The following is a 57,671-nucleotide window of genomic DNA, read 5'->3' on the forward strand; positions in this document are numbered from 1 at the left end:
TTTTCCATCCTTGTCCTTGAAAGAAACAGGAGAAGTAACTTTATTACCACCAACTTTTAGTGTCACCTCCGAAGGATCAACGATAACTCTGTTCAATTTATCATTAGTAAGCGCATTGATAACGTTATCCTTACCATCTTTTCCGTTAATACCTGAAACAGCATCATCGATAGCTTCTATTTCTGGCGCCACTACTGTAATCGTAATCACCGCATTATCGCAGTTTGTAGGATTCAATACCTCGCAGATCTTGTACTCAATCTTATACTCGCCTGCTGGTGTCTCTGGATTGATAGTCACCTTACCTGTATTTGGATCCAGAGTAGGCACAGGCTCACCAGGATTACGTGGATCAGCAGGTTTTTCAACTGTGATTTTGACATCTTTAGGATCGACTTTATTATCGTTTAACTTGTCATTTTCCAGTACACTCGGTGTTACCGTTTTATCTTTACCATTGATCGGACCAAACTTATCATCTTCGGCTTTGATCGGAGAAGCGATTATAACAATCGTTGCTACCGTAGAAGAACAGTTTGTCGTATTTAAAGCTTCGCATATGGTATATGGATATGTATACGTACCAGCAGGTACTACGCCCTTAGTAATCGAAATAGTTCCATCCACATTCATTACTATACCCTGGATTGGTTGCTTGTCTTTATCCACGACTATGCCTGGCGTAAGAATTACTTGACCTGACTGGACCACAACACCGTTCAACCTATCATTCTCTAATACTGTTCTTGTCGTGTGCTCATCTCGACCATTGAAAGGTCCATAAGTATCAGGACTCGCAAGAATTACATTTTTCTTATATGGCACCGTTACATTATCATCATCCTCCGCCGGTTCACCATTAGGATCCTTCGCCGTTACGGTCACTTCATTAAACAAGTCTGCACCTGCAGTTAATATATCTTGGGTAATGGCTTTAACTATGGTATACGCTTGGGATTTTCCTGGCTCAAGCTTATCTAATTTCGGATTAGGTACCCAAGTAGGGAACATCGTATCCGAGAAGACAAAATCTGTCAGGGTAACATTACCTGTGTTCGTTACTTTAATCGTATAAGTAATATCGTCTCCAATAACCGAAAACTCCGTTCTAGACGCGGTCTTCTCAACAGACACATCCGCTTTTTGAGGAATTGAAACGACAGTCTTACCATTCGGTTCACTAGGATTATTTGGATCTACTGATGTACCAGTTACTGGTGGCAATGGCTTAGTAGGATCCAAGACTTTTGGATTGGCCGTTACACTTGCTTGATTTATAAGCTTTCCTGCATCAATATCTTCTTGCGTCAATGAATAAATGGCCTTATAAGTCAACGTCGCTTTTGGGGCTAACTTGCTAACCGTATTACCACTTGGGTTTCCAGCAGGTCCCGTTATAGTTAATTTGTTTCCTTTACCAGAGAACTCCGTGTCTGTCAACACAACATCTTTCAATGTTATATTACCAGTATTGGTCACCACAAAAGTGTATTCAACTTTATCACCAACTTTAGCGCGGTCTTTGTCTCCTTTGTATTCGCCTTTTTTCTCTAATTTAATACCAGGAATCTGAACTAAATCTAAGATAGTAGGGTCATTGTTAGGATTACCATCACCATCATTATCCTCTTCGCCTGGTTTGTCAATAACAGAACCGTCAGGTCTAGTACCCGTATCGGATACATCCTCGACAGGTTTACCTTTCGGATCCGTCCCTGTAGCTGTAGCTGTATTCTCTATATAGCCCCTATCCAAATCTTCTTGAACTAACTCATAATCTGCGGTAGCAGTTGCAGTTTTACCCGGGTCGATAGTAGTAGAAGGCTTAAAACTTCCTGAACCTTTTAATCCTAATTTAGCATCCGTCAGTTTCAAATCTTTGATAGTGACATTCCCCGTATTGGTAACTACAAACGTATATGTGATTTTATCACCAACCTTACTTTTCCCTCCTATAGAAGTAATAGATTTTATTAATTGAAGCTTTGGCGCTTGAATCAAATCCGTGGTTTTACTAGCCAGCTTACTTTTAATATCGATAGGAGTATTACTTCCTGTAGGTATTTCAGGAGTTTTACCCGTAACAGTCGCTGTATTTACAACTTTACCGTCATTCATATCCTTCTGTGTGATCGCATATGGTACTGGAGCACTAAAGCGGAATTCTTGATATTTAACCAGTTCGGTAAGCCCTGAGATTTCAAATCCGGCTCCCGTCCAGCCCAATTTCTCATCCACAATCCTAAATGGAGCTTTCAATGTTACTTCACCTGTATTTTTGATTACAAATTCGTATTCGATTTCATCTCCTTCACTATGTCGGCCATCATTATCTTTGTCTTTGACATCATCCTTTACCTGCTTTTTAGCTAACTTGGTTAACTCAATAGTTGCAATTTCAGAACGGATTACAACCTGATCAGATGCACTTCCACAATCATTCTTCACCTGCCATTCCAAGGTTGCAGTGTTACCTTGTTCAATAGTAGCTGTACTCTCGTAACTATACTTATTAGAGAACGTAACACCTCCCTTTGCAGGTTGTATTATTACAATCCATTCTCCACTACTTCCCGTTTGGTTAGTGCTACTTCTTACTGGATTATTAGCTGCTAACGCAAACTTGCCATCGTTATATTTTAACTGATCTAGTCCCGCATTAGCGATAGGATCTACCTCTAGAACAATACGTACTTCCGTATTCTCACTTAAACAAGTTGATTCCTCTACCAATCGGTTTGCTGCATAATAAACAATCTCACCAATTTCACCTGCAGCAATACCCTTTCCTGCTTTCGCCCGATACCTTGCATATAGATCTTCGTTCGCTAATTCGCTATCCAGAATACGATCTGTAAGTTCTTTATCCCTATACCACTCTACAATACCGTTATTAGTTAATACAACTTGACTAAGGTTAGGTGTACCTTTGATACAGAATGCTTGTTCTTTGTAATCAGGTTTAATACGTGAAAGGTTAAATGGTGTACTATGATCTTTGGTCAATAGCTCCATTCCGCCGCAAGACAGAGCTAAGCTACACGTTCCTGCTGGTTTAAATGTAGTATAAACCTCTTGCTGAATGTTTCCAAAAGTAAATTCGGAATTTCCACATTCAATTGACTTCACATCACCTTCGAATCTAATTTTGCCTTTTAGCGTTATTCTCTCTTGGAAAGCTAAATCTTCGTTAAATTCAAAAATATATCCTTTAACAGGGTCTAAAACATTCGTATATTTTAGTTTATTTTCTGCTATAAAACCTTGTGGATTATCAATAACCCATCCTTCAGGAAGTTTTAAAGCATATTTATAAATAAATTTACTAGCATCACGCCCATTCGAAATTCTTCCCGTAATCGGATGTTCTTTACCATCTTTACCGATATTTGTCACCACAGCAGTATAAGTCGCTGTTAATGGATCTCCCAAAGCTGGTGTTAGGTTAATTTTCACCTCTCCAGTCAAATCAACCACAGGTTCATCCAATGGGGCTCCATCTAGAATAATACGATCCGTTCCAGCTTCTAATATCCGCTCTACACCTTTAACCTCTTTGCCACAGAAGTTTTTTGCGGCAGGTGTTAATGTTACCGTCTGCCCACTTTTAAATTCACAACTGGCAACCTGCAACTGGAATTTTAAGTAAAAGCGTTCTCCATTCTGCAAACTGTTATTTTTAAGAAAACTTGCAGGGATAGTGATAATTGCTTCAGTTTTATCGCCCGAAAGACCTACGCCTTGAATAGGGGTTGATTCCTTGAAGATTATGTTGCCAGGCCGTGTTGTATACACATCTGACATATATGCATTCGTACTGATATTTCCTACACCTACGTAGTTCAAGAAAGAAGCCATCTTAATATTCAGCTTCAAATCCTTCGCTTCTCCTCCAGCATTGTTGATCTCTACTATATAGGTAATAGGTTTACATATAGGCAATGGCCCTACTCCTGGATCGTCGATAACTGTAGTCTGTAAAATTGGATCGACCAAGACAAAGCTAAGCTGCTCTGCGTAGCTTTTTTTACACGAAGCTTCTGCTACTGATGCGGGTACTCCCTTACAGTCACTACCATAGGCAATTTCAATATTGCCGTCTTCACAATTTTTAACTGCAGCTGTAACAAGGAAGTAACGGGACTGCTCGGCATTGATATGATTCAGATTATATACTCCGCCATTGTTTTTCAAAATACCGGAATTCACTTCGGTCATATCAGTTAATGACTCAACCTCTATTATGCTAGAAATATCTACATTCCCTTTCGTCTTCGCTAACCATAAGTTATCGAACTTACGGAACTCCGAACGATTCGAAACTTTAACTAACCATTTTGCTTCTTGTGTATAAGCAATCGTAGAAACCTGTGATACCTTAACCTCTAATTTATCATTATCGGTATTATAGTTCAACGTTTGTGCTTTGACAGGTACATCGACAACATTAACATGATCCTTACCCTCTGAATAAAAACTACCGTCTACCGTTGCCGAAACTTTAATAGTTTCCTTAAGACTTGTTTCAATGCAATTAGGCGTTACTATAGGCCTAACAATAAAAGTAAAACCTTCATCGATAACTCCCCATGGACTGTTGCCTTTGAGTGCACGCAAATGCCCCGCTAACGTATTAGCATTAATAGCATATGTTCCTCCCGAAACAGATAATCCGTTCACATCAATATGTGTAGGGTTTGCACCGTTCCCCTCTAATTCAACACGATATCCCTTCATAGTTAGACCAGAAGACACCTCAAAAGTAACCGTCTTTGGTTTTGCTATCTCTCTGAATTCGTCTGGGAATAATGCATTACGATAAGCATCTCCATCGATTGCAAAATCGATTCTAAATCCAGCACCTTCTTGTCCGGATTCACAACCAGGGATATTATAGGTTCCGTTGTCTGTACCTGTGTTCAATGCTGTACTAGCATAGTATCCCGATACCTTATCCAAAATACCACAAGTAAGCAGATTAGGGTTAGGTTTACTTGCATCGTATAATCCATATCCAGTTACAAACCTTTTCAAACCGGTATTTGCGTTAGCCTTTGTCGCTTTCAACAGCAAAGAAGCCGTAACTTTATCTCCGCTCACAAAGCCAGCAAATGCGCTTGTTTGATTCTCGGCAGGAAGAACAATAAAGAATTTATTTCCCTCACTTTGTATAGCGATATTCTCAAAAGTAAATGCAGTTGTGCCATTTCTAACCACCACCACTTTACCAAACAGCCCACTGGACACCAATCCTAATCCAGCATCAACAACCGAGACTTCAAATCGTCCTCCGTTTTTCCATACATGGTCGGTTTCGTTCTTAGGAGCGATTACGGTTCCTTGTTGAGCGATCTCGATAACATCCCCAGCAACAAAAGAGCGGATAGATTCGCCTAGGCCTGTCGCAGGACTATTACTGTCAGGAATACCGTTATTGTCCGTATCTGCTAGCCCGATCGTAACCCGTTGCAAGGAGACCTTTCCCCTATGCATTCCACCACCGTCACAATCTCCGGTTGGACAAGTAGCATCCAATGCGATAGTCTCACAAGCAAAAGTGATTTCATTACCACAATTGTGTAATGTACTTGTTATCTTATAAGATGGATTAGCCTCCGTTGTCGGACAAGTTAAAGTCAGAGGAAACTTCAATCTCCAGTTACCTTCGGTATTCTGGATTAAAGCGTCACGCTTTATTTTAATTTTATATTTTGTATCGCTGACTTTAGTCACCTCAGTTGCAATATCCTTCGCACCATTAAATAATTTGAGATTTGCTAAGTCTGACTGAGAGAGGTCTGCCGATAAATCAATAGTAATTTCCAGGTAAGCATCTGCTACCAAACCTTCTTTTGGAAAAGACCATGTCCCTATCTTAAAATCAGCTTGATAAGGAGCTGCACCAATAATATCTTGTTCACCCACATTCTCGCCAGCAAAAGCAAAAGTTAGTCCTCCCTTTGTCGTAGCAGATGCTGCGTATTCTGGAGTTTTCCCTCCTATACAGCTTTCCTTATGGATATATGTAACTTTATATCCTGTAGATTCTGTGGTATAACTTTTCGGTGCTAAAGCACAGTCTGTACCGCTTGCAGGAGTAGCATATCGTTGTGTAAAAGTAACAATCAATACTTCTCCAGGTTCCAAACGTTCTATTTTTAAAGTAGAACCGCTAACCGTTCCTAGGGCACTATTTACTCCAGAAAAAGTAATTGCTCCATCAATTTTGGCTGCATTTATATCAAGTACTATCGACGAAGCAGGAGCATTACCAGTATTCTCTACCTTCCACTCATGTTTATACGTTCCACCCATACAGACAGTCTGCAACTCACTTACATCTGAAATAACAATACGAGGCCGTTTACTATCATCAATCTGTACGGCGACAGAAGCCTTATCATTATTATTCCGCTCACAGCTCTCTCCGTAAATAGCTTCATAAGTAGATAATAAACCTTCACAATTATTTATAGCAACCTTTTCTGTAAATGTTAAAGTTGAGCCCGCAACAAAATTCCCTACATAACTATAGGTATTATCATTTTCATTAAATGTAAGCCCAATAGGCAATGTCGCTTGACCTTCCTGTAATCTAATAATACCATTACCATACTTAACTGGAATCCTAAACGCAGGAAGTCCACCTGTTCCTGAATTTTTAATAGTAATGGTACGCGTGAGCTCCTGGCCCACCAACCCCATGGTTAAATTAGGAGTTACGGAAATGTTTAATACTGCATACTGTAAATTGATAATATTTCCTTTCGCGGTTGCATCTGCACCACAGCCCTTAAGTGTGTAGCTAGCAAAACGGTCGGTCACATTTACCTTTAAAGCAGGGCAAAGCGCCTCCACGTCATAAGTAACCTCTACATAACCAGAAGTTCCTGAAGATATAGCTACCGGAATTGTTACTCCGTCAGTATTTATTGTCTCCACAGCAGGAGATACTAACGCTTGTCCATCAATTTTTACTGACTTTTTCACGTACTTGAAACCGGAAGGCAACTTAATACTCAATTTACCTTCAGCACATTCATCATTAGTCTTGTTGATACGGACCTTAAGAGTCTTAGCTCCGTTTTCCACCTCAAGATTAGGAACAGCGAGATCCGCGTTGATACGGCCCTGTTGCGCCTGTAGTGTCCCCACAACAGCCAACATAGTCAGGAGCCATAAAAACACTTTCCCTACGTAACCACGAAATTTAAATTTCATATGTATATAATTTGATTTCCAGCTATCATATGGAATATCCAAACGACATTCATTCGTTTTTGTGCAGTCTGTGCTACATGGATATTTCATATGTATATAAATTAATAATTTTTGCAGTTTGAAGATTTTACTACTCATATTACTCATCAAGAGTACTCAAAATAGCTTATCCCTACCCACGGGTAGTTAATAAGGCGCAAAAGTAGATAACCCAAAATATTTTCATGTCTCATTTTGTCCAGTTGTTGTCCAGTTAAAAAATGAGACACAAAAAACAAACTGATAAACAACAACTTAACAAGATAAAAACCTAAAAAAATGTAGCCAACAAGCTACATATAAAGCTGTCAAATATTTTTTTGAGACAGCATAAAAATGGAATTTCGAGCGGAAATATTAATTTAAAATACTATTTAAGAATAGCATACTCAGATTGGAGAAATTGGGCAAGAATCTGGCAAAGAAAAAGTAACAAAAAGAGAATGTCGCAACTAAAAAAATAGGCTAAAAACCGAAAACTTTTAAAGGAGTTGTACCCGAGCTAAGGCTTAATAAAGAGTAGCAGTTGTAAACCATTGGATCTACAACTTAACAAGATTCTGCTCTCGATAAACCATGGGAGAACATCCCTTTTCAAGGTTAAAATTACGATAGAAGGAAGCTCTGGAATTAAATCCGCAGGCAAAGGCGAGTTCTTCCATGCTCATATCCAATTCTGCGGACATCAACATATCACAGGCCCTAGCAATACGCCAGGAATTTATCGTCTTTACAAAGCCCTCCGAATACACCTGTGTAAAATATTGGGAAATGAAACTCTTGGGAATATTCAAGTCCTGCGCCATCTGCTCCAATTTAAAGCTTGCATCAAAATATTTTTCGGTGGCCAAATATTCGGCAATCTTACGTTGATGCACAGTCGATATATATATCGACTGTCTTGATTCACCCTCCGGAGACAATAGCGGAACTAACTGCACATCGGCAATCTGTTCGGAGTTTCGCTCGGCCTCAGCTACCAAAGGAACACGAAGCCGGCCCAGCATATACCAATAAATTAAAGACACACCGGCCAACATTGCTCCAATTACGACAATTCCTGTCATCAATGGTTCCTCTTTTACACCTCCCTTGTAGTTTTCCCACACAAAAGGCAACATAAATGAAGTTAATATCAACAGCACAATCATCGTGTACTTAAAAACACCAAGGTTGATATTTTCAGGTCCCTTTTTAGCGGTGAGCACAAATATGGGATACAATACCCATGATGCACACATGGCACCATAAAGAACAGTGTAATAACCGATGGTATAAGAACTTCTAAACAAAGGAGAGCACAAAAATACGACATAACCGATGACACCTAATAAAAAGGGGATAAAATGGAGCCACAACTTCCCTCGAGACACCTCTTTTCCTTCTAATATTCTATAGATCCAAAAGAGAAAAGGGCCAAAGGTCAATCCAAAAGGCGCTGCTGTACTCACATATTCCATTCCTGGAAAAACTTCAGTAAACAAAAACATAAAGCTTACATCAACAAGCATCTGTATCAAAAAGACGGATAAGATATTATCTATCGTATTGCGATTCTGGATTCCAAATGATAACAAAAGCGCTTGCAGGGCGATTACAAAAATGGAAGCATATAGAAAAACAACAAACATACCTAGGTGAATGAAGATTGTTCTCTATAAGTAGAAGGTAAAACCCCTACCCGTTCTTTGAAATATCGATTAAATGTAGTCTTAGAAGAAAACCCGGAAGAATGGGCTACTGCTTCGATTTTATATTCACTACCGAATTCGGTCAGAATTTCTTTCGCGTGACGTATACGATAGGTTGCCAACCACTCGTAATAGGTCAGCTGAAGCTGATCGTGGAGATAATGGGATATTATATTTTTGGCAATACCAATATGATTAGATAATTTATCCAAAGACAATTTTGAGTCCAAAAACAAGCGATCGACTTCCATTGCCCGGACTAATTCTCCTCCGCAATGTGTCAGCAGTCCAGCATCAGCTGGTACAACCGGAACTTCAGCAACAGGCCCAACAGCACTATCCTGTTCTACAGCATGGAAGCGAGAGTACATATAGTTGACAAGCATAAACAAACTAAAGACCATAGCAACTGCAATAGCATGAATCGGATTGATCCCCATAAATAGATCGACTTGCATATAGTGTTTCAAAAATACGGCTCCCACAAAAAGAAAAATCCCCATACCTAGAGCCATTAACTGTTTCAGCAAAACAAACCCTTCCGTTTTGCTGCGCGTTCCTTTCAGTCGAAATAAAATCACTAAAGGATAACCTATCTGCACTAAAATCATAACAGGGAGGTACCACTCAAAATATGCCCAATCAAAAGTATCTCCCAATATAAGATACCAAGTCACAAAAAATACAAAAGGAATATTCCCCAACAGTAAATCCCGCTTGATTACCGCTTCACTTTTCTTAGACAAATACTGATACATCGCCCAGAATAAAGGACCGTACAGCAAAGGCATCGGAAAACTATAGTTGGAAAACAGTATACAAAAATGATATAACTGCAGTATGGTCAATACAGAAACAAGCAATTCAAAAAAAGTCAATTTCTTCAAAAAGGAAGACAAGGTCATGTTGATTTTTCTCGTTAACAAAATTAATATAGCACTATGCTCATACTCAGTAAAAAGCATGAAACCAAAAATCAGTTTGGATCACAATTGTAATCTGTACAATAAAATGCCCTAAAATTAATCCCAAGCATCGTAACCTCTGCCGAAGCAGAAAAACATTGACACTAGAAAAAATTCTCTTAAGTTAAGTTCAAAAAATCGCCTACTTATGTAATGACGATGTACTATAGATAATCCCCAAGGTGATAGTATAGATGCGCTATCACATATTGTTTAACAATATATGATTCTACAAATATAGGATAAAAACATTTCTATAAAAAATAAATCTTTTTTACACTCAATAAGTTACATAATTATAATATTAAGATTACGATCCGTATACTTTTTTTTAAAAAACAACCTACTTACCCTTAACAATTACATCTAGAAATCCGTAGACTGATTCATTAAAAATCTGCTATTCCATTGAATTTCGGCCGTTGGACTTATGAGCAAAACGTGAATTTTACACCGACTTCTCAACAAACAATCCACATTGCATATTTCACTTTTGTGGCAAAAAGGCGTATTTTTATTACAGGGAGGTGATATGCAACAACAACTGAAAACGATATTCGAAGGACAAAAAGCACAAAGACAACAAACCGGTGTACCATCCGTACAAGAACGTATAGCGTACCTAAAAAAACTAAAGTACAGCATACAGCAACGCGAATCTGCAGTATTCAATGCACTAGCTCTGGACTTACGAAAAAGTGAATTTGAAGCTGCAGTTACAGAGGTTTATTTTATCTACTCAGAAATCGATTTTGCGATCAGACACCTCCGGCATTGGACACGGCCCAAACGTACGAAGTCCACTCTGTCCAATCTATTCACAAAAAACAGAATAACCTATCAGCCTAAAGGCACCTGTCTCGTTATAGCTCCCTGGAACTACCCGTTCCAATTGACGATGGGACCTTTGATCTCGGCTCTCGCTGCGGGTAATACGGTGATGATTAAACCTTCAGAATACAGTATACATACCTCCAATATCATCTTTGAGATCCTGAGCGCTGTATTCGATCCGTCTTTAGTATACTGCGCTTTGGGGGATCAAGAGATATCCACGACTCTTCTTGCTCTTCCTTTTGATCATATTTTTTTTACGGGAAGCACCCAGGTGGGGCAAATCGTCATGCAAGCGGCCGCAAAACATCTGAGTTCAGTCACCCTCGAGCTTGGTGGCAAATCACCTGTACTAATCGACCGCGATACAGATTTACAAAAGGTGGCCGAAAAGGTCGCATGGGGCAAACTTCTCAATGCAGGGCAGACCTGTATCGCACCAGATTACCTTCTGATACAGCAGAGCCAAGAAGAACAATTCATCCAATTTTTTCAAGCCGCAGTAACACGTTTCATCTACAAACCGTCCGGTGCTATTGATACAGACAGTTATCCAAAGATCATCACCCCAAAACACCTATCCCGCCTACAACAGCTCACTGACGACGCCTGTACACGAGGCGCATGTATCGCCTGGAAGGGAACTGGAGATTCGAAAGACACCTTTGCTCCCACGGTCCTACAGAATGTACCCTTAGATAGCCGGGTAATGCAAGAGGAAATATTCGGCCCCATATTACCCATAATTACGTACAACACACTGGAAGAAGCAATAAAATTTGTTCAGGATAGACCAAAGCCATTGGCACTATATATATTCTCTAATAGTACGAAAACGACGGATCATGTTCTTAAAAATGTGAGTTCTGGAGGTGCTTGTGTCAATGATGTAATTCTTCATGTTTCCAATCTGCACCTCCCTTTTGGCGGAGTCAATCATAGTGGTACTGGGAGTTCACACGGTTATTTCGGTTTTAAGGCGTTCTCCCATGAGCGCTCTATTATGTACCAATCAAAATTCGGGCTCTCCCAACTTATTTATCCTCCGTATACCGATAAGGGTCGTTTATTAAAATGGTTAAAGCGCTTGATGTAATACCGTTACTTCGGCTCTCTTCTCATCCACCGGAGCAATCTAGGTTCGATCTTATAACTTATAACGTAAGCTAGCCCCACCATACATACAGTCACAAGCGACACGAGCACATATTTATTCATGTAGGAATATAGTTTATTAAAAATAATAAAGCCTATATGTTGGTGTAATAGATATAATGGATAAGTCAGCATCCCTAATTGAACCCATCGCTGGCTATTGACAAACTGCATCTTTTTTAAGGCAACCAGCGCCATAAGAATATAGAACCCAATGATAGCACCTCCGATAACATAGGATGAAAACTCCTCATGAAAAGTGCGTTGCAACCAGTTTATTCTTCCTACCGACGTATAGATCGATAAAAAAAGGCAACAGCCCAGCAAAGCGAAATAAATAACTTTCGGCCCAACAGCATAAATTCGATAAAATAGTATTCCAGCAATAAAATAAGAGCTCCAATCCAAAATAAAAAAATGATACAGCACTGTATAAATAGGCGTCCCTCCTATAATAAACCGTAAACCAGAAAGGAGTAGCCAAACACAGACCATATAATCGAGACTGATTTTTTTAATATAGTTCACCATTAAAAAGAATACAATCAAGAGGTAAAATTTCATTTCTACGTACAATGACCAATAGGCACCGTCAACGTGTCCGACATCAAAGAATGTCTGTATCATTGTCATATTGACCAAAAACTTTGCCCCGGTAACAGCGTACCTAGGAGCCCCAAAATAATAAGTGACTATAGCGGTTGCACAGAGACATAACCAATAGACGGGATAAAGTCGTTGAAAACGAGATTGTAAAAACCGGGGTAAGGAAAGGTGTTTTATTGAAAAAGCAATCACAAAACCACTAATTATAAAGAACATATCTACCCCTAGATACCCATATTTAAAATAAGACCCCATTTCATCAAAACGCAAGAGTGACATATTGCCAGCTTTAAAACCTCTATATAAAAAGTGATAACATAGGACTGCCATAGCGGCAATAAACCGGAAAAGATCGATCTGATAAACCCTTGTAGATGACGTCATAGCGCGCAAAGGTAGTCAAACTTTAGAAACAAAATCCGACCTTAATACATATCCACAACCCGGATATGCTACAAATTCATTACGAACCACCTATCTTACTCAAAAAACAAACTTTGGCACGATATTAGAATAGTATTTAGTATTCATAATTTAGGTTAATAATTGGTTAGTTAAAAACGCCTAAAGCTCCCCGCTTTAGGCGTTTTTTTATATAATTCCTTTACCTTTGTGCCCGTAAAGAAGCGGAAGATCTAATGCATAAATCGAATTCAGGTAAACTCGTCATTGTAAGTGTATTTTTTGTTGCTGCTATTTTGATAATAGCCTACCAATTTCTGGTCAACAATGACTCTCCCATAAATATAGACAGTCCTGCGCACTTCGGCACCCCTATCAACCAAGACGACATTACCGTACAGGGAGCCAGCCTGGGTCGACAGTTGTTCAACGATGTCCTGCTTTCTAGGCACCAACAGATTTCCTGTGCTTCCTGTCACCAACAGACAGCTTCCTACGCTGACCTGGGCAAGAGATTCAGCATCGGAGACCGAGGACTTCCGACTACACGAAACGCACCTGTATTGATTAATCTTATCTGGAAGAGCCATTACTTTGCTGATGGCCGAGCAGATCAGCTAGAGGAAACGATATACAATGCAATCAGGGATACCTTAGAACTCAACAGCAATATTGACTTAATCCTCGAGCGAGTACGACAGCACCCTATATACAGCAAAAAACTGAAAACGATATTCCAGGTTAAAGAAATCGAAAAAGAGCATGTTATCGATGTGCTGACGCAATATCTACGCACCCTAAATTCTTGGGACAGCAGGTATGACCGGATGCTTCGGGGAGATTTAGTCTTTACTGCAGAAGAAAAGCAAGGACAAATGCTATTTGAAAGCGAATGTGCAAGTTGCCATATCGCTCCTTTTTTTCACAGTAATACAACTATGGTGTCTTTACTGAATCAAAAGCTCCAAAGTCCATCTCTACGCAATATACATGCTTCTGCCCCCTATATGCACGATGGACGTTTTGATGGCCTAGATAGTTTATTACTACAGCATCCTGAAGAATTTCCACAAACTTTTCGGAAGAGGGCGCTGAACCAGCAGGAGCGAAAATCTATTATAACCTTTCTTAAAACCTTATCGGATGAGCAATTTTTGAATCCCAATTCATATTAGAATTTCCATTCGCCATAGAAGCCCTTCCTATTGCTTTTCCATATTCCATTGACTAAGTTTGTTACCATAACCACTAAACAAAAAACAATGCAAATACCCTATGTAATTTTCAATGGGACACTGATCCCTGAAAATGAAGCCAAATTAGGAATCACTGATCTTGCCGTAGTCCGAGGCTATGGGATATTTGATTATTTTAAAAGCGTACAAGGAAAACCTATTTTTATCGAAGACAATATTGATCGCTTTTACCATTCGGCACGCCTTATGGACCTCCCCGTAAACTACAGTCGGCTAGAGCTCAAAAAAATGATCGATCAGCTGATGCAGGCCAATAATATGCCCGACTCCGGCATCAAGATACTACTGACGGGAGGCTACAGTTCTGACGGCTATACCATTACCGAACCGAACCTGATTATCAGTCAGCATCCCATAACACGGGACAACACAACAGAAGAGCAAGGAATCAAACTACTGCCTTTCGAATATCACCGTCCCTTCAGTCAGGCCAAGTCTATTGATTATGTAATGGGCATACAAGCCCTTAAAGTCGCTAAAAAAGAGGGAGCCAATGATGTCATCTATGTACAGAATGGACTTATTTCGGAATGCCCGCGTGCCAATTTCTTCTTGATCAGCTCAGAGGGCAAATTACTCACTGCTGATGATGATGTACTGCAAGGTATTACCCGGATGAAGATTCTTGAACTGGCAAAAGAAAAAATCGAAGTTGAAATACGGGACATCACGTTAGAAGATTTAAAAAATGCACGCGAAGCATTTATCAGTTCAACCACTAAGAACATCACACCGGTCACCGCTGTGCTCGGTTATAAAGACTTTGGTCCAGGAGCGGGTATGGTAACCCGCCGCCTACAACAGCTACTCGAAGAACTGATATACAACAGTTAACACCTGACGGAAAAATTATCTTAGCACCAAAAACATAATGCACCACTCCTTTCGGAGGGCGCATTATGGATAAACAAAAGAGAAATATTAGAACTTATTCGTTCCATTCGACTGTAATACATAGTTGAATGTATAGTGCTGTTTTGGCCATTTCTCGCCACGAGTAGGTATATCTGCAAAATCCGGAGTTTTCACATTAGGACTACCTTTATAGTAACTCAACATCTCCAATTTAACGTAATTCCCCTTACTGGTCTTCACAAGAATAAGCACCCCTGGCTTCATCAATATAGCGTGTTGGGGCGCATTGTACAAGGTATTCACATAGTAGGTATTATTCCCCGTTATTCCCGAATTGCTATACCCCTCTGTTGGAGCCGTATGGTAACTATCCAACACACCTTCTACCAATTGCCCCACTGCACCATTCCCGAAACCGATTGTAGTACCTGTTATCTTGATATCCCAATCAGTAGAGTTTTCTTCGGTTTCTCGGTTCTTTTCCAAACTGAAATACACCCCACCTTTATCCAGACCGTTGAGATCTTTTACCGCAACTACCTCCTGTTTATTCGCTACCTCGTCGAGCTCCTTATTGTCTTTACTACAGCTGGTCAGGAGAAGTCCCGCCGAAATTGCAAACAAACTAACTTTTTGAAAAATGTGATTTTTAATCATTGCTTTTATAATTTAATATGAATGTACTAGTTGATTATGCGATAAGATATCCCGGCAAAGAATAGACGTCCCGGCATTGTCGCCACTCCGGTGCGTCTGACATCTCCTAAGTTTTCTGCCGAAAGGGTACATGTTATGCGGTCTTTGTAAAATGATTTGACAATAGATGCATTAAATAGAGAATAACCAGGAGCATATTCTTCATCTAAATTCAGGATCCCATTCCCGTCAATATCCCGAACGCCAAATCGCCCACGATAAGCCCAACGTAGCGTAAATACCAACCCCGGCTTTGGACAGTTATAAGTCATGCTCATATTACCTGTATACTGCGATCTGTTAAACAGTCCACCATACTCATCCGGTCTGACCAACCGACTGGTTCCGGTCTCTGCATCACGTGTATAGTATCCTTTTCCGGCCGTTATAGCATCCTGCACAGTGGTATTCGCTGTGCGCAGATATTGTCCTGCCACCTGTAAATGGAGATCCCGCCATTTGTAAGAAATAGTAGACTCTATACCTTTAATGACTACGTGTTCCTGATTCGAGTAGGTATATACCGATTTACCATTGGTCTTAGTTGCCAACACAAAGGTTTCGATCAGATTGGATACCTCATTATAAAATACATTAGCACTTATTGTCATTGGCTTCCATGGAGATAATCGTACACCTCCCTGATAGTTCCATGAACGCTCAGCATGCAGCGCTTTAATTCGTGCAGGATCAAACAAGACCTCGGCTATTTCTCCTGCCTCTATAAGCCTATTTAATTTATAAGCTGCATCTTCTGCACCGAATACGCTATATCCCTGAGTAGGATTTGTCCAATTGAGATACAGCTCCCTAAAATCTGGAGCTTTATATGCGCTCCCCACAGAACTATTAAGCCTAAGCCACGGCAACAGCTTGTATTGTGCAGCTATCTTGGGGCTAAATTGCGAGTCGTACACATTATGTATATCGAATCGCCCACCAGCGATTACATTCAAGCGTTCTGAAATTTCCACATCCGCCTGTAAATAAGCAAATCCGGATTTGAATTCCTTTTTATCGTCATACCGATTTGCTTTCAACCATTCATCCGTCACACCTGCACCTCCTGTCAGATACACCTTATCATTGACTTTAAAATCATGTTGCAGTTCTATTCTGGAAAACATTTGATCAAAGAAATCATGATTATACAGTTTACCGTCCTCCACCACATGAATACGTGTATCCGTTTTGTAAAGAGATTGATTAATCCTTAAAAAAGACTTGTGCCTATCTGAAAACCGATATTCCACCCGAGGAGTAAAAGCCAGGTCCCTTCTTAAGAATTTGGACGAAACCATTTCTTGGGCAACAGCTGTATTAGTTTTATAGTTGTCATGAGCATATTCATCATTGTATTTCAGCCCCAGCCTAATATCCAACTTCGGTATCGCGTGATAGTCAACATTGACATGCCCCGTGTAACCGTAAAATGGAGCAACAGTTTTTCCTACTGCCTCATCAGCGTAGCCATATCCACTATTACTAAACCGGTTAAAAGCGGCATACACTCCCGACTTGCGTCCCACTATACTGCCATCCACACCTATATCCAATGCGTTATGCGTACCATAACGTACAGCAGCCCCCAATTGTCTTCCCAATACAGCCTTCTTCGTAATGATATTGACAACGCCTGCCATGGCTTCCGACCCGTACAATGAAGATGAAGGTCCTTTCAGAATTTCCACTCGCTCGACATTTGCCATAGTGATCCGAGAAAGTTCCAATGTACCTGAACTTCTTCCAATAACCGGTTCACCATCAATAAGTATCAACGTATACTTTGCATCAAATCCCTGTAGCTGTAGGCCTGTTCCGTGATTCTCGACCAATACCACCCCAGGCTGTTCAGCGAGCACCTCATTAAGCCGTACCATTCCTTTTTGTTGAAACTCTTCTTTAGTAATCACCGTCATTGGCAATGGAATATCTTCCAACTTCTTTTCAGTACGTGTTGCCGTTATAATGACTTCATGCAGCGCTACCGAGTCTCTAAGCAATTTAAAAACAAGGCACTTCCTTTCTCCAAAGGTTCCTTTATACTGCTGTTTGGCATATCCAATCTTGCTTATCTGTAAATCATGACTTCCCCTATCAGCATTAAAGTAAAACTGTCCTCTATCATCTGTTTTCTCCGTCTGTTTGGTCTGGAGCAAGTAGACGGTAGCCCCCGATATAGGTTCCTCATTTTCATCGACAACCTGCCCTTGCAATCGAGCATCTGTCTGCGCAGATACGTGACCTATTTCTCCCGAAAAGGCACAGTGAAGCAACAAAATAGCTGCTATTTTGCAATTGATAAATCTCATTATATATTATGCTTTAATGACTACTGACAGATTTAGCGAAACTTTCGTTGGTACCAGACAACAGCACCGCTGATGATCAGAAAAACGGCAAATAAAGTAACTCCAAATGCTATAACCCTTCCCAATAATCCGCCTATCTGTCCCGAATGGATGTTATAATTCATAGCCTTCACTTTGTCGCCCATACTTCTTTCCTTCGAATACACACCTTGAAGCAACTGTCCATCATCAGGATTAAAATAAAGTATCTCCCGACGCCCTAACTTATCTTCATATTTAGCAATAAACATGAAGACATTATTTGACTTCCCTGGAAAAAAAATATTTACTTCTTCAACTTCAGAAAACTGTTTTAATGTATAGTCCAGTGATTTTTGAATTACTTCATCTTCTCGCGCTGTTGCGATAGCCTTCGGTATATGTCGCGAAGTCTGTTCCGATCCTGTCAACCAATATACCCCTTGCTCAAACCAATTAAAAGACATCATTAGACCACTCAGGCATATAAACAACAAGAACACCGATGCGTAAAAACCTCCGTTCTTATGCCATTGAAAATTCAAAAACTTCCAGCTCCCTTTCCACGGCAAATAGAATACCTTTCTCCAAGTACTACGTACAGACGGCCACCATAACCAGATCCCTGTAATAAGCAGTGGGACGCATGCTAAAGTCGACCACGCAACGATCTTACCACCCAATTTTCCCATACCTAACTGCGTATGTAGAGACCAAGCCATCAAAAAAGGATCCATCTTCGTATCTGTCTTTCCTAGTAGGACTCCAGAATAGGGATTGATATACAGCAGATGTTGTCCATACATATACACTTTGACCGATCTGTCGGCCTGCTGACTGACCACAATCTCCCTAACCTTGGTTGTGGTATGATAGCCCTCCGCTATCTCCGAAATACGATCGACAGATAACCTTACCATATCTTTGGGCGCCTCAACATAGAGAAGGTGAGGATATACAACACTCCTAATCTCCCGCTGAAAAGTATATACACATCCGCTCAGTGCTACGATTACAAGGACTATACCTACCAATAGCCCCATTATTCCATGAACTTCCCTAACTAGTTTTCTCGATTTATTCATAACGTCGACAAAACTAATAATAATTATTAGATAGACCTAACTTTAATTACACAAAATAAAAACAATTTATTTTTAATTAGCTAAAACAAAAAAAGACCACTGGGTTATTCCCAATGGTCTTTTCATCCTACAGTCACTATCAAACAACTAATCCTGTCCCCTATTTTCTACCATATCTTTTACCTGTTGCCAAGCTCCACCATTGATTACCCTATGATATCCAGCCTTCTTCAATACTCCCTTAGCCTGTCTACTACGCATTCCACTTCTACAGAACACCACTATCACCTCTTTCCCTTCAAATTTTTCCAATTGTGCAGGTAATGTACCCAAAGGGATATTAACTGCTCTTGATACGCTCCCTGACGCAAATTCTTCAGGACTACGCACATCAACTAAAAACACCTCTCCCTTTAATGCTTCTCTTAACATTTCATTACCTCCGTTTCCAAATATCTTTTTTATAAAACCTATCATATTCTACTTTTTTATCTCTCCAATAAGCAACAAACCAAAGATATACAACAACTAACTTATGCAGAGCAACATAAGTTACACTTACCTATATTTATGCCATCAGCTATCACAGCATACTTTCTTTATAGAAAAATCCATGTGGACAAAGAGTTCCACAACATTCGATTCTATAACACAACGCAATTCTATTGCACATAGAAGTGAATTTATGTAGGTTTGTCCTAAATCTAAAACAATACCCCTATTTATGAAGATCACCCAACGCGCATTTTTACTAGGACTATTATCAGCTCTATTTTTTGCAGTGACCTTTGTGGTCAATAGACTCATGTCTGTAGAAGGTGGTAGTTGGATATGGAGCGCCTCCTTACGTTTTTACTGGATGCTCCCTTTCTTCCTAGTTATTGTCATACTCCGCAATAATCTAAAGCCCCTCTTTAGCGCCATAAGACAGAAGCCCCTACCTTGGTTGTTATGGAGTACAATTGGATTTGGGATTTTCTATGCTCCCCTGACCTATGCAGCGGTATTCAGTCCATCCTGGCTCGTTGCCAGCACTTGGCAGATTACCATTATTGCAGGAATGATACTTGCTCCCTTTATTAACAAGAATCATCAATCTGCCAATTCAAAAAGCACCTATATCTTTTCGGCAATCATACTCTTAGGCATAGCCATCATGCAGATCCAAGCTCTCCAATCGGTAGGCATCACAAATCTCTTATCGGGCTTTTTATGGGTTTTGGTAGCCGCATTTGCATACCCTTTAGGTAATCGGAAAATGATGCAGCTAACAGATGGGCAACTCGACGTATACCAACGTATATTAGGAATGATATTGTGTAGTATCCCCTTTTGGATTGGTTTAAATCTCTACGGCTACTCTTCGGGGCATCCCTCACCTTCCGGCAATCAACTCCTACAGACCTTAATTGTAGCGGTATTCTCCGGCGTTATTGCTACTGTTCTTTTCTTCACCGCAACCGATATGGTTCGCAAAGATGAAAAAGGATTGGCCAAAATAGAGGCTACACAGTCGGCAGAAGTCGTATTTGCTGTGATCGGTGAAATTGTCATTTTACAGAGTCCCCTTCCCGACAGCTATGCCCTGATAGGAATGCTACTGGTCATTATTGGCATGTCTTTACACAGTTTAAAAAAGTAAGCCTCTTATTACAATAACAATTTGGAGTTCAAACATAATCTTTCGAAATTCGTACCGGCTGGATTCACAGCCATTAAGCTATGAAAACGTATCCAACATTCCTGAAAACAGCATTTTCCAAAGCACTGATGGTTTCACTACTCTCATCGGCTACGATCTGTAGTTATGCTCAGAATTCAGCAGACTCCATCGAGATGAGAATCAGGCCCTATGCTGGGCTACGAGGACATGCCGCCATCTACGACGGTAAGATGGACATCCAGGAAAATGCCTCACGCATAGGAACCGAAGTAGCAATGAAAAAAGGAAAACTGGGATTCGTTGCAGCAGCAGAACTTCAGGTCAATCTCTTACGTGGAGGTTCTAGTTTCAATGCTGACGGTAGTTTGTCCGGAGGCTTTCTAACCATACAGTCTGGACAGAACCAACAGGTTTTTGGCAATAGGCTCGGCTATTTAGGCGTAGAGTTTGAACGTCTTGGCCAACTTACTTTTGGTAAACAATGGAGCGTGTACCGTGATGTCACTGCTTACACCGATCGTTTTAATGTTTTTGGTTCCAAAGGTTCGGCTACTTTCATAGGAGGTACGGACGGAGGATCCAATGGAACCGGCCGTGCCGACCAGTCTATTATCTATCGTAATCAGATCGGACGTTTCTATCTCGGCGGACAACTACAAGCCCGCGGTGCCAATAACCATCGCTTTATTGATGGCTTTGGTGCCTCTGCTCAAATGCAGATTATTCCAGAACTACGCATCGGAGCTGCCTTCAATAAAGCTTTCCTCAGCGACAACCTCATCAATGATGGTAAAATACTAGGCCTTTCCGACCAACCCATCTATATCACCTTAGGAGCTGATTTTAAGGGCAAAAAAATAGATTTCAGCGCAGTAGCTATACTACAAAAAAATGGGGACTTTACACAGGGTAGCTATACTGATCCCTTAGGACAACATGTCACCCCTACCGTAGTATTCGATGCCAAAGGGCTTGAACTATTCACCAAATACAAACTGAACAAACTATCCTTACTGGCCGGTTATAACTTATATCTTCCTTCTTTCCAATCCGGCAACAATACCAGTATTCCTACTCCTATTGATAAGGGCTTCCAAAGAAACGACCTGATCCTAGGTATATCCTATCAACCGATACGCTTTGTACAGTTCTATAGCGAACAGCGTATTTCAAATGGCAGAACCGCGCTTGGAGCAAAAGAAGGCGCCGTCTTCACCATGGGTATGAAAATAGATCTATCCACCCAGTTATCAAAAATGTTGGTATTGTAAATGATTAATTAGCTGTCTATATTTTATTATCTTTATCTTACATTTTACGAGGAACTAACATCACCCTATGTCAACACACCTTTCTAACCAGAAAACATGGAGATTTTTTCTGGTTCTCCTATTGATTCTCCCTTTTAACACCCGGGGGCAGGAGCACAGTCTTAGTTCAGACGAACTTTTTCTCCGGGCCCGTCATGAAGCTTTTGAACAAAAAGACTATCCTCGAGCGATTATGCTCAGCAAGCGGGCTTTAGAAAAATCTCCAAACTACACCGACATCCGCGTATTCTTAGGTCGATTGTATACCTGGTCGGACAAAATTGACTCGGCACGCACGGTCTTCGAAAAATTAGATCAAGAAAAAGTCGAAGATGAAGATTTTTTTGTTGCATACGCTTCCCTAGAATATTGGAATGATAACTCAACAAAAGCCAATTCATTATTAGATAAAGGGTTGAATTATCATCCTGAATCTGAAAATCTACTTTTATTAAAAAGCAAAGTAAACTACAGCAACAATAATTACACAGTAGCCGAGCAAACCATAAATCGCTTGCTAAAGCTCAACCCCAAACACACCGAAGCACGGTCACTATCCAAGAACATACAGGAATATTTGGCTAAAAATGCTATCGGATTGACATATAACTTCGCCCATTTCGATAAACAATTTGACGATAATTGGCATATTGTCGGTTTGAGTTACAAACGGTTAACTCCTATCGGCTCCATGATTTTCCGGACCAACTACGCTAACAAGTTTGCGGACAATGGAGTACAATTTGAACTGGAGGCCTATCCAAGACTATCCAAAATGTTCTATCTCTATGTAGGAGCAGGCTATTCTGACAATGTGGGTATCTTTCCTAAATACAGAACAGGGGTATCAATATACGCCAATCTACCACACAGTTTTGAAGGAGAAATTGGATATCGGCAGCTTTATTTCAGCAACAATATATGGATGTATACCGCTTCTGTAGGTAAATATTATCAAAACTTTTGGTTCAATCTAAAAACCTATCTTACTCCAGATAACAAAAACATTTCACAGTCTTACGCAGGCACGATACGTTATTACACCAAAGGAGCCAATGACTACCTTGGTTTTATTTTGGGTACCGGTTTAAGTCCGGAAGAGAACCGGAGTAACCTCCTAGACAATAATATTTACAAATTAAAGACCTTTAAAGTGGGAGCTGAATATAACTTTTCCATAAACAGAACAAACTTATTCTCGGTATCATCTACGTATTATAATCAAGAGTTCAGGCCAAAAGAAAAAGGCAATCAGTACGACTTTACAGTAGGTTATATTAAAACATTTTAATGTTTTGATATAACCTTTTCAAAATATCTAGCGTAAATACTATCTGGCAGCACCTGCTTTCTTGTATAGAACAACTTATTAGCACGCTTGAATGCGTCGAACCGATGCGTTATCACCTCTTGTACAGCAGCATCAGACAGAGGCTCTTCGTCAAGCTTACCATCCAGTTTATACAAATGTCCATCTGATAGATGATAATTTCCATACACAAAGTCAATCAGCTGATTTTTACTTTGCATCATCCCCATCCCTATACTGCGATTGGACGGACCTTCGGACAATCCTCTACCAATCCAGGTCACCTGATCAGGCGTATGCAACTGATAGTTGGCCCTATAATAAGCCAAGAGCGAAGGAGTTACATCAAAATGGCTCACTGTATTTTTAAATGTATGTGCAGATTTCAATAAAGGAGAATAAATCAACAACGGCACGTGATAACGGTCTATTTTACTTTCTAAAGGAATTTCAGGCATAGCATGATCCCCTGTAATCAAGAATAATGTATTGTTAAAATCAGGACGCTTTTTATATGCTTCAAAAAATGCTCGAAGTGCATCATCTAGATTCAAGACCGATACCAACTGCTTCCTATTCTCCATTGCCCATTTCTTATTATCCAAAGAAAGATCAGCTTGAGCTACTCTCCGATCAAACATCATTTCATAATGTTCTGCATTATTAATCAAAAACGGATTGTGGGTAGAAAGTGTTAATAACACATTCAAATAGGGTTGAGACATTACCTTTTGTGTCTCCAAAGTCTTCGCAAATACCGCTTGATCCTCGTACCCCCAACTTTCTCCTCCATTACCAGGTAGTTTTTTATAGGGTGGTCCAAAAGTCCATTGGTCAATCAAGGTATCCACTTGACTATACAGGATGAACTTTTTCATAAAATCAAAATCTGAGTTTCCTCCATAATAAAATCCAGTATGAAAACCATTTTTCTTTAAGACATTAAACAGGTTAAAATGATTGGGCAATACATCTTGCTCCAAGAAACCATGGGTAGCAAAAGGTAGAGAGCCCATCAGACTAGGCAATACAGAAAATGTCCTCCCCGAAGTACTTAAATTATTAGGCCAATACAACGATTGTTGTGATAGAGAATCAATAAAAGGCGTAAAGCAACCGATATAGCCCGAAGCCGAACTATAAGCATGTCCCAATCCCTCCACAAGAATAACAACCAAATTCGGAGTGGCCGGAGCTTGATTAAAATAAGGTCCCAACATATCCTTCGTATCTTCTCCCCTCAAAAAAGGGTAATCCCCATCAGTCCCGACTAAATCTAAAGATTCCTCCCCTAGGACAGAAGCGATTTCAGGGTGATCCTGCAGATAGTTTGACAGATTTGAAGACAAAAAATAACGCCACTTGCTCCGCTCCGCATTCTCAACGAATTCTTCTGAGGAAGGTACTTTCCCTAAAAGAGATCTTAAGGGTACAAAACACGTTGTCACGCCCATTATCAACAATATGAGCCCTACATACAAATTCTTAGTCCGCCATTTACTAGAAATCCATAATGGCGTAACTACAAACAAAATCAAGGAGATTAACAATCCGATATTTGTCCAACTTAACATACCACTCGCTTCTAAGATCTGCTTCATCTCTATTGCACTGTAGTAGTACATATCCGCGCCTAACAGATTTCGGGATTCTGAAAAATACAGAAACAGCACAAATTGCATTAATACGATAAAAGCAAAAGATGCTATCGCAAAACCCCTGGCAAAAGAACGACTGATAAAACTAAAAAGTAGATAAATTAACGCACCTCCCGATACAATTTGAAACCCCAAATGTAGATTATCTATAAAAAGATTCCATCCAATCGGAAAATCAGCCAATTGTGTAAAATTGTAACCATACCACCAGCGTTCTACACCAACAGCCAACACATAAAAAAGAAGAAAAACAATTGCTATAGGCACATAATTTCTCAAGGCATCGTCTAATTGAAATCGGACCTGCTGCCCCCATGACTTTCCTTCTACCCCTTGTTGAAACCCCTGACGGGTCATCTCCCCCCAGCCGTGTTTATTCCGGAAATAATCCACAGCGCCTCGAACACCCGCCTTAACAACAATTGGATGAAAATAAAATGGTTCTAGTATAGCTGTAGCGATAAGTTTGGACAGGTCTTTACGTTTAGTATAGACCTGATGCCCTACTAAATCAATCAACACGGCATAGATAGAATACAAAATACCGGAAGACACAACCAAAGCAAACAGTGCAAAGAAAAATGGCCAGTTAATAATACCCAATATCCAAAATACCAGAAAGATAAAATACCCTGTAAACTCTACTAAAGGCCCCAAAAACTCAAAGAAAAACCAATAAGGAATACTCACCATCCCCAGACGTCCATACCGTGGATTGAATAACAACTTGCGATGCTTCCATAGTGTCTCCATCGTACCACGCATCCAGCGGTTACGTTGTTTTTTTAAGACTTCTTTGGTCTCTGGAACTTCTGTCCAACATAATGGATCAGGAATATTCACAACCTCATACAGCAACTTATGTTCCTCCATGTAGCGACGCATACGAACTACCAGTTCCATATCCTCACCAACAGTCTTACTATCATAGCCGCCGCAGGCCAATACAATCTCTTTGTCAAAAGCACCAAATGCTCCTGAAATCAAAATTAGCCCAGAGGCCCTCGACCAAGCCATCCGTCCTAAAACAAATGCCCGAATATATTCTAGTGCCTGTGTACGTCCCAACCAGGACTTAGGCAGATTAACCTGAACTACTTTCCCATTTTCAATCTGACAATTATTTGCTAAGCGAATCACACCGCCACAGGCTATTACACGTTTTTTCGTTTGCTCCAAAAATGGCTTTGCTAGTTTTAAAATAGCATCTTGCTCCAAAATACAGTCTACATCGATACAGACAATATATTCTCCAGAAGAAATATTAACCCCTACATTTAAGGCATCTGCTTTGCCACCATTTACCTTATCTACAACAAGTAACTTTTTAAATGCCGGATTTTTACTTCTGTAGACGCCCTGTACTTCTTTCGTAGGTACCGTTCCCTGAATAAAAAATGATACCCTTTCTAAATCATAAGCCGCTATAAGTTGATCCATCGAGTCATCACGACTCCCATCATTAACGATGATGATTTCTAGATTATGGTAATAAATAGACAAGAGGGAACGTACATTTTCCACAATTGTTTTACCTTCATTAAATGCTGGTGCGATTACACTAAAGCGCGGCGCATTCGGATTCGTTGCGATCAGGTTATAATCTGTAAATGTGTTTTCATGTTTATATCTTAATACAGCACCATAGGCATACAATCCTATCCAACCATATATCAAAAAAACAGCTATAGAATATAAAATGAATAACCAGATTATAATCTCATAAAGAATATGTGCAAACTCTAACATGTCTTTTCTTGAAGGGCGTGGTTAACAATCTGTATGATCTGAGATGAAGTCTCTGGAGAGGTGACAATCGCTCGCAAGTAAGATTGCCCCTCCAACACCATGAGTGCTTCTGCCGCACTGATCTTGATTCCAATATCCGGGTGACTCCGTAATTGTTCCTGCAAAAACAATTCGGTCTGTTTGCTTTTTGATGCTTTCAATGCTTTTAATATTTCCAACTGTACCTCAATACACTGATTATCAAAAACTGTAAGCAACTGGTTTACGGTACTTTGGTTTTCTAAGTTCTGAAGGATACGAACTGCGTGCTTTCGTACCGTAACCATATCATGGTCTAACAACATCAGTACTTCTTGATAATAGGTTAACAGTTGAAATTGCCCTATTAAACGCAACGTAAATATCACTACAGACTCATTTCTACTCCCCAACCACTTATTAATATGCTCAAAATGTGTATCAGGTACTTCTTCAATGGATCTCAACAAGCGCAACTGTTGCCAATCTGATAGCGGATGCTGTAGCTCATCTAAGAAAAAAAGACCTTCAAATCCTTTAAAACTTACAATCGCATACTGTGCCTCTTGATAAACCTGGCGTTGAGGATACTTTAGCAATTCAGATATTTGCGGCAACGCCTGTTCCACTCTCATTGCCGTCAGCTCTTGAATTCCTCCTGCAATTAGATAATCACGTTTGGACCGCATCTTTTTCCACGCCTCAGCTTCCAGATTAAAGACTTTAAATAAACGACTTACCTCTTCTCGGGCTTTTCCTGTAAATTTGCGTTCTGAAGATACTAACGTAGACAGGAAATACCTTCGGAACGAGGGAATTTTAAGATAAAGTGCAAAAGAAGTATCCTTTGGTAGACGCTCGGCACCATCTACAATCACCTCTGTTATTTTTTGTTGAATTATTGTCGTCCACGACTGCCTATGTTGGAGCGATTTATATCTAAAGAAACTAAAAATCAACACAGAAATAACCAATATCAATACAAAAATCAACACAACTATCACTGCCAGAATTAGTTCATGAAGCGTAATCAAATCCAACATAACTTCTTTTTTTAAGACAACTGATTTGTCAACCGTTTAATTCTCAACACCAATTCATTCGGACTAAATGGTTTCACCATAAAGTCTGCCGCTCCTAAATCAAAAGCATCAACAACTACCTCCTCCTGTCCCATACTAGAAAGCACAATAACAGGTACTTTTTTTCCAAATGCACGTATAGCGGACAGAATTTCAATTCCTGAAGCAAATGGCATCATTATATCTGTTATGACTAAATCTACGTCCTTTTCCTTTATCGTATCGATGGCCTCTTTGCCATTGCGTGTCAGCAAGACTTCATGACCTTCTTTTAGTAACTTATGTTCGATAGTACGCAATATCAACTCATCATCTTCAGCTATTAAAATCAACATATTATCCATTATTTAAGCGTGTTCATTAAATATATCCCTACTTCTATTTCCTTTTTAATTTCCTCTATAACTATCCCGAAATCTGTACTGGCATTACAGTCCCTTTCTGCCGCTGAAGCAATTGCATCTAGCTTTATTAATCCAGCAGTAGCAGCCGTTCCTCTAAGTTTATGCAACAGTCCCCCTATAGTCTGTACGTCACCTGAACGATAGGCTTTTTCCAGATTTAGTCCGGCTTGTTCTATTTCCTTAACAACTAGATTCAGAAAAAAGGCCATAAATTCATCATCCTCGCCTACTTGTTCCCTAAATAAGTGCATATCCAGGTGTTCTTCCAAAACGACTGAATTTTCAGGGTTCCTTTCCTCCACTCTTATTACCCTATTCAAGGCTTCTAGAAGGTCCTTTTGTCGTATGGGTTTAGCAATAAAATCCGTCATTCCTGCTTCCAGGCACTTTTCTTTTTCCCCCATCACACTCCCTGCAGTCACACCAATAATAGGCACATCAGTATATCCCGGCAATTGACGAATCTGCTTAGTAGCCTCTATACCATCCACTTCAGGCATCTGCACATCCATCAATATCAAGTCAAACTGTTGTTCCAACGATGCAGACACAGCCTCCTTACCGTTAGCGACTTCCACCAAAGATGCATTAGGCATCAAGGAAGCCATTATCCTTAAATTCAGCGCCATATTTACAGGATTATCATCAGCCAACAATACATGAATAGACTGCTCATAGCTAACCGCAACGGCATTAGATATCACCTTCAACGTCTGTGCATTATCCGCTTTATTCTGTCGCACCGCCCGTCTCAACATTTCGTAAAGCTCATTGGATTTGATCGGCTTCAATAGACAGAATGAACGATCTTCCTGCCTGAAAGACGATATCACTTCATGCTCTTCCGACGAAGTATGTAAAACCACCAACGGTACAGCCTCTCCCTGCTTAAGAAACAATTCCTTTATCTTATCGATCGTTTCTAGTCCAGATAAGATAGGCATGTGATAGTCCATAAGAATAACATCAAAACGTTCACCCCGCATGAGCAATTGCAACGCTTCCATTCCGTTCTCTGCCGTCTCTGAATCTATTTTTTTATATGCGAGCATATGTTGTAGGATATTCCGATTATTCGCGTTATCATCTACAATAAGCACCCGATCAATAGCCAAATTTTCCTCTTCATCATCGCCTGCATATTCATAGGGCACATCGATATCAAAAAAGAAAACAGACCCCTTACCCAGCTCACTGTCCAGACAGAGCTTACTACCCATATACTTCAACAGGTTATTAGAAATCGTAAGACCAAGTCCTGTGCCTCCATATCGTTTGCTTACGGAGCTATCTTCCTGTGTAAAAGCGTCAAAAATTCGTTGTTGCTTTTCTACAGGAATTCCGATTCCGGTATCACGAACAGAAAATCGCAACGAGAGATTGCGTTCATCAAGCGCCAATTTTTCAATTTTAAGTTCAATTTCTCCATGATTAGTAAACTTCACCGCATTTCCCAGTAAATTAATCATCACCTGTTTAATACGCGCCTCATCCACCCAGATATAATCCGGTAATCCCTGTTCTATATTGAGGAGAAGCTCTATATCTTTACGTTGCGCCTGATAAAGCACCACATTGATTACCTGGCTAGTGAGTTCGTAAACATTAAACCGGTCAATAAAAAGCTCTAACTTACCAGACTCTATTTTAGAGAAATCTAGAATATCATTTATAATATTGAGTAAGCTATTTCCTGATTCATTGATATAATTGAGATATTGTTGCTGAATCTCATTAAGTGGAGTCTTTAACAAGAGATCCGAAAAACCAATTACCCCATTCAATGGTGTACGTATTTCGTGACTCATATTCGCTAAAAATTCAGACTTGGCCTTGCTTGCTAAATCTGCCAGTTCCTTTGCCTTTATTAACTCCTCATTAATTTTGACCGATTCACTTATATTTTGAATAAAAATAGTAATCCCCCCAATTGTACCATCCGCTAGATACCAGGGGCGCACCTCCCAATTATAATGTAATGGTTCGGCATGCCCAATAGCCTCTATTATTTCATTGGTATTCTTATACGCTTTTCCCTGCAAAGCATCTTCATAAATTTTCCGTCGCTTTTCGGGAATATCGGAGAACAAATCAAATAAATTCTCTTGCAATGGATTATTACTTCTACGATGAAAATCTTCTAACCAGCGGTTACTCACAGAAACATAGTTAAAATCCCGGTCAAACATAGCGACAGAAGCGGGAACATAATTTACAAAAGTCTGTAACATCGCTTCTTTTCTCTCCAACTCCAAATAAAGCGTCTTACTCTGATCAATATCCTGGATTATACCAAATATTCGCTTACAGACATTGTCTTCATATTCAGGTATCCCTTTGACCCTTACCCAAATCAATTCCCCATTATTCTTGAGCAACCGGAGTTCCATATCATAGGGTTTTCCTTCTCTTATTGCTTCATCAAAGGCTTTTTGTAATAAATCGCGGCTTTCCTTTTCATAAAAATCTAACGCACTCTTGAGATCTGGTACAAAGCTCTTATCCACCCCATGTATCAACTTGGTAGAATCTGACCAGTAGACTTCCTTTTCATCAAAGTCCACTTCCCAACCACCCACCTGCGCTACCATATTCGTTTGTTCCAAAATTTGCTTTGTACGTAGTAGGTCCCGTTCGAGCTGGATACGCTCGTTCATATTTAACGCCGTACTCATGACATACTGTTGCCCCTCACTATCGATCTCCACGACATTATGGTATAACCAATAAATCCTCTCTCCATCTTTAGTTTCCAGCACCATCATTCCCGAATCTTCTTTATTCGCATTGATCCGCAAAAAATATTCTTCTAACCTACCAACCAGATTTACAGGTACCAACTGTCTAAGATTCAACCCGCGCACTTCATCCTCCTTGTATTTCAATAGGGTCCGGCCTTTCTCATTCACAGCGAGGATATTTCCTTGCATATCGTGCATACTTACCAATCCAATGGTATTTTCGAAAAAATTACGAAAACGACGCTCTGAGCTTTCGAGTTTGATTTTTTCTTCGATCTCTTTAGTTACATTTCTTCCAAATGCCAAAACTCCCCGATTGACATCATCAGACTTAAAATACCATTCTATAACAATTTCGCTGTCATCCGCTATCCGAGTTTTTGTCGTTAATCGTCCTCCCTCTTCGGCTCCCATAGTATGCATCAGTTCAGAATACAGAACCTCCTTTTCACTATGCAACACCTGATAGAAAGGCTGTCCTATACATTCATCAATAGAAACATTCAAGGCCTGCATAAATGTCGGATTGACCTCTTTGATATCATATCCTTCATCCAGCACACATATTATGTTATTTGTCACCTGAAATATTTCTTCAAAGTAACCGGCTTGTACTTTTCGCTTTTTGCCTAAAAGAATCTTGGACACAGCTTGTCCCAATTGCTCTAAAGATGATATTTGCTTTTCAGATAGTGATTTCGGGACAAAATCTATCACGCATATCGTTCCCAGTACGTACCCCTCATCATCCAATAAAGGTACTCCAGCATAAAAGCGTATTCCTCCTTCCCTAATCAATGGGTTATGAGAGGTCCGTGGATCTTCAAAAGTATCTTCTATTACTAATGCTTCCCGACTCATAATCGTATATTGACAGACGGTATTACTCCGCTCAACAGAATCGAGCTCCATCCCGACGCAACTTTGAATAAGCTGGGTATTTTCTTCCATCATGGCAATAAGAGCGGAAGGGCAATCTGAAATAAGACATGCCGCCTGTGCAAACACATCAAGTTCAGGCTCCTTACCGAGTCCCAAAAGCCCATACGATTGTAATCGATGGAGACGTTCCAATTCTTCCGGAGGAACGGGGTTGTTTTTCATACAAAAAAAATTAGCGTAGATGTAGTTTATTTACACCGTGAAGTTAATAAAAAACAATCAAAAATAACTTTACAGATTCTCAAAGATTCGTTGGTACCTATCGACTTATTTAGGACATACTCTTTACCTCCCGAAAGTATCACCTTTTCTAAAATTGTTGTTACGCGATACGCTGATAACTCCAAAGCACTAACTTTGCCCATGTGATGTAAACCGAAATGTAAATCACACGAATTATTTTAAATGAGTATCATGAAAAAAAGTAAGTTAGCGCTCAGCCTTTTGGCTATTGGTTTATTCTTTGGTAATATAGAGGTCAATGCACAGACCTCAAAAAAATGGGATGGTTTCAGTGACCAGCAAGAAATCACGAACAATTTTGAGTTGAAAACAGAAGAATTACTCAAGAGCAGTAAATATATCACTACCGAACAAGCGGCAAAAGATCTATTAGCGGTAGAAGGCAAAAAAATAAAAATGCCGTTGGTTCAACCGCGCAAGAAAGTATTGGAAGCTGCCGAGATTGCAACGTTAATCCAACCTTCTTTTGTTTCTTTTGCTACAGCTTACGATTGTGGGAACTGTCACCGTACGCACCTCAATACCGCATCGGGATATATCATTAGCGAAGACGGACTGATTGCGACCAATCATCATGTCATCGAAGGATATATTGACAGCAAAAACGGTAAAAACCTAGCCATGTCCATACAAACCAGCAATGGCGATGTCTATCTGGTCGAGGAAATTGTTTCCTCTTTCAAAGATGCAGACTTAGCAATTGTCCGTGTTGATACGAAAGGTAAAAAACTAACGCCACTACCTTTAGGTAATACAGCAAAAGTAGGTGAGAATGTATTTGTCATGAGTAACCCTGCACCAATGATCAATTACTTTAGCACCGGAAAAGTAGCACGTAACTATATCGAATCGGCATCAAAATCCGAAAGACTTCCACAAACTGACATCACAGCCGATTATGCAGCGGGATCCAGTGGTGCACCAATCGTGGATCAATACGGCAACCTGATCAGTACGGTATCTTCTACCCGTTCGATTTATTATGACATGAGAGAACAAAAGAACCTACAGATGGTCGTTAAAAACACGAAACCGGTAGTATTGCTTAAAGAACTTATCCTAAACTAGTATTCTCGCTATTTCCGAAGATATATTAATCAAGGGCTACCCATACGGTAGCCCTTATTGTTTTCCAAAAAAACAATACCTTAGTGCAGCTGTTTAAGATTATATAACAATGAAAAATCCATTCAACAGAACCCTCAGTTTACTGGGCATATTCCGGCAGTTAAAACCCTTCGTACGTCCCAATCGACGCATGATCGTATGGACACTGCTCCTGACCCTAGTGGGCGCTCTCATGGCACAGGTCAATCCCATCGTCCTAAAGTACACCGTAGACGAAGTTTCTAAGCTGATCCTGCTCCCAAACCCGATGGAAACCGGTATTCATGTACTGGCCTTGATATCCGTTGTCCTTCTAGCCAAAGAGATCATCAATATCTTCATTAATTTTGGTCAGAAATACTACGGCGAAAAAATACGTATCAATGTAAGTTCAGAATTAGCGCAGACCGTAATTGATAAAATGTTGACTTATCGCGTATCGTTCTATACAGACAGCAACCATGAATCAGGCAAACTACAGACCCGTATCGATCGCGGTATAGAGAGCCTCACAAGATTGGTTCAAAACTTTTTTATTGACATTCTTCCTCTTTTTTCCAGTGCAATACTGGCCCTGATCGTGATGTACATCCAAAATGTATATGTCGGTTTAGTATCTACGATCGTTGTGCCCATTTATTTTTATGTCAGCTCACTACAGGCCAAAAAGCTCAGTGGGGTACGTCGTACACTACGTAATCAGCGCGAACAGAAAACCTCTGGACTACTCAATTTGGTCAATTCCATCCTCGTCATCAAAAGCTTTGTACGCGAAAAATTTGAAGGCAAAAAGCAGTATGATCTACAGATGAAACTGATGGAGAGTCAACTTCATACACGAAAAGTCAACTTCCTCTATGATGGACTGAAGACATTCATAGAGCAATTTGGCGTAGTTGCCATAATTCTACTAACCGTCTTCCTGGTACTGGATCAGCAGATGACCATCGGAGCCATCATGCTACATATCATGTTGTTCAACAATGTATCTGCTCCTATTCGTCAGCTACACCGTATCTATGACGATATGAATGATGCCATGATCTACGCCGAAGGATATTTTGAAATCCTAGATGCCGATGCCGAGATTGAGCCTAATGGTGCCAACTCTCCATCCCCTACAGAAGGTACCTTCGAACTTCAAAATGTAGATTTTAGTTACCCTAATAGCACGCGCACATTACAGCAGATTAATATGCGTATAGAGCATGGTAAAACCACTGCACTGGTAGGCTTGAGCGGGGCAGGCAAATCCACCATTATCAATCTACTCTGTAAATTCTACCTTCCTCAAGGAGGTAATATTTTCCTGGATGGCATTAATCTCAACGATTATGACAACAGCACTTTACGCGAAAAAATAGGCTTAGTATTACAGCGGAATCATATCTTCAAGGGCAGTATTGAAGACAATATCCGCTATGGAAAAATAGAAGCTAGTTTCGAAGAAGTACAAGAAGCCGCACGTAAAGCGTATCTGCACGAGCAGATCATGGAACTCACCGAAGGATATGCCCACGATGCCACCTTATTGTCAGGAGGACAGCAACAACGAATAGCTATAGCACGGTTGTTTCTAAAAAATCCACCGATCATCTTCCTAGATGAGCCAACGGCCAGCCTAGATGCTATCGCTACCGAACAGATCAAAAACTCGCTGGATGCTATCCAGAAAAACCGAACCGTCGTTATTATATCCCACTCCTTATCCCAGATATTGGATGCAGATTATATCTATGTACTGAAAAAAGGACAGGTTGTCGAGTCTGGAACACACGATTCCTTAATGGAGATTAAGGGCACCTACCGTGAGATCTTTGATGCCTCCGCTCGTAGTCTCAATCTTGACAAACTGGTGCAGACTTATAGGGAAGATAAATAGAAAACTATTCCTTCTGCTGTCCCCACATTACCGAAATCCACAAGAGGACAAGCGATAGAAACAATAATAATGCGGCCAGTATCAGCCCCATCGGGAGATGGGGTATATAGATCCCTTGCATACCGCTCAACCCCTGTACCAGCAATAATAGCTCATTGCCAACGATCCCCACGATAAATAATACGATAGCCCATTTTGTCCATTGCGTTTCACGGACAACATCGTTCAAAAACAAAAATGCCAGGATAAACAACGTTATTACTCCCAATAAGACCAAGTGCAAATACCCTACTACAATAGGACGAAAACTATAGGTTAGATCATGCAACGCAGGTATTAGAGCGACCACCTGTAGAAGCAATTTCAGACTAACCGCCGACAGTATACACAGCAGGACCCTGCCCAACCATAAGGAAACTTTATCTTTTCCCCAGCTTATCTGCCAGAGTAATCCCTTCAACCAATAAAACCAACTTAGATTCTGTGCCAGTACTGCCAGCACTAAAATAACATACAGTCCAGCGGGCAGCTCCATCCAAAGAACCGACAGCAAATAAGCGGGAGCACAAGTCCAAGCAAACACCCGATATAATACGTCGCCACCTGCCACCTCTACCTGACGAGATGCCAACCAATGATTCCAGAATCCCATACAAGTGAATAAAAACCAACCATTATACTGGAAATGAAGAAAGAAGTAGACCGCAGACAACTGCTTATTACCATCCACGTTATGCGTAGCCTGCAAGTAAGCCAAGTAAAAAGTCCCTACCGAAGATAAAACCAAAAAAACAAGCGCTGTCCTAAACCATTTCCGCGTTAAGGAAGATAGGCTTCCCTTCGCTATCGACTGCCACATCATACCTACAAATACATACGACAGCAAAATAGTTAAGGTAGAAAAGATAATAGAATAACGCCCGTATCCTTGCCATGAGAAGCAAAACAACATACCGTAAGAAGCCAACATATTAGCCACAATAAGTAATTGGCATTTCCTGGATAAGCAGTCAGAAGGTTTTTTATTCAATACCAGCATTGCCATCAGCACCATCAACATATGTGATATCCAGCCTGAGAACGCAAAATGCGAATGCGCGTGCATGATATACTTTTGGTTGAACCAAGTCTGTGGAAAGATAACTGCACTTCGCATTAACAGCCCAAATACCGCCACCAGCACTAAATTGAATATTCCAAGAATGCTCCAGTGCCGTATCGTGACCGATGAAAAGAATCTATCCATGTTAACTACAAATTTAAGGACTTATAATTCGATCTCCTATGTAGAATATCACGATTTTAAATGATAACGATCACAAACCGCAATTCACTAAAATACTTCCGGGTAACATTTTGGCTATAAGCCCATAAACTGATTTTAAGATTATTCTTTTTAGTAAATTGGTTTATCAATTCACCGCAAATTTTAAACTAACAAAAAGTAAAATCAGTATGAAAAGAACAATTCTTATTTTAGCATTTATGGGGCTTATCGTCACTAGTGGTCTATCCCAAATACGTACCCCTGTCAAATGGTCGGTCGCGTCAAAAAAATTAAACGCCCAAGAAGCAGTTGTATTTGTAAAAGCAACCATACAGGACGGATGGCATATTTATGGTCTTAATGTGCCCACAGGAGGTCCAGAGTCAACAAAATTCACCTTTGCTAAATCAAAGGATTTCTCATTAGATGGGAAGATAAAAGAGCCTGTAGCAAAAAGCAAATATGAAGACGCTTTTAAGGTAAATGTACCGTTTCATAATGGTGAAATCGTATTTCAACAAAAGGTAAAACTAAACAGTTCCAAGCCATCAACTGTTTCGGGATCTGTCCTTTTCAGCACCTGTAACAAACAAGAGTGTCTTCCAGAGGACGAATACAACTTCTCTGTAGTCATAAAATAAACCACATAGTCATTCTTTCTAAAATAGCGCCCGAGAGATCGGGCACCGTCTTACTTCTTCTTTCTCCACCAGATTATAAATCCGGTGATCGGGAGCATAGCTGCAATCAAGCCAACGAACAAGTAAATAATCCGTCCCGAAAACCCTAGTATCGATCCCGTATGCAGATCATAATTCATATTACGGAGACGGGTGCCCCATCCTAGCCTTGCTGCTCCGGCGAGCGTTGCGTCCATCTGTGCCCCCGAATAGGGATTAAAATTAAATTTATCGCTTTGATAATGCTTATCTGCATGGACAATCTCTACATTAAAATACCCCGTTGCCGTTCTCGGAAAACTAAAGTAAACCTTATTCTGTATGTCCAATATCGAATCTATATGATTCCAGATATGATCTGTTACCCGATCTATGGAAAAGATTACGTTGGGCGTTACCACGGCCGTCTTTACCTCCTCTCGGTTCCCATTCAAAAGACACAGCACCGACTTGTCCAAACCTTTAAATCCCCATATCATCGCCGAATAACAGATCAATATCAACGGTATAAGCGTATAGAAACCGGCTACCTTATGAAAGTCAAAATTCAACCGTTTGATATTTCGGGTCTTTTTAACTAGAAACATCCATTTTACAGATTTTTTATTCAACTTGCGCGGCACCCATATAAAAAGCCCGGATACCAACACCACGAGTAGGATTAGCGTGGCATAGCCTGTGATAGGCTTCCCTATTTTCTCACCCAGCCATAACCTTCTATGCAGATTGAGAACAAGTTCAAAGAAATCCTTTTTCGCATCTTCCACGTAGACCACCTCCCCCGAATAGGGATCCACATACACACGTACATAGTATTCATAATATCCCCAATACGTCCAAGCATCCGCATTTATCTTCATCGATCTAAAGACATAGTTACGCTGCGGATCACCTGATATCTCGACTCTTCGAGCTTTAGTTTCCCAAGGAAACGCACCTTCGGCAATCGCTTTAAGCTCAGACATGGGCAGCTTCTGTTCCTTTACCTCCGCTACATAATACCTATCTGAATGAATAAACAACTTGATTTCCTGCTCAAAAGCGAGGATACAGCCTGTAATGGCCAAAACGACAACTATGGCACCGGATAGTAATCCGAGCCATAGATGTATTTGATGTATAATAGTTCTAAACTTCACGCTTTTCTAAAAACGGAGACTAAGCTGTGCAGCGAAATTACGTGGCATCTGTGCCACGACCACACCTTGTCCGGCAAAATATTCTGTATTTGTGAGGTTATTCATTCGTATACCGAATCTGTATTTCTCCCTTTCGAATGACACCGAAGCATTGACCAAGGTGTAAGCAGGGAATATAAACTGTCCCGTATCCGCATGATCTACCGTAATCTGTTCGCCTACGCGATTCACCCCAAGACCTAGACCTATCCCATGTAATGCCTTTGTCTGGAATACATAGCTTACCCAAGAATTGAAGACATGTGCAGGACCAGCTGATGAAGGCCTACGTCCATTCACCTTATCATCTGCTTTCTGAAATTTGCTATCATTATAGGTATACCCCGTCATCACATTCAGTCCTCTCACCGGATTTGTAATCATTTCCAACTCCATCCCTTTACTACGCTGTTCGCCATCCTGAATTGTGACATTATAGTTCGTTTCGCCCTGGGTCACCGGAATATCGCGCGTCATGTTATTGACTGTGATATCATAATAAGAGGCTGTAAAGTTGAAGCGATTATTCCAGAAATTAGTTTTCACCCCACCTTCCCATTGATTCGCCAGTTGTGGCTTCATAATATCCGGGTACCCCTCTAGTCCTTTATTATCAGCAGGAGCGACATTACTAAACCCATTCATATAATTCGCATAAGCAGACAAACGGTCTTTAAGAACCTGATAGACCATCCCAAATTTGGGTGATACCGCCGTCTGCTCGTAATCTCCGCTACGTACATTGGTATTCAGATTGAGCTGTCCCCTTGTATTAAAATGATCTACACGCAAACTCAGCATGGTGGTCCAACGATCAGTCAGGTATACCACATCCGATACATACGCACCGTATACATTGCTCGAAGAGTAAGTCCGCACCATATTTCCCTTGGATTGCTGTATGCGCGCTGTCGCCAGTTCCCGAGATATAAATCCATAATCACTCTCCAAATTCTGCCCATTTATCGTATCAAATTTAACAATAGGCGAATGGTTGTTGCGTAGGGATTGGTTAAAATAGTCTAGCCCAATCAGCAACTTATTCTTAATACGTCCGATCTGGAATGTCCCGTTAAAATTCTGCTGAATACTTGTTGAGCTCGCTTCCGAATTGTTAAATTGGACATTACGTTCCAACAAAGCATCACTCGTATTACCTCGTATAAACTGATATTGGTACAGTCCTTCTGTCTTACGGAAGTTTCTCGATATACTCGTCTGCGAAGTCCAATTATCAGAGATACGGTAATTAACCTCTCCTTTCACATTGGTTGCCGGCGCCTTCAATGTCATGTCATTATTAGAGTACGACCTATTCCAATCGAATCCCAGTTCCTTAGGCGTTTTCGCAAAGAAAGGACGGGTTCTACTTAAGAAAATAATAGGCGTATTCGTTCCCTCATAGTTATAGATCTGCGCTCCCAAGCTAAACATCAAGCGGTCATTGACCTGATAGCTAAAACTTGGCGCTGCAAAGAATGACTTTCTAAACTCGGCATCCCTAAAACCATTCTGATATTGGTACGCTGCATTCAGTCTAAAGAGTGTCTTTCTGTCCGACGTCACAGGTCCATGTACATCTGCAGTCAATCTATTCAGGTTAAAACTCCCCATGGTATAGGACACCTCTCCACCAAAATAGTCCCGGGGCTTCTTGGTGACAATATTTACTATTCCACCAAAGGAAGTTACTGTACCTCCATACAATGTCCCCGATGGCCCCTTGATTACTTCGATACGCTCCACATCTGCTGGGTCGATCTCTCCATTCGTTGTCGCTGGAACACCATCCACCATAGACACCTTTGTCGGGAATCCACGCAGGTTATAATAAAAGCTTCCATCACCACTTCCTCTGCCCGGGCTACCCTGCATTTTGATCATACCGGGTACATTACGTATTACCTCCGAAAGGTCGGTTGTAATCTGCTCCTTCATCAGCGATTGATTGATGCTGGTATAGGCTTGTGGATTTTCCATATAGGATAGTGGCATCTTGGCTACGGTAGTACTATCACGTTCCAAAAACTTGTTACGGCGATAGCCGTACACCGTCACACCGTCCAGGTTATTCATTTTCTTGATGACATAGATTGCCGGCAACGTAAACTCGCCCGCTTTGATATCGATATTCTCACGGATGATTTCTACATCATTGATACTGGCCTGCAGCACGTAATTTCCTACTGGCAGGTTATCAAAATAAAACTCCCCTGCAGCATTTGTCCTTGCCTGATAAGCTGTATTTAACAACCGTAGCAATGCATCTTTGACAGGTTTGTCCTCTGACATCATGATCTTTCCTTGGATCCGGTCTTGTTTCTGCGCAGACACATTCAGAAAGAGTAAGCTGCATAAAACAATTGATAAAACTAGTTTCATTTTATTATAAACTGAAGTTAATAATGATATATATAAAAGATAATTAATTACACTTTACGAAACACACAGTCCATAGCAATCCCCGACCGCCTTATGGCAGTGCCTCTACATAACAATAGTCAGATCCTGTCGATTACCTCAGACGTGCGATATAAATACCGCTTCCTCCTATTGCTTCGATCTTTGTATTTAAAATAGTTGTATTGTCCTGTTCAAAAAAATGATACTTCCCATCCTCTGCCCCAAAATTGGAATAGTAGGCCTTCCCATCGACTTCACCTACCGGATAAACTGTACCATATTTATCCAATGAAGTTATATCTTTAAAAGTCAATGCTTCAACATCGACCATAGCCAACTTGGTGGAACAACCAAACCATTGGCCCGGATTTGCTGGCATCTTCCAGTCCTTCTCAATATATTGTACCAATACATCCTTTCCCTGTACCGCTATTACAGATATAATGCGATGTGCATCCAATACCTTTTGCAGATCCACAAAAAAATCAGGATCATAGGTTCCATCACTACGCACGCGCAACAGACCTCCACTCACTGCATCTTTTTGGGAAGGGCTATAATCCTGCACACGGGCGATATATTTTGACGGTCTATAATACAGATCACCGTTTGCAAAATCTTTGGTAAAATTATTATACCCTATGGTCATCCTCCTATCCTCATTATACCGTACAGATTTTGCTTTACTATCGAAAACAGCTACACAGGCACGTTCAGAAAACTTACCGAAAGTACTTGGGTCTGCTCCCACAGGAAGTAATATTTTTCCGTCATTTCCGACAAAAGCATAGTAAGTATTCGTTCCCACCATTACCCCCTTCTCTATAGGCAAGGCATCCACCTCCATCTGCTTAACCAACTTCATCGTTGTAGGGTTAAATTCAATTACCTTTCCCTCTGCAAGGAAAAAAACATAAGCTTCCTCTTCCGATATAAAGGCTACCGCCCCAAAGGAATTGCTCTTTGCGATACGCTCAAAACCTATAGAATCTACAGCAACAATTTCATTATCCTTCCCTACCTCATACTTGAACAGTTGCGCAGCTGTTCCGTCCCAGATATAAGGATGCTCACCATACGAATAGATTGCTATATTATGCCCCAATAGGGTCATATCTTGGGGGGCTACCTGACTAGGGATAGCAGAATAAGCTCCTAGATAGTACATCCTTCCTTGTGGTGTATTCACCCGGGTTCCGATCAGAATCGTTCCTTTATCATTCGGTTGCACACTTCCCCCAAAAGGATTACAAGCCTGTAGACATAGTGTAAAGAACAAAAGTAATCTGTACATATTATATTGTTTTGGCAATGACCTCCACCTCCCCCTTTACAAAGCGGAGGTAATTATCTTCGGGCGACAGATGCCGCTCAGCAATTAAATAATGTCTACCATCGATTGTTTCGAGGTAATAAGTTTCGCCTGGATCCAGTGTATACTGCTCCCCATTCGTACACTCAATAGATTTATACTGATTAGAACGGTTCACCACCTGTAGATATCCTGAAAATTGAACTTTAAAATTGTCTCCTAACACTTCTATAGGCCCTTGTGCCGAAGTAATCAACAACCCTTCCGAAACCGATCCATTCGCGGTTGTCCAGTTTAACTTCTGAAAAACAACCACGCCGACCAATAACAACAGCATTGCCGCTACCAGAGGGAGATAAATGACTTTAGATCTCGAGGCATGGATGCTCCTGATGCTCCTTTGTTCGTCTATCGCTTGCTCCAATAGATTGTCCCATACTGCAGCCTTCATCTCCGCGAGGTCCACAGGATCTAGGCTATATGCCTCTGTATCCGTACTGGTCAACCAAGTCTCTATGGCCTCCACTTCAGCATCAGTTGCTGTTCCTGAGTTATATCGTTGTAAAATAGCTGGAGTTATTTCCAAAACAGTCAAATTATTATGGTAAGCACTCTCCCCAAAACACCCTAAGGACGCTATGGAGTGGGGCTGTATATAAAAGAGTTGTCCAACTCCTTATTTACCCTTAGTCTAAATTAAAATTTTTATATTTTTTCTCCAAGATGGCCTTTTATGGTCTTCAAGGCTTTCGTAAGATGGGCTTCAACGGTCTTTTCTGCGATAGCGAGCTCTTCAGAAATTTCGCGGATATTCAATCCCTGTTCACGGCTCATCAAAAAAACAGCTCTGCATTTTGGTGGCAGACGGTCTATAATTGTGCTGATCCGGTTTTTGAGTTCTTGAAAAAATACGGTCTTTTCTGTATCATTATTACTTTTTGCCTGATCAAACAAAATCTCATCCAGATGTTGTTGACGGCGTTGTGTGGTCTTTAGGTAATCCAGTGCGGCGAGTTTGGCTGCCCGATTCAAATAATGTTGGACAGGGATATCCAATTCTAGTTCAAATCGCCGTTCCCAAAGTTTTAGATAAATGTTCTGCACAAGTTCCTGTGTAGCAGACTTGTCTCCTAGCTGTCTAAAAATAATATGGAACAATTGATCTGCCGAGCGGTTATACAGCTCTTCAAAGCCTTTCGCCGTCCGGAAATCAATATCTGTATTATTCCTCTCGCACATTTTTTATTTAGAACAAATCTAATTTAGTGCAAGTATAGAAAAAGTACTTGAGGTAAGCCTAATTTTTTTTTCTTTAGTTTCACCTTCCGATGGATAGCATAGCCTCCAACAGACAATAGCACCTCAGCTAAGTACTCCTCTGGCAGATAGCTTATTTACTATAGAGATTAAGGTATAAATGCTGTTTTTAAGCAAAATTTGTTAATTTTACCTATGCATCCGAAAGAAAAGAAAGAGCTTTTTACACTGTTGTACGACAGCCATTGGATGAAACTCTATCTCCATTCTTACAAAATGATCGGAGATAAAGATGAAGCCCGAGACATTGTCCAGGAGGTATTTACCAATCTATGGGACATATTGGATCAGGTCACAATTACGCATTCCTACAGTTCGTATTTGTACCGTGCTATACGAAATGTGGTAATCAATAGAATCTCTCAAAATAAGCTCAACGACAAATTTACAGACTACAGCATTACAGCCAACGCCTTAAATAGCGTGATCACTCCCGAAGAAGCATTACGGGAAAAAGACCTCACTTATCTCATTCAACAAGAGATCGACAACCTTCCTAAAAAAATGGCCGAGATCTTCAAAAAAAGCCGATTCCAAAACCAGAGCTATAAAGAAATCGCAGAAGACCTTTCCATTTCCGAAAACACCGTAAGGAAGCAGATTCACAACGCGTTGGTCATTCTTCGAAAAAAATTAAAATATATTTTCATTTTGTTCTACCACTAATAGCTCAGTTGTTTGTCATACTACCAAATTAACCCAATTTGGATAATGGCAACACCTAAAATAACAGGAGAACTGCTACGTAAATACGTAACCAATCAGTGTACTGAAGTTGAACGAGTCAGTGTAGAATCCTGGTATAACGAACTAGCGGAACACAACTCCCCTCTCCAATCCTTGGAATGGGAAGATATTGAAGCTACAGATCAATACTTTCAGAGCGTATTCAAAGACAAACTCGTCCAAAAGAAGCCTGCAAAAGTCAATAGATTCACATTCTCAAAAGTTGCGGCAGCTATTGCATTATTAATAAGCCTAAGTCTTTTGGTTTATTATTACCAGCATTCTGACAAAAAGCCCTCCCACATTACGCTTACTGCACAAAGCTTCAAACCAGGCACATTTCAGGCTAATATCCAACATGGTTCCCAAACAGAAGAAAGTACCATAAGCGGTCATGCCCTCGTTCTGAAACAGCAAGATATAAGCGAGACTCTTTTGGTCAGCACCTCCACTGGGCAAGAATATAAACTGACATTGCCAGATGCAACTGTCGTCTTTCTGAATGCGCAAAGTAAAGTGACCCTTCCTGCAGATTATAACCAACAAAACCGGACAGTCTACCTTGAAGGCGAAGCCTATTTTAAAGTAGCCAAAGATAAATCCAAGCCGTTTGTTGTCCATGTTGCCGATGCTCAAATCGAAGCATTGGGAACTGAATTCAACATCCGCTATTACCCTTCAGCGAATCACACCTTTGAAACATTTCTCAAAGAAGGTGCTGTCCGCCTGACCCACAAAAAGGAAGAGCTCATCATGGAACCTGGCGATGCACTCCTCGTCAACACATTGACCGGGCAGAATAAGCTCCAAAAGAAACAGGTCGACCTACACCAACTGGCTTGGAAAGACGGATATTTCGAATACAACAATACCCCATTGTTAGACATCGTCCAAGAACTCTCAAGGTGGTATAATTTTGAATATGAGATTGACCCAGCATACAACCGCAAGACATTGAGTGGTAAAATATCACGTCAGCAGCCTTTTCAGGAAATCCTAACTATACTACAATTTTCAGGCATTCCTTATCAGATGCATGACAACCTATTAAAAATAACACCTAATAAATAAACAATCTAATCACATTATGAAGTACTCTTTTACTTTTTTGTACATTCTACTCTTTTCTTGGAGTAGTTTTGCCTTCAGCCAAAAACTCACACTCCATCTAAGGGGTGTAAATTTTGAACGCTTGACACAGGCCATCGAACAGAAAACCAACTACAAATTTGTCTATGACCCGAAAGAAATAGGTATCAATAACTCCTTTAGTGTGGATGTCAAGAACGGGAGTATAGAAACCATCTTAGATCAAGCCTTCAAAAAACAAAAGATTAAATATCAAATCATCAGAGAAACCATTGTAGTCAAGGCCGAGGCTGAAAAAAGCAACAATTTCCAACAAAGTATAACTGGAACAGTGGTGGATGAGGATGGAAAAAGTTTATTGAATGTCAGTATTCGTAATAAAAGCACGAATACTACGACAGCTACCGATGAACACGGAGCTTTCAAAATAACGGCCACACCCAAAAACACACTGGTGTTCAGCAGCGTAGGCTTCAAGAGCACAGAAGTTGTAATAGCGGGTCAGCAAGAATTACACATCACACTAACACCGGACTTGGCAAACCTGGATGAAGTAGTCGTAATCGGTTACGGAACCTCTTCCGTCCGGAAAAATGTTGGTTCTGTATCCAGCGTCACAGCCAAAGATCTGGACAAGCAGCCTGTTCTCGATCCCTTAGCGGCTATGCAGGGACGGATTGCCGGACTCAGCATATCTTCCAATAGTGGTCTTCCTGGCGGCTCCTTCAATGTACAGCTCCGTGGTGCAAACTCTATCGATAATGGCAACAACCCTTTATATATTATAGATGGTGTTCCCTTCGCAGACAATCCGATGAACCAATTTACCAATGCCAGTGGAAATCAGAGTCCCCTAGCCATTATCAACCCAAAGGATATCGAGCGTATAGACGTACTTAAGGATGCTGATGCAACCGCTATATACGGTTCTAGAGGGGCAAGCGGCGTTATCCTAATTACAACAAAAAAAGGAAGTGCACAAAACCTTCGTATCAATGCGGGATTGAATGTCGGAAATAGCCACGCTATCCAAACATTGGATTTATTAAATACGGAACAATATCTTGAAATCCGAAAAGAGGCATTCAAAAACGATAACACAGCAATGACAGAAACCAATGCCCCCGATTTGCTGACCTGGGATCAGGCTTCATACCACAATTGGCAAAAGGAACTTTTTGGAAATAAAGCGGCATTCAATACGATGCAATTGTCATTCACAGGTGGTAGCTCCAACCTGCAATATTTGTTCAGTGGAAGTTACAATAAACAAGGGGATGTATTGCCTAATGATAAAAACTACCAACGCGGCGGTAGTATGTTGTCCATAAATAGTCAATCCCCTTCAGGTAGGTTTAAATTAGCGGCTTCAGCTAACTTTAATGCCGATAGGAATAATACCATAGCATCTGACCTTGCTCAGTACTATAACCTAGCTCCAAACTATCAGCTATACAATGAAGACGGCAGTTACTACTGGTTTGGTAACAGCTTAGAAAACCCTATGGCCTACACAGAACGCGGTAGTGTGAGCCGGAGCAAATCACTTCTAGCAAATAGTACCCTATCCTATCAGCTACTCTCCGATCTGGAAGCCAAAATAAGCCTAGGATACAACCATCAAACGATGAGCCAACTACAGACACTTCCATTAGTCGGATTCAATCCCCTGAACAATACCGGATCGAGTGCGCGATATGGTGATAGCAAATTCAACTCCATCATTTTTGAACCACAATTGAACTACACCAAACAAATCGGAGACCATGAGATTCGGGTGTTACTAGGTGGCACCTGGCAACAGACCGTCAATGAAGGACAAAGTATAACAGGCACCAAGTACTCTACAGATGCACAGCTAGAAAACATCAAAGCAGCAGGTACACTGACCGTAAATGGATACAACTACGGTGACTATCGGTACCAGTCTGTATTTGGACGTATCAACTACGGCTATAAATCCAAGTACTTGTTCAATGTGAGTGGAAGAAGAGATGGTTCATCCCGATTCGGTCCCAACTACCTATACGGTAATTTCTACTCCACAGGCGCTGCCTGGGTCTTTTCGGAAGAAGATTTCTTAAAGGACAATGGAATATTGAGTTTCGGAAAACTACGTGGTAGTTTAGGTCTTACGGGCAATGACCAAATCGGCAACTATCGCTACCTAGACACTTGGGGACCAGGCTTTGCCTACCAAGGGTTAGCAGGATTATCTCCTACACAAGCCTACAATCCTGATTACAGATGGGAAGAGAATACCAAGAGAGAGCTAGGCCTTGATCTAGGATTCTTAAAAGACCGCATATTTCTCACCACCAACTATTATAACAATAGGTCTGGCAATCAGCTTATCGACATTCAACTTGCTCCACAAACTGGCTTCAGTAGCTATTTGGGCAATCAGCCCGCGCTTGTACAGAACTCAGGTTGGGAGTTTGAGTTGAGCAGCACCAATATCCGTAAAGAAAATTTCTCTTGGAGCAGCAACCTAAACCTTACTATTCCAAAGAACAAACTTCTAAAATATCCCGATCTGGAAAACTCTACAGCTGCCAATAGATATGTAATTGGCGAATCGATACGTATAGTCAAAGGCTACGAATTTACAGGTGTAGATCCTCAGACCGGCCTAGCGCAGTTTAAGGACCAGAATGGCGATGGCGCATTGACCGAAGCAGGTGACTTTATTGTCATGGGCGACCTACTGCCTCATTTTTATGGAGGTTTTAACAATACATTGACATACAAGGATATTTCTTTGAGCTTCCTGCTTCAATTTGTAAAACAGGAAGGCCCTAGTATAGGTTACGGTCCTATGGCCAACCATATCGGTGCAATGGCAAACATGGATGTCGCTGTATTAGACCGTTGGCAACAACCAGGAGATATCACTAGTACTCCACGAGCTACCGCGACCGCATCAAACCCTGCCTTCACAAACTTCCGTAACCAATATCGCTATTCGACAGCTGTATGGGATGATGCCTCTTATCTACGTCTTAAAAACATAGCATTATCTTACGATTTATCCAAGTTTAGCCAACGGATCAATATCCAGCAGATGAGTATACATTTTAATGCACAGAATCTATTTACTTGGACTTCATTCCGTGGTATGGATCCGGAGATGCAAGGTTTTGATCGATCGGCTATATCTCAGGTAAATCCATTTGGTTCAGTAAGAACTATCACCACACCAAGTGTACGCACCTACACTTTTGGCGTACAGGTATCATTTTAATTTTTTTAAAACTCCATATTATGAAACGTAAAAGAATCCTATTATATTCCGCCTGTTTGGCTTCTATACTCCACCTGAGTTCCTGTGAGAGCTTCTTAAGTATTGATCCTCCAAAAGACCGTGTAGCGGCCGAAGACGCGTTCTCCGACAACAAAACTGCCGAGGCTACCGTATTGGGGCTCTATGTAGGAATGAACAACTATAACAACCAATTCGGCAGTGCTTTACTCACACTATTGCTATCAAGTGCTTCGGATGACTATTACTCCGCATTTACATCATACGACGAGTATAGGTTCAACAATATCACTCCGAGTGCGAGTTACCTGGACCGTCTTTGGAGCCATCCCTATGGTTATATCAACCATGCTAATAAGATAATTGAAGGCCTAGAAGCATCGAGCCTTAATGAAGATGTTAAAAAGCAACTCAGTGCTGAGGCTCGCTTCATCCGTTCTTTTAGCTTTTTCTATCTTACCAACCTTTTTAACAAAGTCCCGCTGGTGACAACTTCAGATATAAATACTGCCAATACATTAGGTCCCTCTACCCAAGAAGAAGTTTATCAATTTGTCGTTGAGGATCTAATAAGAGCAGAGTCCGATATTTCAGATGAATACCTAGGCACACAACAGGGAGCAAGCTCGGAGCGTATCCGTCCCAACAAGAAAGCCGTTTCGGCCCTCCTCTCCCGTGTATATCTATACAAGAAAGACTGGAAAAATGCAGAGAGCACCGCTACAACAGTAATCAATGACACCCGTTATAAGATACCCAGCGATCTGAACACCGTATTCTTAAAGACCAGCCAAGAGGCCATCTGGCAGCTACAAACAGTTAATACAACTACTGCGGGTGTTAATACCTGGGAAGGATTTACTATTGTACCCGCCACAGCGACCGCACGAGGTTATTACAATGTATATCAGCCTACATTAGACTCCTATGAGGCAAATGACAAGCGAAAAGATAACTGGCTGAAACCTTATACCATCGCATCAGGTACATTTTACATGCCCTATAAGTACAAAGTACGTACAGGAAGTCCTGTAACAGAATACAACACCGTATTACGATTGGCAGAGCAATACCTGATTCGGGCAGAGGCACGTTTGAACCAGGGCAAAACAGTAGATGCAATCACCGATATCAACGTGATACGGGAGCGCGCCGGATTGACCTTATTGCCAAACACACTCAGCCCCGAAGAGACGGCATTGGCTTTAGAGAAAGAACGACACTTAGAACTTTTGGGAGAATGGGGACACCGTTGGTTTGACCTTGCACGGACAAATCGGGCAGTTGCAGTACTTTCGGTTACCAAAGGCAACTTTACACAAGCCGACACGAAGATTCCTATTGCCGAGTCAATACTGCTAAGCAACAAAAAACTAGAACAAAATGACTAGAAGGAGCATTTTGACAGCTATGGCTACCCTTCTTATAGGGAGCCATAGTTTAATAGCCCAGCAGGCACCTGTCGATATCCAACCTCAGAAACCGACTGCGAATGATAACGTACAGATACGTTTTTGGCCACAGCGAACTGCATTACCGGATACCGTCAGTGCTTACTATTTAAACTTCAGCTCTTCCAATTACTATGAGATGCCCCAGCGTCTTAAAATGGAGAAAAACAATGATCATTGGCAGGTCTCCTTCAAGTTACCTTTCTATGCCAACTTTAGTTCCTTTACAATTTCGGATTTCAAAAACGAATGGATCCAACAACCGACAGACAGTACCCATTACGAATTGTTCGTCTACCAAGACGGCAGGTTAAAAGAAGGCAACTATCTGGGTAAGGGCTATAGCATAAGTGTCCAGAACAGGAAATCACCTGACATGGAGCGGCAACAACAAGTATACTTTAAGAAGGAATTAGAACTATTCCCAACAAACTATGAGGCACAGCTTAGGGTACTTGCTTATGAGATGAAAAAAGGGGATGAAATACAACAGCGGCAAGCACACCAACAAGCCTTACAGGTAATCGACAAAAAATTCAGGAGTAACCCTACCGATGGCGGCAACCTCAATAAAGTCACCATGGGCTACCTAATCATCGGAGAAAATCAACGATTAGATTCTATCCGGCAAGTCGTAATAAACGAATTTCCCAATAGCGAATTAGGCATAACCAATCAACTCAATAAACTATTCAAGAGCACAGATAGTGTACATGTGGTACAGGGAATAAATGATCTATTCAAGAACAAGAATAAAACAAATGAAAAAGCATTCCAATCGGCTTACGCTTACCTGTTCGAGTACTATGTACGAAAGAAAGATGCCTCCCAAGCGGCACATTACCTTTCGTTAATAAAAGAAAAGGAGACCAATCCCTATACCTGGCGCTCGTATAGCGAATATGCAAGTTTACTATTAGAGCATCAGCTGTTATTGGACTCGGCCTATGTCCTGAACAAACTCGTTCTGGACCATATCCAAGAGTTCCCCGTTACACTGGTCCGTTATTTTCCTGAGACAGGATATTTGGTCGCACACGATGACCAGAAGACAGAGAAAACAGCAAAGGCCAAAGCTACAATATTAGCCACACAGGGACTGATACAGTATTACCGAGATAGAAAGGATGTCGCGTGGCAGATTTTAGCCCAGGCGTACCCCAAGCTAGACGACGTCCCATTACTTAAAAAGATTGCAGATCTATATAAACAAGAATCCAACTATAAAGAGCAGACTGCTGTATTAAGAGAGGCCTTCAAGCAGACACCCTATAATCAGGATATTTTAAAACAGCTAGCTGAAAGCTTAGTAAACCAGGGGTTTGGTAACAATCAAATCATAATTTATCAAGAGCAACTACTACAAGAATGGAAAACCGATTACTTCAGCGAACTAGATAAAAAGGTAATTGACAATAAAGCTTTCCCTCAGGAATTGTCTATTGTCGATCTGCAAGGTCGCGCGTTGACGGCAGCAGATCTACAGGGTAAAGTGGTCGTAATCGACCTTTGGGCCACCTGGTGCAAACCCTGCCTTGCTTCATTTCCTTATGTACAAAAGGTCTATGAAAAGTATAAAAACGACAGCAGTATCCTATTTGTAATCCTCAATACAGGCAGTGGCAATAGCTTGGAAGACACCCAGAAATGGACATCCCAAAATCAACAATACAACTTCCCGGTTTACTACAATAAGGACAAAAAACTGAATGCTAAACTGGAAGTAACCTCGATTCCTACCTCTTTTATCCTAAGTCCAACAGGGCAGATTGTTTTCAAAAAAGTAGGTTCTGAAGGTGAAAAAATCCGAGTAGAATTAGACGCTATGATTGACTACGTCAAAGCGCAACATAAAAAACAAGAATAATAAAAAACAGCGCCCGATCTCTCGGGCGCTGTTCTTGTTATACTTTTATTAAAGTGATTTAATTGAGACTAATCAATCTGAACAATTAAAAATGGTGTCCAAAACAAGTCACTAACAAAAATGCCGTATAAAGGTTAATATCCTTCTCTTTGAAAATTACCCGGAGCGTAGAGAGTGCTTTTGACTTTGCAAAGTACACCGTACTAGTAGTCGTTCCTAATGCATCACAGATCTCTTTTGTATCCATTCCTTCCAAATAAGACATACGAAAAACATCAGCCTGCTGTTTGGGCAATTTCTCCAGCTCTTCAACAATCTGCATAATCAGTTCCACATAAATCATCTGCCCCAACATATCACTGTCTTTCCCTTCGATATCTGTCCATTCGGACTGTGATAAAGATACTCTTTTACGGTATGCTGACCCCATGTGATTATAACAGGAATTTCTGGTCACTAAAAACAAAAAGGATTTAATAGCTTCATAACTAGTCATTGTTTCCCGTCTATCCCAGAGCTTACAAAATGATTCTGAAACAATCTCTTCCGAGACTTCCTTGTTCTTTGTAATCCTGTAGGCAAAAAAATGTAGCGGATCCCCAAGTTCTGTAATAAAATACTGTAAGCCAAGTTCATGCCCAAGACATAAAATTTCGACATATTTTAGGTCATCTTTCACATTCCAGAGGTTTAAATAATTTTGTTAGCATAACTAAGTTAAGCAAATTAAATCAAACGCCGCATCGAATAAATTTAAAAAATGAAACTACAGCGGCTAATAAATAGTTCGCTACTAAATTAAATAAAACCCCCTGTAAATGACTAAACCAATCAATTACATAACCATTATATAACATGCCCCTAACATGAGGAGCATATTATGTCTTTCACTAAAACAACCTTATCTCAACCCTCCCTTTTCCCAGACCAATCTCTCTCCCCAAAAAGGCAGAATCGTGTTTTCACACTTCACATTAGGAAGATGCTTTAATGTTTGCGTGATCGAAGCCTGCCCCTTAGGATATGGCTTATGTCTCATTTCGATCAAATGCGACAGAACAGCGTAATTGGTTTGTACCTGACCTTCACCCTGTCCCAAAATTTCATTTTCTCTTGCCGCTCCCCATCGCAATACAACTACATCCACCGGCCCTTGTACTTTCTTAAACCGTTTTGGATCGAATCCGGAATCCCCACAGTGGAGCAAAGAAAAATTCCCTGTATCATCCCCACAATCAATACGAACCACCGCTACAAAATCCGGCAAATCTGGACTGCGCAGATGATCTGATATATCGGTTTGTAATGTAAAATTACCGATCTTGTAACTTGTCGCAGTGGTCGAAAAGTATGGCGCATTATCTACGTCAAAATTGGTTATTACAGGTTTTCCCAATTGTTTCATTGCCGCTATCAACTTCACATTAGCATGATCACCATGATTATGCGTGATGTACAGGAAGTCCAAATAAGGAGCCAGTTCTTCTGCTAAGCGATGATCTACATCTATTCCAAAACAACCTGAAGCCGTCTTTACCACAAATCCCATATTATATAGCATCCATACCGATGCTGTTCCCTTTTTGACCTTTGTCGTTTTCACCTCCTGCAACACCTTTTCAAAAGCCATTCTATAGGCATAAAGGATAGGTTCTTTATGTTCCAATTCTTCGGCTTCTTCCTCAGATTTTTTTAGGTATTCTTTAAATGGACCGTCAGAATAGGGATCTGAATACGTTTCGATCGTTTTTAATAGCGATAACCGATCCTCATTTAATATGAGTGGACTTGTTTTATTTAACCTCTTTATTGTCTCTACCCCCGCATTATCATAGTTCTTTTGATCTTTTTCAAAAGAACTCTTTTGGGCAAAAGAACAATGAATAAACGCCAACATCACAATAGATAAAAGTATCTTTTTCATATCATTAAATCTAAATAGATAAACACTATGCTTGATGAAAAAATCACCAAGCATAGTTCAATCAATCTCTTCTAATTACAGTTAGGGAATCCATGTTTCCAGATAATTTCCAGTTACTAATGTATCTAAATCATTCGTATTAATTAGATAGCGTGTTTTACTACGTACCTTTCCTCCTTTTTGTGGATTTACAAGTGGTAAACTCTTTACCACTTTCTCTTCAGCTGTAAACTCTCCATTAGTCTGCTGGTAACTCACTAAATTATCAATTACCCCTATCTTGTTATCAAACTCTACAGTTTTATTTCCTGCAGTGAACTTGACAATTGACGGCATCAAAGTTTTAATATACTTTTCACCATAGACGAATCCGCCCTTATTTGTCAAAAGCGATTTATTACCAAAGGTATCGACATTCCACGCCTCTATTAATACATTACCTTCTATGCTAGGCATTTCAATCGTTGTAAAATAGCTTTGATAGACAGCATTGTAATTAGCAGGTATGTAATCCACTTTCAGCGAATCTTTGGCGCCACTTCCAGTATTCCAACGCAACATACAATAAGCTCTATTAACATCCTCCGCAGGATAAATACCAATACCCAGTCTTTTATGCCCAGATTTAATATTTAAGTCTGTAATTTTACCTGCATATACGATAGGGCCATCTTTGATATATTGGTTTAATAGATCATCCGCATTATCACACCCAGCGATTGATAAAGTAAAAACTATTGCAATTAAATATAGTATATGTTTCATCCGTTTAAATTTGTTTTTTGCCATCATATCTATTTCATTCTCTTGTGCGATTGAATCAATCATGATAGCTTCATATGTATATAATTTGATTTTCAACGACCATATGGAATAGTCAGATTAAAAATAATTTGATTAATACTTTTTAAGGACTTCACCAAATAGCTTAAATTCATTAATAGTATAAAACGTCTCTGTTGCTGTATACGCTTCCATCATCTGTAATCTCATGTATCTAAAGGAGGATGCGGGTTTGGCCTCGGGATTAATATTGTCATCTACGATAGAGAACTCCTGCTTATTATAGAAGTAATCCCTTTCTTCATCTGTAATAGCAGAAGGAAACACAGGCATCTTACCAACATACTCCCCTACTAATGTCCAACCATCTGGAAAACGAGACCAACGGGATGTATTAGCATCGTTGGTACCCCATATTTTAAACCGCTTTACACTCGATCGGGTATAGAGATAAGAAGCATTAGGACGAGGATATACCTGTACCCTACTGAGACGCAGGTCCTGATTCAAGTCAAATGTAGCATACAAGTCCTGCACATAAGATTTAGCTGTGCTTCCGGCCTGTTGAACAAAAAACTTATAAGCCAAATATTCATTTGCGGCGGTGATTCCATTAAACATAGTTTGTGGCTGAAAAGTTGCCGAGTGAGCTGTTCCATCATTCTGTATTCCGGTTACCGGATCGACCCCTTTTAAGGCATAATCAAGACCTGCCGTTCCGTAAGTAGGATTAAAATTGCTCACAGCCTTCACCAGTTTATAGTCAATAATTTCTTCCTTATAAGGCGTAATCAATTGAACAAGCGTATCCGTTCGGTTTCCCCATTTATCGGTCAGTACAAATCCGAATTTCTGTTCAAAATCACCATATTGCCTTAAATACACCGCTGTATTTTTCGAACTGGAGCTATACACCCTTTTAGAAGGATCCTCCATCAATTTGACAACTCCTTTCTGTATCTCCTCCTCTGTCAATACGTGGATGGCAAAAGCCTGTGCCTCATTATTTTCCCATGTCAGCTTTACCCCCCCGAATGCAGGTATAGCAAGTAAACTTTGCCGCGCTATTTCTACGGGCGATAATAGAGGTTTCTCCTTGACCACTACGACATCAGACCTATTACCACTTTCATCCATACTCACGAGCTCTACAGCCACCTCATCAGTCCCCGTAAGCCCCTCAACTAATATCACATTGCTGTAACGCGAAGCCTTAAACTCGACGGTATTGCCCAGTTTACTTTTATAGGTTGCTATAACCTGAACATTATTTGGATTTCCCTTAGGTAGCGTAAAGTAAATTTCCAATCCTCCGGATCTGGGCTCCACTTTATCTACGGTCAGTTTCCCTGGCTTTTCGGAACTTATACTTAACTTTTCTAGTCCCATATAAGAGTCCATACAAGACAGCAGCATCAAGCTACTTGTCAGCATAATAAATGCGTATGTAATATACCTTTGCATGATTATATTTTTTCTTCTATCAAATGAATTACCACCCTGGATTTTGCATTAAGTTCCTATTCTGAAGTAATGTATTCGTCGCTATCGGCATTAAATAATCCTTCATTGAAAATCTCGGTTGCAACAATACTTTTATGGCATAAAAATCTTTCTTCGTTTCCCCCTCTTTGGTCCAACCCAAGACTGGGCGATTATAGAGTTCTTCAGCAGTCATCCACCGACGCACGTCATAATAGTATTGTCCTTCAAAAGCCAGTTCGTTATTACGTTCTTGTTGTATAATTTTTCTAAGACCTGTTTGATCGTTCGGTTTGGATTTAAACTGTCCGGATGCATATTTAGACCAACTTGCCACTACACCTTCCATGCCCGACCTAGCTCTTATCACATCTAGATAATAGTAAGCATTATTTCCTTTTGAATCGCTCATCCCCGGACCTTCAACTTCATTCAAACATTCGGCTAGTAATAAATACAGATCTGCCAAACGGATGATAGGGAACGAATAAGGCTCATAGATCAACTCTACCCTAGTATCTCTATACGTTGTTTTTAGATGTGTTAACTTTTTGGCCAGGTAACCCGTTTGGGAATAGAAGCCATAGGTCTCACCATATTTAAAGCCACTTCCCATATGCCGAAGAAAACTCGGATACGAAGGATCTGCCAGAGTTTTACCTCTTCCTTCCCAAATACCACCATCAAAACCTATAGACGCATAAAACCGTAAAGAGCGATTGAAGTGCAACAAGGCAGTCTCCTGTCCTGATTTAATAAAATACTTGGTGTGTGCTGCGTCAGGCACCTTTGTCGTGTACCTATTCTCATACCACCCCTTTGTATCCCATTCCTCATCCTCTTCAATCGGTACCCCATGAGAAGAGTAGAATTGTTCAACCATGTTTAAAGTTGGAGCATAGCGCTGTCCGATATCCGGAGCCCCCGAACCGGCAATATTCTCCCATTCAGAATTACTTAGCATACTCGCGAATTTCTGTAGTAACCTTGTATTCTCATTTGTTCCCCAGATAATCTCCGGGTTCCAGGGGAGCGTAACCGCTTGTCGTAAACTAAGCATAGCTTTAGTTTGTTCACTGATATTCGTAGAGTTCACATCCGGAATAGCACCTGCACCTGCATCTGTAGATACCAGTATCACATTACCATCTTCCTCAGCCGATCGCACGGCATCATCACACGCTTGTAATGCCTGTTCCCAGCGTTGGCGGTTATTACCTACTGGAAATAACTCAACACCTCTATTATCCTTAAATCCAGCATAATAATTATTATTACTAAATAGCGGACTAGCCAACAGAACCAATGTCTTTGCCTTAATCGATCTTGCAATCGTCTTATTAAAACGACCAGACTCTGTAGACAAATCTTGTTCACTGGTCATAGGCAGGCCCTCTATAGCCTCATCTAGCATTGCGACTATATAGTCAGCTACTTTATTTACGGGTTCACGATACAGAGCCAACTCATCACCTTTTGAAGAGATAGGAAATGCCTTATCTACAATAGGGATAGGTCCATAGAGTTGGAATAAATAAAAATTAAGGTACGCCTTAATTGTTTTCACTTCAGCAATCCACTTGGCCCTTTCCACTTCATCTATATCACGAGGCCCACCATCTTCAATATTAATATTTTCCAGAAAAACATTACAATGTCTTATGCCTTGCCATATATTTTTACTCGC

At 40.6% G+C, this 57,671-nt stretch carries 37 protein-coding genes (1 of these 37 running past the window's edge); 14 read left to right on the forward strand and 23 right to left on the reverse strand.

Annotated elements, in window-relative coordinates:
• The 3 genes from JKG64_RS14475 to JKG64_RS14485 form a co-directional block, all read right to left on the reverse strand.
• The coding region (locus JKG64_RS14475; RefSeq protein ID WP_210355042.1) for a DUF7507 domain-containing protein at nt 1–7,221 on the reverse strand (7,221 nt) is incomplete at its 3' end.
• A 581-nt stretch (nt 7,222–7,802) separates the two neighbouring features.
• Nucleotides 7,803–8,891 carry a helix-turn-helix domain-containing protein gene (locus tag JKG64_RS14480; protein WP_210355043.1) on the reverse strand — a complete coding sequence of 363 codons (1,089 nt, stop codon included), beginning with the start codon at nt 8,889–8,891 and terminating at the stop codon, nt 7,803–7,805.
• A 2-nt stretch (nt 8,892–8,893) separates the two neighbouring features.
• A complete protein-coding gene (locus JKG64_RS14485; protein WP_210355044.1) occupies nt 8,894–9,877 on the reverse strand; it encodes a helix-turn-helix domain-containing protein in 984 nt (327 codons plus the stop codon).
• Nucleotides 9,878–10,394: 517 nt separating this feature from the next.
• Here JKG64_RS14485 and JKG64_RS14490 point away from each other — a divergent pair.
• A complete protein-coding gene (locus JKG64_RS14490; RefSeq protein ID WP_246512619.1) occupies nt 10,395–11,846 on the forward strand; it encodes an aldehyde dehydrogenase family protein in 1,452 nt (483 codons plus the stop codon).
• A 5-nt stretch (nt 11,847–11,851) separates the two neighbouring features.
• Here JKG64_RS14490 and JKG64_RS14495 read toward each other — a convergent pair whose 3' ends face one another.
• Complete coding sequence (locus tag JKG64_RS14495; RefSeq protein WP_210355045.1) at nt 11,852–12,895, reverse strand: acyltransferase family protein; 1,044 nt, start codon at nt 12,893–12,895, stop codon at nt 11,852–11,854.
• Between the two features lie 254 nt (nt 12,896–13,149).
• Between JKG64_RS14495 and JKG64_RS14500 the strand changes: the two genes are divergently transcribed.
• Both JKG64_RS14500 and JKG64_RS14505 read left to right on the forward strand, forming a co-directional pair.
• Nucleotides 13,150–14,088: a cytochrome-c peroxidase gene (locus tag JKG64_RS14500; RefSeq protein WP_210355046.1), complete on the forward strand. Its 939-nt coding sequence runs from the start codon at nt 13,150–13,152 to the stop codon at nt 14,086–14,088.
• An 87-nt stretch (nt 14,089–14,175) separates the two neighbouring features.
• Complete coding sequence (locus JKG64_RS14505; RefSeq protein WP_210355047.1) at nt 14,176–15,003, forward strand: aminotransferase class IV; 828 nt, start codon at nt 14,176–14,178, stop codon at nt 15,001–15,003.
• An 87-nt stretch (nt 15,004–15,090) separates the two neighbouring features.
• Here the strand turns inward: JKG64_RS14505 and JKG64_RS14510 are convergent, their stop codons facing one another.
• The 4 genes from JKG64_RS14510 to JKG64_RS14525 form a co-directional block, all read right to left on the reverse strand.
• Nucleotides 15,091–15,681, reverse strand: a complete 591-nt coding sequence (locus JKG64_RS14510; RefSeq protein WP_210355048.1) for an HmuY family protein — start codon at nt 15,679–15,681, stop codon at nt 15,091–15,093.
• Between the two features lie 26 nt (nt 15,682–15,707).
• Complete coding sequence (locus tag JKG64_RS14515; protein WP_210355049.1) at nt 15,708–18,032, reverse strand: TonB-dependent receptor; 2,325 nt, start codon at nt 18,030–18,032, stop codon at nt 15,708–15,710.
• Between the two features lie 32 nt (nt 18,033–18,064).
• Nucleotides 18,065–19,135: a PepSY-associated TM helix domain-containing protein gene (locus JKG64_RS14520; RefSeq protein WP_210355050.1), complete on the reverse strand. Its 1,071-nt coding sequence runs from the start codon at nt 19,133–19,135 to the stop codon at nt 18,065–18,067.
• Nucleotides 19,136–19,282: 147 nt separating this feature from the next.
• Complete coding sequence (locus JKG64_RS14525) at nt 19,283–19,612, reverse strand: rhodanese-like domain-containing protein (protein WP_210355051.1); 330 nt, start codon at nt 19,610–19,612, stop codon at nt 19,283–19,285.
• 247 nt (nt 19,613–19,859) lie between these two features.
• On the opposite strand from JKG64_RS14525, the gene JKG64_RS14530 reads away from it, so the two are divergent.
• From JKG64_RS14530 to JKG64_RS14540, 3 genes are all read left to right on the forward strand, one after another.
• Nucleotides 19,860–20,777 carry a DMT family transporter gene (locus JKG64_RS14530; protein WP_210355052.1) on the forward strand — a complete coding sequence of 306 codons (918 nt, stop codon included), beginning with the start codon at nt 19,860–19,862 and terminating at the stop codon, nt 20,775–20,777.
• 80 nt (nt 20,778–20,857) lie between these two features.
• Complete coding sequence (locus tag JKG64_RS14535) at nt 20,858–22,069, forward strand: porin (protein WP_210355053.1); 1,212 nt, start codon at nt 20,858–20,860, stop codon at nt 22,067–22,069.
• A 67-nt stretch (nt 22,070–22,136) separates the two neighbouring features.
• Nucleotides 22,137–23,399: a YaiO family outer membrane beta-barrel protein gene (locus JKG64_RS14540; RefSeq protein ID WP_210355054.1), complete on the forward strand. Its 1,263-nt coding sequence runs from the start codon at nt 22,137–22,139 to the stop codon at nt 23,397–23,399.
• Here the strand turns inward: JKG64_RS14540 and JKG64_RS14545 are convergent.
• The 4 genes from JKG64_RS14545 to JKG64_RS14560 are packed head-to-tail and all read right to left on the reverse strand — an operon-like array spanning nt 23,396 to nt 32,173.
• The gene (locus JKG64_RS14545; protein ID WP_210355055.1) at nt 23,396–26,824 is read right to left on the reverse strand and encodes a sulfatase-like hydrolase/transferase; all 3,429 of its coding nucleotides are present in this window, start codon (nt 26,822–26,824) and stop codon (nt 23,396–23,398) included. The genes JKG64_RS14540 and JKG64_RS14545 overlap by 4 nt on opposite strands.
• A complete protein-coding gene (locus tag JKG64_RS14550; protein WP_210355056.1) occupies nt 26,818–27,885 on the reverse strand; it encodes a HEAT repeat domain-containing protein in 1,068 nt (355 codons plus the stop codon). The genes JKG64_RS14545 and JKG64_RS14550 overlap by 7 nt, the downstream gene beginning before the upstream one ends.
• A gap of 11 nt (nt 27,886–27,896) precedes the next feature.
• Nucleotides 27,897–28,259: a response regulator transcription factor gene (locus JKG64_RS14555; protein ID WP_210355057.1), complete on the reverse strand. Its 363-nt coding sequence runs from the start codon at nt 28,257–28,259 to the stop codon at nt 27,897–27,899.
• A gap of 8 nt (nt 28,260–28,267) precedes the next feature.
• Nucleotides 28,268–32,173 carry a response regulator gene (locus JKG64_RS14560; RefSeq protein ID WP_210355058.1) on the reverse strand — a complete coding sequence of 1,302 codons (3,906 nt, stop codon included), beginning with the start codon at nt 32,171–32,173 and terminating at the stop codon, nt 28,268–28,270.
• 252 nt (nt 32,174–32,425) lie between these two features.
• Between JKG64_RS14560 and JKG64_RS14565 the strand changes: the two genes are divergently transcribed.
• Both JKG64_RS14565 and JKG64_RS14570 read left to right on the forward strand, forming a co-directional pair.
• Nucleotides 32,426–33,322, forward strand: coding sequence for a S1 family peptidase (locus tag JKG64_RS14565; RefSeq protein WP_210355059.1), 897 nt, complete (start codon nt 32,426–32,428; stop codon nt 33,320–33,322).
• Between the two features lie 109 nt (nt 33,323–33,431).
• Nucleotides 33,432–35,243, forward strand: coding sequence for an ABC transporter ATP-binding protein (locus tag JKG64_RS14570; RefSeq protein ID WP_210355060.1), 1,812 nt, complete (start codon nt 33,432–33,434; stop codon nt 35,241–35,243).
• A 4-nt stretch (nt 35,244–35,247) separates the two neighbouring features.
• On the opposite strand, the gene JKG64_RS14575 is transcribed toward JKG64_RS14570, so the two are convergent.
• Nucleotides 35,248–36,489, reverse strand: a complete 1,242-nt coding sequence (locus tag JKG64_RS14575; protein ID WP_210355061.1) for a hypothetical protein — start codon at nt 36,487–36,489, stop codon at nt 35,248–35,250.
• Nucleotides 36,490–36,698: 209 nt separating this feature from the next.
• Between JKG64_RS14575 and JKG64_RS14580 the strand changes: the two genes are divergently transcribed.
• Nucleotides 36,699–37,151, forward strand: a complete 453-nt coding sequence (locus JKG64_RS14580; protein WP_210355062.1) for a protein-disulfide reductase DsbD domain-containing protein — start codon at nt 36,699–36,701, stop codon at nt 37,149–37,151.
• A 50-nt stretch (nt 37,152–37,201) separates the two neighbouring features.
• Here the strand turns inward: JKG64_RS14580 and JKG64_RS14585 are convergent, their stop codons facing one another.
• From JKG64_RS14585 to JKG64_RS14605, 5 genes are all read right to left on the reverse strand, one after another.
• A complete protein-coding gene (locus JKG64_RS14585; RefSeq protein WP_210355063.1) occupies nt 37,202–38,329 on the reverse strand; it encodes a PepSY-associated TM helix domain-containing protein in 1,128 nt (375 codons plus the stop codon).
• Nucleotides 38,330–38,335: 6 nt separating this feature from the next.
• Nucleotides 38,336–40,750, reverse strand: coding sequence for a TonB-dependent receptor (locus JKG64_RS14590; protein WP_246512620.1), 2,415 nt, complete (start codon nt 40,748–40,750; stop codon nt 38,336–38,338).
• A 133-nt stretch (nt 40,751–40,883) separates the two neighbouring features.
• The gene (locus JKG64_RS14595; RefSeq protein ID WP_210355064.1) at nt 40,884–42,065 is read right to left on the reverse strand and encodes a hypothetical protein; all 1,182 of its coding nucleotides are present in this window, start codon (nt 42,063–42,065) and stop codon (nt 40,884–40,886) included.
• Between the two features lies 1 nt (nt 42,066).
• Nucleotides 42,067–42,669 carry a hypothetical protein gene (locus JKG64_RS14600; protein ID WP_210355065.1) on the reverse strand — a complete coding sequence of 201 codons (603 nt, stop codon included), beginning with the start codon at nt 42,667–42,669 and terminating at the stop codon, nt 42,067–42,069.
• Nucleotides 42,670–42,788: 119 nt separating this feature from the next.
• A complete protein-coding gene (locus JKG64_RS14605; protein ID WP_210355066.1) occupies nt 42,789–43,322 on the reverse strand; it encodes an RNA polymerase sigma-70 factor in 534 nt (177 codons plus the stop codon).
• Between the two features lie 213 nt (nt 43,323–43,535).
• Here JKG64_RS14605 and JKG64_RS14610 point away from each other — a divergent pair, with 213 nt between their 5' ends.
• The 5 genes from JKG64_RS14610 to JKG64_RS14630 are packed head-to-tail and all read left to right on the forward strand — an operon-like array spanning nt 43,536 to nt 51,795.
• Nucleotides 43,536–44,066 (forward strand): RNA polymerase sigma-70 factor, encoded by a 531-nt coding sequence (locus JKG64_RS14610; RefSeq protein WP_210355067.1) that lies wholly within the window; start codon nt 43,536–43,538, stop codon nt 44,064–44,066.
• A 45-nt stretch (nt 44,067–44,111) separates the two neighbouring features.
• Nucleotides 44,112–45,197, forward strand: a complete 1,086-nt coding sequence (locus tag JKG64_RS14615; RefSeq protein ID WP_210355068.1) for a FecR family protein — start codon at nt 44,112–44,114, stop codon at nt 45,195–45,197.
• A 16-nt stretch (nt 45,198–45,213) separates the two neighbouring features.
• The gene (locus tag JKG64_RS14620; RefSeq protein ID WP_210355069.1) at nt 45,214–48,459 is read left to right on the forward strand and encodes a SusC/RagA family TonB-linked outer membrane protein; all 3,246 of its coding nucleotides are present in this window, start codon (nt 45,214–45,216) and stop codon (nt 48,457–48,459) included.
• A 20-nt stretch (nt 48,460–48,479) separates the two neighbouring features.
• Nucleotides 48,480–49,868: a RagB/SusD family nutrient uptake outer membrane protein gene (locus JKG64_RS14625; RefSeq protein WP_210355070.1), complete on the forward strand. Its 1,389-nt coding sequence runs from the start codon at nt 48,480–48,482 to the stop codon at nt 49,866–49,868.
• Nucleotides 49,861–51,795, forward strand: coding sequence for a TlpA family protein disulfide reductase (locus JKG64_RS14630; protein WP_210355071.1), 1,935 nt, complete (start codon nt 49,861–49,863; stop codon nt 51,793–51,795). Before JKG64_RS14625 ends, JKG64_RS14630 begins: the two co-directional genes overlap by 8 nt.
• 85 nt (nt 51,796–51,880) lie before the next feature.
• Here JKG64_RS14630 and JKG64_RS14635 read toward each other — a convergent pair whose 3' ends face one another.
• The 5 genes from JKG64_RS14635 to JKG64_RS14655 form a co-directional block, all read right to left on the reverse strand.
• Nucleotides 51,881–52,474, reverse strand: a complete 594-nt coding sequence (locus JKG64_RS14635; protein ID WP_210355072.1) for a sigma-70 family RNA polymerase sigma factor — start codon at nt 52,472–52,474, stop codon at nt 51,881–51,883.
• Between the two features lie 222 nt (nt 52,475–52,696).
• On the reverse strand, nt 52,697–53,719 hold the full coding sequence (locus JKG64_RS14640; RefSeq protein ID WP_210355073.1) for an MBL fold metallo-hydrolase: 1,023 nt from the start codon (nt 53,717–53,719) through the stop codon (nt 52,697–52,699).
• Nucleotides 53,720–53,800: 81 nt separating this feature from the next.
• A complete protein-coding gene (locus JKG64_RS14645; RefSeq protein ID WP_210355074.1) occupies nt 53,801–54,547 on the reverse strand; it encodes a DUF4998 domain-containing protein in 747 nt (248 codons plus the stop codon).
• A 69-nt stretch (nt 54,548–54,616) separates the two neighbouring features.
• A complete protein-coding gene (locus JKG64_RS14650; protein WP_210355075.1) occupies nt 54,617–55,966 on the reverse strand; it encodes a DUF5126 domain-containing protein in 1,350 nt (449 codons plus the stop codon).
• A 28-nt stretch (nt 55,967–55,994) separates the two neighbouring features.
• On the reverse strand, nt 55,995–57,671 hold the 3' portion of the coding sequence (locus JKG64_RS14655; RefSeq protein WP_210355076.1) for a RagB/SusD family nutrient uptake outer membrane protein. It continues 339 nt past the right edge of the window; the window shows 1,677 of its 2,016 coding nt (coding positions 340–2,016); its start codon lies beyond the right edge, outside the window; it ends in the stop codon at nt 55,995–55,997.

The sequence above is a fragment of the Sphingobacterium tabacisoli genome (assembly GCF_017908035.1).
Taxonomy (GTDB): domain Bacteria; phylum Bacteroidota; class Bacteroidia; order Sphingobacteriales; family Sphingobacteriaceae; genus Sphingobacterium; species Sphingobacterium tabacisoli.

Excerpts from the sequence above, each read along its gene's own strand:
- JKG64_RS14480 (WP_210355043.1), bottom strand. The coding sequence starts at position 8,891 with ATGTTTGTTGTTTTTCTATATGCTTCCATTTTTGTAATCGCCCTGCAA.
- JKG64_RS14495 (WP_210355045.1), bottom strand. The coding sequence starts at position 12,895 with ATGACGTCATCTACAAGGGTTTATCAGATCGATCTTTTCCGGTTTATT.
- JKG64_RS14500 (WP_210355046.1), top strand. The coding sequence starts at position 13,150 with ATGCATAAATCGAATTCAGGTAAACTCGTCATTGTAAGTGTATTTTTT.
- JKG64_RS14505 (WP_210355047.1), top strand. The coding sequence starts at position 14,176 with ATGCAAATACCCTATGTAATTTTCAATGGGACACTGATCCCTGAAAAT.
- JKG64_RS14510 (WP_210355048.1), bottom strand. The coding sequence starts at position 15,681 with ATGATTAAAAATCACATTTTTCAAAAAGTTAGTTTGTTTGCAATTTCG.
- JKG64_RS14515 (WP_210355049.1), bottom strand. The coding sequence starts at position 18,032 with ATGAGATTTATCAATTGCAAAATAGCAGCTATTTTGTTGCTTCACTGT.
- JKG64_RS14520 (WP_210355050.1), bottom strand. The coding sequence starts at position 19,135 with ATGAATAAATCGAGAAAACTAGTTAGGGAAGTTCATGGAATAATGGGG.
- JKG64_RS14525 (WP_210355051.1), bottom strand. The coding sequence starts at position 19,612 with ATGATAGGTTTTATAAAAAAGATATTTGGAAACGGAGGTAATGAAATG.
- JKG64_RS14530 (WP_210355052.1), top strand. The coding sequence starts at position 19,860 with ATGAAGATCACCCAACGCGCATTTTTACTAGGACTATTATCAGCTCTA.
- JKG64_RS14535 (WP_210355053.1), top strand. The coding sequence starts at position 20,858 with ATGAAAACGTATCCAACATTCCTGAAAACAGCATTTTCCAAAGCACTG.
- JKG64_RS14540 (WP_210355054.1), top strand. The coding sequence starts at position 22,137 with ATGTCAACACACCTTTCTAACCAGAAAACATGGAGATTTTTTCTGGTT.
- JKG64_RS14545 (WP_210355055.1), bottom strand. The coding sequence starts at position 26,824 with ATGTTAGAGTTTGCACATATTCTTTATGAGATTATAATCTGGTTATTC.
- JKG64_RS14550 (WP_210355056.1), bottom strand. The coding sequence starts at position 27,885 with ATGTTGGATTTGATTACGCTTCATGAACTAATTCTGGCAGTGATAGTT.
- JKG64_RS14555 (WP_210355057.1), bottom strand. The coding sequence starts at position 28,259 with ATGTTGATTTTAATAGCTGAAGATGATGAGTTGATATTGCGTACTATC.
- JKG64_RS14560 (WP_210355058.1), bottom strand. The coding sequence starts at position 32,173 with ATGAAAAACAACCCCGTTCCTCCGGAAGAATTGGAACGTCTCCATCGA.
- JKG64_RS14565 (WP_210355059.1), top strand. The coding sequence starts at position 32,426 with ATGAAAAAAAGTAAGTTAGCGCTCAGCCTTTTGGCTATTGGTTTATTC.
- JKG64_RS14570 (WP_210355060.1), top strand. The coding sequence starts at position 33,432 with ATGAAAAATCCATTCAACAGAACCCTCAGTTTACTGGGCATATTCCGG.
- JKG64_RS14575 (WP_210355061.1), bottom strand. The coding sequence starts at position 36,489 with ATGGATAGATTCTTTTCATCGGTCACGATACGGCACTGGAGCATTCTT.
- JKG64_RS14580 (WP_210355062.1), top strand. The coding sequence starts at position 36,699 with ATGAAAAGAACAATTCTTATTTTAGCATTTATGGGGCTTATCGTCACT.
- JKG64_RS14590 (WP_246512620.1), bottom strand. The coding sequence starts at position 40,750 with ATGAAACTAGTTTTATCAATTGTTTTATGCAGCTTACTCTTTCTGAAT.
- JKG64_RS14595 (WP_210355064.1), bottom strand. The coding sequence starts at position 42,065 with ATGTACAGATTACTTTTGTTCTTTACACTATGTCTACAGGCTTGTAAT.
- JKG64_RS14605 (WP_210355066.1), bottom strand. The coding sequence starts at position 43,322 with ATGTGCGAGAGGAATAATACAGATATTGATTTCCGGACGGCGAAAGGC.
- JKG64_RS14610 (WP_210355067.1), top strand. The coding sequence starts at position 43,536 with ATGCATCCGAAAGAAAAGAAAGAGCTTTTTACACTGTTGTACGACAGC.
- JKG64_RS14615 (WP_210355068.1), top strand. The coding sequence starts at position 44,112 with ATGGCAACACCTAAAATAACAGGAGAACTGCTACGTAAATACGTAACC.
- JKG64_RS14620 (WP_210355069.1), top strand. The coding sequence starts at position 45,214 with ATGAAGTACTCTTTTACTTTTTTGTACATTCTACTCTTTTCTTGGAGT.
- JKG64_RS14625 (WP_210355070.1), top strand. The coding sequence starts at position 48,480 with ATGAAACGTAAAAGAATCCTATTATATTCCGCCTGTTTGGCTTCTATA.
- JKG64_RS14630 (WP_210355071.1), top strand. The coding sequence starts at position 49,861 with ATGACTAGAAGGAGCATTTTGACAGCTATGGCTACCCTTCTTATAGGG.
- JKG64_RS14640 (WP_210355073.1), bottom strand. The coding sequence starts at position 53,719 with ATGAAAAAGATACTTTTATCTATTGTGATGTTGGCGTTTATTCATTGT.
- JKG64_RS14645 (WP_210355074.1), bottom strand. The coding sequence starts at position 54,547 with ATGATTGATTCAATCGCACAAGAGAATGAAATAGATATGATGGCAAAA.
- JKG64_RS14650 (WP_210355075.1), bottom strand. The coding sequence starts at position 55,966 with ATGCAAAGGTATATTACATACGCATTTATTATGCTGACAAGTAGCTTG.